Genomic DNA, 57,671 nt, shown 5'->3' with positions numbered 1-57,671 from the left:
CGTCAAAAAGGGTTTATTAAATGGTATCGATTTGCTGCCAAGGTTTGCGAAATTTATCCGCAAATTGATAGTGTAAAACATGAAATTCCCAAAATGTACATCATGGGCGATCAAGACTATATGTTCCTTGGTCCTGTTGAAGAAGATACGATAAAGGACAAATGCGCTAAAGTGCATATTATTGAGCAATGCGGCCATGTTTGTAACATTGAGAAGCATAAAGAGTTCAATCAAGTAGCCATACAGTTTATCAAGGACCAAGTTAAAATGGAGCAGGAACCACCAGCAACAACAAAGTTTGTTACTAGTGCGTAACGTTAAATGAGGACCAGCCTTGGATTGTAGGGCTGGTTTTTTTGTGCAATATATTCAGTACTACTTATTTAGAATTAACTATATAGATTGAGTTTGTGATTCCATTCAATAACGCTTCGGCGCTTCGGGGATGCCTCCCGCCATAAGCCTGCCAAGCTTCGCTGCCAGTCTTATTGCTTCGGCTGCCCCTTTTAAGGCGCCTACGCTTATTTAATATGCCGTATTCAGTACTTCATCCTATATAGGTGCCATTCCTCACCCATACAACGAACAAATCTAGCGAAGAAGCGACAAGTGTGAGCCGAAGCAATAAGACTGACAGTGTTCTTCTGACAGGCTTATTGCGTAAGGCCATCACCAAGCGACAAAGCGATATAGTAATTAAACTCAATTTGTTAAGAGTCGACTATCTATCGTATTTTAAATATATATTCACAATCCCAATCTAGAGAGTATGTTCCTAAGCATGTTATGATTAAACTATGGATACGCAAAGAATAGTGAAAAGGGTTGAAGCATCGTGGATAAGAAACAACAACAGTTAGTTGCATACTACTACAACAAGTTTACTGAAAGAAATTTTGATGAAAAGGACTTCTATAGTTTCATGATGCTGGTTCGAGACGATGCGCATGGAATTGAAAGCGTTAATGAGCTTGCCAACTTCATAGCGTTAAGGGAAAAGAGCACGGGTTATGTAGGAGAGTACCTTGGTGAGTGTAAGCAGATTATCAATAATCTAGGCAATGGAGTCAAAGCCAGGAAAATTGAGGATATCTTCTCGTTCAAAGAAATTAGAAACGGTTTTAACGCGTTGTTTTTGAAATATGACTATGAAAAATTGCCTGCTGAAATCATCAATGATTTCATATTATGTACGATATCTTTATTGCAGGACGTAAAATTAGTGTCGGGTAGTTTGAATAAAGAAGTGGGGCATTTGAGTTTTGCCGTTTCTAGCAAAGAAGTATTCTTGATGGGGAATATGAAAACATTAAACAAAGGTCGCTATATTCCGGTTACTTTTCAGGTTTTGTCGGTCAAGAATACCTACGAGGCAATAACGCCGCAGGATAAAAATGATACACCTTATTTGTTTAATGAAGAACTGATTGAGGTTGTCAATATTGAAGGAAATCTTGTGATAACGTTTCCGGAGTGACTTTTTGGTGCGAAATGGCGGTATTCAAGCCCTTCCCAATTGTATAATAATGAAATGAAGGTTAGACATCTACAAAGACGTCTAACCTTTTTAGTATGTTTATTCGGATGCGCTCATTGTTTGTTGCACCCAAACAGAACCCCGTCATCCCAACGAAAATTAAAAACACCAGCCAAAGTCCAACTTTGACCGGTTCTTATCTAATCCCCAGTATGAAAGTCCATCTGATAACTCTTCCCGTTTTTTACACGAATCACAAGCTTATAAGACGTAGAGGCGGCATAAGGAAAGATTGGTGTAGCAATAATCTCCTTGTTCTCGATGTTGGAGCGCAACCTAATCGGCACTGCGTCACTGCCCCGGAAAACGTGAACGTCAATAACATCCTTCGTTGAAAGTTGCTGGGTAAACTCAATATGCCACTCCTTCGTCAAAGGCACATTCCTCACCGAGGGGAGCGAGATGAAGTCCGAAAAGTCCATCCCCGCCACGTCCGCGCTCGCACTACGTGGTTCGTCATACGACGCGACATTGACAATACCCTCACCGAAAATCGGATCCCAGCCAACAGCACCTCGATCATCGACATATTTCTTCAACAGCCGTTCAATATCCTTAATAGAACGGGTCGGATCATTAAGTTTTATCATCGCTGCAATGCTACTAACAAACGGCGCGGCCATTGAAGTACCACTTAGACTGCCATAGCGATTACCTGGTAAACTTGAAACAATCCCGACACCAGGAGCGGATAGGTCTATTGCTTCGCCCGTATTACTGAAACTTGCGCTGTTGTCATTTTGATCGGTAGCGGAAACAACAATTATACTTTTTTCGGAAGCCGGAAAGTAATTCGCGGTATCCGCCCCGTTATTCCCAGCAACGACAACCACAAGGACATTGTTCGAAATCGCATAATGGAGTGCATCAGCCAAGTACTGCGAGTAATCTTCACCAACAAAGCTTAAGTTAATAATATCCGCTCCATTATCAACCGCAAATCGGATGGCTGTCGAAATATCGGAATCATAGCCTTCGCCTTTTTCATTCATTGCGCGAATCGGCATGATCTTCACATTAGCCGGCGTTGAATCGGCAATGATGCCCGCAACATGCGTCCCGTGAAAATGGACATCCACCGGGTCGGAAGTATTTTTAATCACATCATATCCCGCTACAATCCGATCTTTCAGCAGCGGATGCGTGTAATCGACCCCAGTATCAATGACTGCGATAATAACGCTACCCTTACCCGGCACCAGTTTTTCCGCTATCTTTTTTGCACCAATCCGTTCCTTCCCCCAAGAAACCGAAGGGGCATTAGCTTTCTCTATGGCAGCATAGCGAATGAAATCGGGCTGAAGTACTTCAACTCCATTAAGAAGTTCAAATTCCTCTTTTGAAATACTTTCGATAAATTCACTACCATCTTCAGAAACAAATTTAACAAGTAATCGATTGTTTTCTTTAGATGAAGCAAAGACCTCATTTGATGCAGGGGTAACAAATGAAATTCCCAGAATGAAAAAAAGTCCAATTATAGATAAAGTGTTCTTCATAAATACCACCCTTGTATATAGTTAGTCACATGCTTATGTATCGGATAAGATGGGGAGCTATTAAGGAAACAGTAGGAATAAATTATCAGAAGTGACTAATAATAATTTACTGTCTAATATAGAATACCTACTATTTCTATGATAGGATAAAAATAGTAAACTAAAATTATAGTAGGTACGTGGTAATTGTATCTAATTATATGTTAAAATGGGTTATAAGGAAAAATTTAATTGGAGGTTGGAAGAATGAAAAAAAGCACTTATCAAAAACTATTCAAAGCTTCACTAGCAACAACAGTAGCAACGGGGGCATTCGTTGCAGCAGTACCTACTTTTGCACAGGCAGAAGTGGCGAAAGACGTTTCTTTCAAAGATGTTAAAGATACACACCAATTTTATGAAGCTATTAAAAGTTTGACATCTAGAGGCGTTATCAGTGGCTATGAAGACGGTACATATAAGCCAGGACAACAAATCAGCCGTGCACATGCTGCAAAAATCATGGCATTGGCACTAAACTTAGACACTGAAAATGTAGTAGATCCAGGCTTTAAAGATGTGAAAAAGGGCAGTCCTTATTATGGTCATATCGCTGCACTTGTACAAGCTGGAATTATTAAAGGCTATGAAGACAATACATTTAAACCAGCAGGTAATTTAACACGCGCTCATGTCGCTCAAATGCTTGTATTAGGATTTAAATTAGAAGAAGAGAAACTTTCAAATCTTCCATTTAAAGATGTTAACAACAAACAATGGTTTGCGAACCATATTCAAACATTGTTCTCTAACAAAATCACGGCGGGAACAACTGCAACTACTTTCTCACCTAACGCATTCGTAACACGTGGACAAGTTGCTTCGTTCATCTTTAAAAGTGAAGCAGTAACTAAAGTAGAAACGCCTGAAGTTCCAGTAGCAGAGCAGAAAGAATCGACACTCGTAAACATTTCGGCTGATAAAGTCGAATTCGCTGAAGGGACATATACAATCCCAGCTATCTTGAAAGACGCATTCAGTGCCTCTAATTTAGACGCTCTGAAAGGCGCAGTCGTCAAGTACTCAGTTATGGATGGTATGATCGTAGGCGTTAGTGCAATTGAAATTAAAGCAAGCGGTACTGCTGAAAAAAATCTAGTAATCGATGGACAAGGTTTAGTGTTCCCAGGCAATCTAACGATTAATGGAGACTATATCCACTTGAAAAACCTTACAATTAAAGGTGCTTTCGAGGTTGGTAAAGAAGCGAAAAATAGCTTCACTGCCGAAAAAGTTATTGTTGAAGGAACTACGAAAGTTTCAAACAATGCTGCATCTACAGCGGCAGCACAAAATGGCGTTCGTTATTCTGTGGCGGCAACAGAGCCAACACCAACAATCATCTTCATCGATTCTACATTTGCAAACGTTGAAGTTACTAAAGATGGCATTATTATCGAATACAAAGGCAGCACACAAGTTAAAGAATTCATCTTGTCAGCTAATGTTATCCTGAAAGCTGCTGATGGAATCACAATTCCAAAAGTGACGATCCAAGCGGGAGTTACGGCAGTAACGATTGATGCAAACGTAGGAAACCTTACAGTCAATTCAACTGACAAACTAACTATCTCAGGTACTGGAAACATTGCAGAAGTAACAATTGAATCTGGCAATGAAGTGAAGGTAGATACAACAGGAAAAGTCGGCAAGCTTGATATCAAGTCGAAAGACGCGAAAATCTCACTTGGTGATAAAACAAAAGTAACAAATCTTGTTCTTCCTGCAGGAGTAGCTGCAAAAGATATCATCCAAGATTATGATAAAGTAAAAGGTAACATCGAGAATGTCGGTGGAACTCCAGTAGTAACACCTGGAACTGGTGGCGGAACGGTAACACCTCCATCAGCTGAAGAGGTATTCGAATCAGCAGTTCTAGCTAAATTGGCTGCAGTGACAATTGCTCCTGCAGATTCAGGTGTAACAGTTGATTTCTCTCCATCAACTAACATTTTCACTGTTACAATTTTAGATGCAGATAAATCTACAACAGCTCTCGCTGGAACAGGACTGGTAGAAGCATTTACCGGAGATAGCGGCGTAACACCTGCTAGTGTATCCGTTATAAAAGGCCAACTAATTGCATTAGTGGCTGGCGCTGATAAGCTAGGGAAATTACCTAGTTCAATTGTTATAAACGTTACATTAACAAGCGGTCCAACAATTGCATATACAATCAACTTTAATAAATAAGCAATGCAGAAATCCCCTCAACGTCTATTTCTGGACGTAAGGGGATTTCTATCTGTTTTGCGATAAAAGTAGATAACGTAGCCCTGAATTATTGAAGCGTCCAACCAACTCCGCGAATCCACCAACAAACCTAGTAAAGCCTCCAACCAATCTGTGAAAGCGTCCGTCGGACCCAAAGCCTTCAACCAGCCCTGCAAAGCGTCTAACGAACCCAGTAAAGTGACCAACCAACTCCTCAAAGTGTCCAACGAACCAGAAATCCACCAAATCCATCCAATTAAATTGTTACCAATTATGGCGTTATTCCCCATTTATGGTACAATAGAACCTGTATACGTTTAGAAATAACCATGAAATAGAAAAACGCGTATTAATCATAGTCAACTACCCACCACTCCACGTCAATAGAAGTTGGAGTGGGGGCTTGAGAGAGCCTAAGTTGTCTAGCCTCAGTCTTGTAGGACTACGTTGGTTCGGTGATCACACCCTGGGATAATGCTCTAGTCCCTTGCACTGTGTCGGCTCTGTAAAAGCTCTGTTGGGTCGGAGCGGTCAACCGAATTTGGCGACATGTAATGTCGGAAGCCTTACCAACATTGGCGAAGGGTGACAAACTCCAGAAAGGGAGGGAATACGCTATGCTCGTATTCGTAGTTAATAAACATGGGGAGGCGCTCATGCCATGCCCACCGCGAAAAGCAAGAATGTTGCTGAATGAAGGAAAAGCGAAGATTATTGGTTATCAGCCGTTTAGTATCCAGCTATTGTATGGATCCAGCGGCTATAAACAGTCAGTAAAAGTAGGCACGAAACTTGGAGAGAAACATATCGGTATTGCGGTTACATCCGGAGATTGTGTACTGATGAAAGGTGAAGTTGAATTACGGACTGATGTAAAAAGTCTGCTCGAAACACGTAAAATATACCGACGCATTCGTAGACAACGAAAAACAAGATACCGAAAAGCGCGGTTCCTGAATCGTAAGAAGCCAAAAGGGTGGTTGCCGCCAAGTTTGGAAAGTCGAACCGCGAACACTTTTCGTTGGATCAATCGTTTTAGTAGTTTGCTGCCCAACCCGACACTGCATATAGAAATTGGAAAATTCGAAGTACAGAAGCTAATCAATCTAAGTGTGGGGGGCGTTAGTCAACAATTGAGTAATAGTGAAGGCTATTACAATACCCGGTATTTCGTATTCGCGAGAGACAACTATACGTGCCAAGTATGTAAAAAGAAAAACAAAATAGTAAATACGCATCAAATTATATCCAGGACACAAGGCGGAAGCGATCGTGCGGATAACTTGATCACCGTTTGCACCGATTGCCATACGTCGGACAATCATCGTCCAGGCGAGATCTTTTGGCAGTGGATGCAAGATGGGAAAAAACTGAGGTCCTATAAAGAACCACCTTTTACCAACAGTTCACGAAGCCGCGTTTACGAGCAGTATCCGAATGTAATTATCTCATATGGTAGCGAAACGACGTCCCATCGAAAATTGATTGGGTTAGAAAAGTCACTTGTGAATGATGCCATTGCGATAACGGGGATATCAGCGATTATGAGGATAACTGGAACCACCTTCATGGCGAAACAGTTCCGTAAGAAAAAGCGAAGCCTGCATGAAGCGACCGCACGTAAAGGACGGAAGCAGCCGAACACGAACAGCAGACGTAACTCGAAAAATACCAAGGCGTCCAAAGGATTCTTTTTGAATGATGAAGTGCAAACACGTTGCGGGAACATCGGCTACATTAGTGGCTTTACAGGGAAAAACGCCTGCTATGTCAAGTCGATTAATGGTGATTACATCGTTATTTCTGGAAAAACGCATAAACAACAACCGCTTAAGGGACTTGTAAGACGAAGTCATCAAGGCAATTGGCGCTATCGACTACTACATGATGCTTAAGGACGACAGTTCCTAGTTAAGGATTTGATTGGAATTAAAGAGACGACAGAGAGTGGCACAACCAGACCACTGTCACCTGAACAACTATAAAATAATTAAAAATGTCGAATAGTGTCTGTTTTGGTACAACAATTTCTGAGTTTCTGTTAAACTGGTAACAACATGATAGTGAAGGAGAAGTCTATTGAAGAAAAAACTAAAAATTTTCTTACTATTACTACTAATTATTATCTTGGCCACCACAGGTGCTCTTCTTTATTTCATTAAATTCAAAGAGTATGATGTAGCGGATGAAGAAGTGGCACAAATCATTGAAGACCCGTATAAGATTGAAATGCCTGACGGAACGACGATTACAGTGGATGCGAATGGAGACGTTGTGGATTCAGCTGGGACTACTTCAACCCCCGTAACCGAGGGAACTTCGTCTGAAGGAACTGCTGCAGACGGCAGTAAAGGGGAAGGGAAATCTTCGGGCGATAAAGTCCCTAGCTCGACCACTGGGGATAGCGACACCAACGAACCAAGTCAAAAACCGACAGTCGGTTCAATTAAAAAGAAGTATGTCCCGGTACTTGAAAATCTCCAGTCACAGGCTGACAACAAGCTGAATACATTGGTCAGTCATGCGAAGAAGGAGTACAGCGGGAAGAAAGCGAATGGGGAAAGCATTAGCTACGGTTATTTTTACACTAAATACGTAGGTACTGCAAACGAGCTTGAAGCACTTACCGATGTAGTATTTGAAGACGTCATCAAAGTAGTGGAGAAGGATCTAGTAGCAAACGGCTTTGATAAATCCTATGCACAAAACTTAGTCGATGATTATAATGCGAAGAAAAAAGCACGGAAAGACAGTCTTCTGAACAAGGTAATAGGTCTGTAAATTGGAAAAGCAAGAGTCGCGTTTCAGCGAACTCTTGCTTTTTTCTATGTCTAGACTCCAGGTGCCAGCCGCTTGGGTCATAAGCAATCCAGCTATGTGGCAAAGAGCGCCACGTCGCTGGATGGACTTATGCCCGTCGCGTCTAAACGGCACCTTACGCTTTTCGTTTCTTGGCCTTTTTCGGTTTTACCAGTAGAAGCAGCCGCAAAATAACAAGAAATGTCACCGCTCCAGCTGCATCGAGAATAACATCTTGTAGCGTCGGAGTCCGTCCACCCGTCAATGACTGGTGATACTCATCCGCGATAGCAAGTAGAACTGTGATCCAAGTGGCTGTCAACAGTCGAAATGTATGTTTAGGCAGTATCGAATAGATCGCGACGGCAAGGACACCGAAAATGACAAAATGTGCGCTTTTTCGTAGAAGGAACTCAACGAAGTAATAATAACCTCGTTCCTCAACAGAAATCGTTTTCCCCCAATACGGTACATGCACCTTTGCAAGTGATGATTCTAGTGGCTCACTTGGCAACCATTTTTCGAGTGTTGGGATGAGCGACTGCTGTTCATAGGTTTGCCCGGATGAAATGAATAGAATACTAAGTAGAATGATCAGAACGATTAGTTTTTTCATATGAGAATTGTACCATATGAGATACCAAAAAACATTCATAAGAGATAGAATCTTCCATAAAGGACTCGTTCAAGTCAAGACTCCAGCGCCGAGCCGGGATTACACTTCATCCCTCTAAACTGGCAGGTCTGAACAGGTGCTTTCACTATTTCACGAACTTTTCATCCACAAAATACGCAATTAGTGCGTCCGACCACGCCTTAATCCCACTCTCAGTAGGCATCCGTGTTTCATCGATATACGTCAGTAACTCATCTGAACGCGTGTCGGGCCAATTAGGCCAGTGATTGATGTAGGGAATACCGCGCGCTGATGTGAACTTTTTAAGTGCCTGGATTTGCGTCAAATAATAACCTGCCCGGTAAATGGGTTGAGGCGGAGTGACAAGGAACGATACATCCTCTACATAACTCTCCGCTAGCGCCTTCACGGCAAGCAAATCCTTGCGCTCGTTTTCAATAACCACTTCACCATTGTTGTGTAACGTGAATGGCTCGTACAAGACGATGTCGTAGCCCGCTTCCCATTCGATTTTTCCAGCTTCTAACGCCTCCGCGACAAAACGAGTGGACGTCATATCGAACGTGGCCACATCGACGCCTATCAAACCTCCATACTTGTCACTAATCACGGTTGCAAAGCGCTCCGCTGCAGCTGCAATCGCCTCGGAACCGACAATGAGCATCTGGACATGCTTCCCGGCTTCCGCGCGGGAAATAACCACCTCAAGCGTTTTGTCATCTAACGAAGCGCCTATCTTCAATAGATCAGTTGTGCTCATGTACTGAACGGGAGATGCCTTTTTAACTGGCGCCTCATTTTCAACAAGGGGGCTCTGGGGAATTTCAGCATTCCGAGCAGTATGCCCCCCTGCATTCCGGACTTTCTCTTGCCAAGTCGAGGCACTGAACCAAAGGAGACTTACACAGAGAATTGATAGAATAATTACGGATATAGATTGTGTCTTCATAATTGCACCTCTTTGCTACGTATTAGAATAGCTCTAATATACTATAAAAATGTGGATAATTGTTACAAAAGGGATTCCCGTTATGATATACTAGGTCGAAGTTCAACAATGTACTTGTAAAGGGGAAACTGCCATCTATGGAAGAAACAATTAGTTTACAGGATTTAGTTAAGACTTTAAAGAAACGACTTGTATTAATCATCTGTGCGGTCATACTTGCAGTAACGATTGCCGGAGTCTACAGTTACCTCTTTTTGACACCGATTTACCAAGTATCGACACAAATCCTTGTCAATCAAACGAAAAGTGAACAACAACAGTTCAACTCGCAGGACATTCAAACGAATCTTCAGCTCATCAATACATATAACGTCATCATTAAAAGCCCAGCAATCCTTTCAAAAGTAATCGAAAATCTGGATCTGAAAACGACCCCTGCTGGACTTAACTCAAAAATCACAGTTGGTAATGCGCAAAACTCTCAAGTTTTAAACATCAGTGTCCAAGATCCAGAGCCTTACGTTGCAGTAGATATTGCCAATACAACGGCTGAGGTGTTCCAAGAAGAAATTCAAAAGCTGATGAATGTCGATAATGTCAATATCCTATCGCCGGCGGTACTTGCGGTAAACCCGTCACCCATTAAGCCGGATCCAATGTTGAACATGGCGATTGCTGCGGTAATCGGTCTGATGCTCGGTGTCGGGATTGCATTCCTACTTGAGTACTTAGATACGACAGTGAAAACGGAGCAAGATGCTGAAGAATTGCTCGGCTTGCCGATACTCGGTCTAATTGGCAAAATTTCAGACATAGATGTACAGGGTGCAAAAGGATCCGCAAAAAGCAGAAGGAAGAAGAGGTGACCAACATGTTCAAAAAGAAAAAGAAGATCGTACAAGCGGTTGCGCGTAAACTTGTAACCAATGTGAATCCGAAATCAATCGTTTCGGAGCAATTCCGCACGGTCCGGACGAACATCAACTTCTCCATGCCTGATAAGGATCTCAAAACATTGCTGTTCACTTCATCCACTCCTGGAGAAGGTAAATCGACAAGTGCGGCAAACGTCGCCATTGTTTTTGCACAGGACGGAAAAAAAGTACTGCTCGTTGATGCAGATATGCGGAAGCCGACGATGCATTACACATTCCGCAAGACAAATTCGACAGGACTCTCCAACTTATTAACGAGAAAGTGGGAGTTACAGGACGTCGTCATCGAAACAGAAATTGAAGGCCTGCATCTCGTTACATGCGGACCGATTCCGCCGAATCCAGCAGAATTGCTCGGCTCCAAAACGATGGATGCCTTGATTGAAGAACTGATTGCAGACTATGATATCGTTATATTCGATGCACCACCCATCCTATCTGTCGCGGATGCGCAGATTTTGTCGAATAAATGCGATGGCACAATCCTTGTGCTTAATTCGGGTTCGACAGAGAAGGCAAGCGTGGTCAAAGCGAAAGAGGCATTGGTATCTTCTAAAGCAAATATTCTTGGTACATTGCTGAACAATTTTGTGCTTGAAAAAGATCATTACTATTATCAATACTACGGAACTGGAGAGTAAAGGACAGTCTTGTCTTTTCACTCTCTTTCTTTGTGTCTAGAAGAGGAGAATACTATGATTGATATGCACAGTCACATTCTTTTCGGGGTCGACGACGGTCCGAAAACGATTGAAGACACGTTACGAATACTAGAACAAGCGGCACAAGAAGGAATTACCGACATGATTGCAACACCGCATGCATTCAGTCCACACTTCCATGTGCCACGTAATGAAATTGAAGGTCAAATCGAATTGCTGAAAGATGTTGTCCAGGCGGCGAAAATTCCTATCACCCTTCATACAGGACAAGAAGTCCGTCTGTGCGAGGATCTTGTCGAAAAACTGCTAATGGGTGATGCATTGACTCTTGCTAACTCACGCTATCTCCTACTCGAACTTCCAACGCAATCGGTACCTGCCTATACCGTAAATATTATCCAGTCATTACTGGGAGAGGGAATTATTCCGATAATCGCTCACCCCGAACGCAACCGAGCCATCGCAGAAAAGCCCGAACGACTCGAGCGGCTCGTCAGGCACGGTGCACTTGCACAAATCACAGCCGGCAGTGTAGCCGGCCACTTTGGGAAGAATATTCAAAAGCTGTCACTTCAACTGATTGAAGCGAACTTGATTCATACATATGGGTCAGACGTGCATAATGTAATGACAAGACCAGCCCTTTTTGAAAAAGGGCTCGATTATTTGGAAAAGAAAAAGCTACAAGACAATGCGGATATACTGCTAGAAAACAATGAACGTATTTTGCGAGATGAATACTTAGAACTATTAGAGCCTATAACACCTATTCTAAAAAAGTGGTGGCAATTAATTGGATGAAGTGCTACTATTGGACTGGGATATTAAATAATAAATGATAATTATTGTATCTTTGGTTAAAAGGTACTGCTATAATGGGAGTATTCAAACAATTTGATGGAAGGAGAGTAAGAAGATGTCAATTAAAAAGAGAATGACATACTTGTCGATTGCGGACTCCTTCATAGTGCTGTTTTCCATCTATATTGGTTATTTCATCTTGCATCCGTATATCAACGTATTTACAAACGAAATGCTACTGATTAGTGCCATTACCATTCAAATTGCCCATCACTTCTTCGCGTGGCGCTTCGGTCTGTATCGTAAGGCATGGGCCTATGCGTCCATAGGTGAATTGAAATCGATTTTCCAGGCGGTCACATTAACGATTGCCGTCGTCGCAGCTGTCCAATTCACCCTTACACAGGATGTCTATATACGGGCACTTGCCCTCACATGGATGTTACATATTTTGATTCTGGGTGGCTCGAGATTGTCATGGCGGATCATGCGGGATACGATCAATTACCGGGAGGACAAAGAGGCCAAACGGACGATGATTGTTGGGGCTGGACAAGCCGGGAGTATGATTGTACGTCAAGTCCTTCAAAACGCTGATTCTGGTATGAAACCGGTGTTGTTTGTAGACGATGACGCTACGAAACAAGGACTCGAAATTTTTGATGTAAAAGTAGTCGGCGGCACGAAACAAATCCCTTATTTCGTTAAGGACAATAACATTGAAAAAATCGTTATTGCCATTCCGTCCATGGATAAACAACAAATGGCCGACTTGATGAAATTATGTATTGAAACGGGTGTCCAAACGCAAACGATTCCACGCATTGAAGATTTAATGACGGGTAAAGTATCTGTCAATGATATGCAAGATGTAAGAATAGAAGATTTGTTAGGTCGCGATGAAGTACAACTTGATTTAAAAGCAATCGCGGACAAGTTAACGGGTAAAACGATACTGGTTACAGGCGCGGGTGGTTCCATTGGATCAGAAATTTGTCGACAAGTGAGTGAATTTAGACCAAGTCGATTAATTCTGTTAGGTCATGGTGAAAGTTCTATCTACAATATAGACATGGAACTGCGTCAAAAAGTTTCAACAGATATAGAAATAGTTCCGATTATCGCAGATGTTCAAGATCGGATGCGTATTTTTGATATCGTCAGTGAGTATAAGCCGGATGTGATGTACCATGCAGCTGCGCATAAGCATGTTCCTTTGATGGAAGCGAATCCGATGGAAGCAGTTAAGAATAATATCTTTGGTACGAAGAATGTTGCGGAAGCAGCAGATACATTCGGCGTTCCGTACTTCGTTATGGTATCAACGGATAAAGCAGTGAACCCTCCGAATATCATGGGGGCGACAAAACGCTTTGCAGAAATGATTGTGCAGAATCTCGCGAAAGATAGTACGACGAAATTCGCGGCAGTGCGGTTTGGCAATGTGCTGGGGTCAAGAGGTAGTGTTGTTCCTTTATTTAAGCAGCAGATTGCGAAGGGCGGTCCGATTACGATTACGGATCCTGAGATGACTCGATACTTTATGACGATTCCAGAAGCTTCACGGCTAGTTATTCAGGCAGGAACGTTGGCTGCTGGTGGTGAGGTGTTTGTGCTTGATATGGGTGAGCCGGTGAAGATTGTGGATCTTGCGAAGAACCTTATTAAGCTTTCGGGGTATAGTGAGAATGAAATTGGGATTGAATACTCAGGGATACGACCTGGGGAGAAGTTGTTTGAAGAGTTGTTGAATGAGAATGAACGGCAGAGTGAGTATGTGTTTCCAAAGATTTTTGTTGGGAAGGCGGAGCCGGTTGGTGTGGTTGAGATGGAGTTTGTATTAAGTAATTTGCTTGAAATGAAAGATGAAGAATTGAAAGAGATATTGGTAGGACTTGCTAATCGGAAGGTTGCTAGTGTTGGTAGGGAAGTTACGACTGCTTGAAATAGACGTAGTGGTGCCTGGTGTTGACACAATTTACGCCTTTTGAATTGTGGCAGTACCTGGCTCCACGTTATAAGAAGGGGAATGCCTAGTGAATTTTGCAATTGTAGGGTGCGGTTTTATTGCGAAGAAGCATGCCCAAGCCATTATGAATACCGAAGGTGCAAATTTAGCCGCAGTATGTGATAGAGTTCCAGAATTAATGGAACCATATATTGAAGAATATGGAGCTACTGCATATACAGATTTTGAAGAAATGCTGAAAGATGATTCAATAGATATCGTAAATATTTGTACACCAAGCGGAGCACATGCATTCCTTGCAGAACTCGCTGCGAAGTACGGAAAACATATAATCGTAGAAAAACCAATTGCGATGACACTTGAAGAAACAGATCGTATCATTAATGGTGCAAAATTAAATAACGTGAAACTTGCGGTTGTTCATCCAAATCGATTCCGACCAGTTGCCATGAAGCTGAAAGAAATCCTTGACCAGAACTTGCTAGGTAAAGTTAGTCATTCACTATGCGTTGTCAATTGGAACCGAGGTCAAGAGTATTATGATCAGGCACCATGGCGAGGTACGAAAGAACATGACGGTGGCGTGTTAATGAACCAAGCAATACATAACCTAGATTTACTCCTTTGGTATATGGGAGAACCTGCGGAAGTATTTAGTATGGAAGCAACAAGACTACGAGACATTGAAGCAGAAGATGTTTCGACAGGAATTATTCGTTTTGAATCAGGCGCACTTGCGACAGTACAAGCGTCAACGACCGTCTATCCAAAAAACTATGAAGAGTCGATTACCATCTTCGGTGAAAAAGGAACAGTCAAAATCGGCGGTCCGAATGCTTTGTATTTCGAACACCTTCTTATAGAAGGAATTGATGAAGAAACTTCCGGAAAGTGGATAAGTGACATAAAAGCAGATCCATGGGGAACACCGGGTCATGAACAAATCATCAAAGATATGATCCAAGCAATTAATGAAAACCTTCGACCAGCCGTAACAGGGGAAGATGGAAGAAATGCATTGGCACTCGTGTCCTCATTTTACAAGTCAGCAAAAAAAAATCAGCCAGTGAAACGGTAGTAAAGGAATGAGACAAATGACAAAAAAAACAAAAACAAATTCAAATATAATAGCTGAAAAGCTGATTAGTAAATTAGAAACGAAAACGGCAACAGTTGGTGTTGTTGGTCTCGGGTACGTAGGCCTTCCACTTGCAGTCGAAAAAGCAAAGGCTGGTTTTACGGTTATCGGTTTTGATGTACAAGAAGAAAAAGTTCGTATGGTCAACGAAGGGAACAATTATATTGGAGATGTCGTTCAGGAGGATCTTGAAGCACTTGTTGCTTCTGAGAAACTAAAAGCAACGGCTGATTACGCATTTATCAGAGATGTTGACGCAATAGCAATTTGTGTACCAACTCCCCTAGATATTTATAAACAACCGAATATGGAATACGTCAGGAGTTCTGTTGAAGCAATTGCAGCAAATATGACAGAAGGCACGCTTGTCGTCCTTGAAAGTACAACGTATCCGGGAACGACGGAAGAACTCATTCGACCTATCCTTGAAAAATCGGGATTAGTCGTCGGAGAAGATATTTTCCTTGCCTACTCACCAGAACGTATCGATCCAGGTAATAAGCAATTCAACACAAAAAATACGCCAAAAGTTGTTGGTGGCGTCACAGAAGTGTGTACAAAAGTGGCGGCAGCAATGTACCGTGCAGTCCTCGACGGTGATGTTCACGAAGTATCGAGTCCAGCAGTTGCTGAAATGGAAAAACTTTTGGAAAACACATTCCGTAACATCAATATCGGACTTGCCAACGAAATGGCGATTCTATGCCACAAGATGGGTATTGATGTATGGGAAGTGATAGATGCAGCTGCGACAAAGCCGTATGGCTTCATGCCATTCTATCCAGGTCCAGGTCTTGGAGGGCATTGTATTCCAATCGATCCGTGGTACTTAACGTGGAAAGCACGTGAGTATAACTATCATACGAAATTGATTGAAACGGCTGGGGAAATTAATGACAGCATGCCGGACTTTGTGGTTCAGCGTTGTGCAGAGATTTTGAATGAAAAGAAGAAATCATTGAATGGTTCTAAGATTTTAGTATTAGGTGTTGCTTATAAAAAAGACATTGATGATTATCGCGAATCGCCAGTGTTGCCGATTTTGGATCGATTTACGAAGGTTGGAGCGGAATGGGAAGCTGTTGATCCGTATGTACCTGAGTTTAAGTTGAATGGGGAAATGTTTGAGACTGTGGCGTTGACTGAAGCGAAATTGAAGGATGCGGATCTTGTGGTGATTGCTACTAACCATAGTGGGTTTGATTATGGGATGATATCAGAATATAGTAATTCTGTACTTGATACAAGAAATACTGAAATTAAGATAACTAAAAGTGTTAATTACTATAAGTTATAAACATGAAAGAAGACTATGATGATAAAAAAATTGTTAAAAAGTGATTTTAATCGAAACGTATTTACACTGTTTTCAGGAACATCCATTGCGCAATTAATACCACTAGCAATAACGCCGATTCTCACAAGAATTTATGGACCAGAAGATTTTGGCGTTTTTGCATTGTATACTTCAATAGTAGCTATTTTATCTGTTTTAGCTACAGGAAGATATGAGTTGGCAATACTAATTCCAAAAAAAAATGTTGATGCAATTAATATAGCTTCTTTAGCTATCACTTTATCATTGATGTTTTCGTCATTACTACTAGTAATACTACTCATTGGTGGGAAGCAGATAATAGAGTTCTTGAATATTGAACAACTAGGTATTTGGGTTTATCTAATTCCGTTTTCCGTTTTAATTTTAGCAATTTACCAAGTAATCTATTATTTGCTGAATCGACAAAAACTTTACAAACAGATGTCAGTAAATAAAGTAGTTCAGCAAGTAGGTATTGGTTCCTCAAATATTGGACTTGGTTTTTTAAATAAAGATGTGGGCCTTATAATAGGGACATTAATTGGACAGTTTATTTCATTACTATTAATCCTCAAGAAACTTCTAAATACTAAAGAAGTAAATTTGAATGAAATAACAATAAAAGGCATGCGTACTCAAGCGAAGAAATATATCGACTTTCCTAAATATCTAACTTTAGCACATACTCTAAATGTTACCTCGAGCAACCTAACTATTATTCTTTTTAATAAATTTTTCAACGCTACAGCTATTGGACACTTCTCAATGACGCAAAGAATAATGAGGTTTCCGTTAGCAATCATTGGAACAGCAATTTCAGATGTGTTTAGGCAGAAAGCTGCCGAGGATTTAATGACAAAAGGAAATTGTAAAACTTTATACTTAAGAACCTTATTCACTTTGGTACTATTAGGTATAGTTCCTTTTGTAATCTTATTTATTATTAGCCCATCATTGTTTTCATTCGTCTTTGGGGAAGAGTGGAGAGTAGCTGGAGAATATGCACGTTTATTAATCCCAATGCTATATTTACAATTTGCAACTTCACCATTAAGTAGCTTATATATAATAATGGAAAAACAAAAATATGACTTAGTTATTCAAATATTCTTATTCGTCTTATCGACCACTGGTGTATTCATTGGGTATTTAATTTTTCATTCTATAGAAATGAGCATAATTTTATATTCGATTGCGTACAGTATTATTTATTTAATCAATGGAATAATAACATACAAATTTGCGATAGTGGGAAATGGAAAAGTACTGGAATGATTTGTGAAGATAAGTAGACTTCTTCAATCTATATCAGAGGTCTACATATAGAGAACATGTTTAATATAGACAAAGTAGGTGAGAGTATATTGAAAAAGATGATTAAGAGTGTTATGAAATATATACCGTATATTAAATCAATCCATGAAACAAGAACGACTGCAGCGCCAATCACTTTAAGGACCTTTTTTTTTCAGAAAGTTATTGGAATAAATCGAAGAGCCTACTGGCCTACACATTTCACAAGTATGATAAGTAGGGCGGAAAATATTGAAATAGGGATAGGAACAGCCCCGGGACTATCTCCCGGTTGTTATATTCAGGGATTGGGTAAGATAATAATAGGAGATTATACATTAATTGCGCCGAATGTTGGAATAATTAGTGCAAATCATGATACTCATGATTATAGAAAGCATATAAAATCAGAAGTAATAATTGGAGATTATTGCTGGATTGGTATGAATACAACAATAATGCCCGGAGTCAAATTAGGTGATCATACAATTGTAGCTGCAGGATCCGTTGTAACAAAACCTTTTGAAGATGGATACTGTGTATTGGCAGGTTCACCAGCTAAAATTATCAAAGTATTAGAATCGAGTGAATGTGTTAAATATTATAATGAATACGAATATTATGGCTATATCAAAAAAGAGAATTTTAATAATTTTAAGAAACGAAAACTTATGGTCTGATTATCGTTAGTTAAGAGGGAGTTATATCTGACTGCAGATAATTGTAATATTATACAACAGGGAGATTCAAATCATTAGAAATAGGAGAAGAATAATGAAAACTATAAAAAAAATCATAAGACAAGTATTATCTCGATTATTTGTTATAGACTCCTTAATTATTTTTAAAATGAATAGACCAACCTCTATTTCTTCTCCGGCAATAATTAAAAAGGCTGATATGGGTAATCTCACTGATATTTTATACTTTCAAGATGAAAAATATGTACCTATCTTTGAGGGGTTTCTGGAGAAGGGCGATATTGGTTATTTTGGATATATTGATGGTGTATGTATCCATCGATCATGGGCGATTATAAATGAAGGTTCAATATATAATCCACATGCTCTTGTTAAGAATCGATTGGAAAAGAATGAAGTATATATTCATTACTGTGAAACTGCTCCCATAGCACGAGGGAAAAATGTTTATCCTTTAGTCATAAGCGAAGTAGCGAAAGAGTTTTTGGATAAAGATGTATTGATATGTGTAAATAAAAAAAATATACCCTCCATTAAAGGTGTTAATAAAGCAGGCTTCAAACCTAAACATATGATTAAAGTATTTTCGATTTTAGGTTTAGTTTTAAAATGGAAAAAGAATTTAAAGGGTGTTGAGGATTAATGAGTAATAAGGAAAAGTACAGAAAACTATGTGAAACTGAAGAGTCAATACCTATATTTTCGAAAGACTGGTGGTTAGACGCAGTTGCTGGTAAAGATAATTGGGATGTAATAACAGTGGAGAAAGATAATCGAATTATTGCATCATTACCTTTTGTGAAATCGAAAAAAAGCATATTTTATTTACTAAGGATGCCTCCACTTACCCAGACATTGGGACCCTGGTTAAAATACCCTAAAGGCCAGAAGTATGCGAATAGGCTATCGTTTGAGAAAGAGATGTATTCAAAGTTAATTGAAGGAATTCCATACAGCGATGTGTTTAATCAAAACTTTCATCCTTCAATTTCTAATTGGCTTCCATTCTATTGGAAAGGATATAGTCAGACAACGAGATATACGTATGTTATTGGTGATCTAAATGAAGTAGATAATATTTATGGTTCCTTTCAATCTAAAATAAGAACAGATATTAAAAAAGCAGAAAAAAGTCTTAGAATTATTGAATCTGAAGATATTGACCAGTTTTATGAAATAAATTCATTAACATTTAGTAGACAGAACATTAAGACCCCCTATTCGTTGAATTTTGTGAAGAAGATCGAAGAAGCATGTAAAATAAATAAATGCCGTAAGATCTACTTTGCAGTGGATGAGAAGGAAAGAATACATAGTGTCTTATACTTAGTATGGGATCAAGAATTTGCTTATTACTTATTGGGTGGAAGCGATCCAGAATTACGAAATAGTGGTTCAATGTCGCTTTTACTATGGCATGCCATTCAGTTTTCTAGTACTGTAACTAAAGCCTTCAACTTTGAAGGAAGTATGATTGAGCCGATTGAAAGGTTTGTGCGAGGTTTTGGTGCAAAGCAGGTTCCCTATTTTAATATATCTAAAACTAATTCCAAGTTATTAATGGCTAGAGAGGCGTTTTTGAAAATGAAAAAATGAGCATCAGGATTGGATTGAATAATGTGATAATAAAAATCCCGAAAAACAATATCCCAGAACGCACATACATCATTGATATTCTAATTGGCGAGTATCTAGGGTTATCGTATTCAATTGAAGTGAGTGACATTACTAACTATCATCTTCTGTTTGAAGGAAAAGAGATAGTGATTGAAGATCATTTTTTCAAGCATTACTTGGAGGATCTTAGCTATTTGAAAGTAGATGCTATCCCCAAAGTCGTTATCTTTACGGAAAATCAATTTATATCCGAACAAGATGTGCCGGTGTTGTTTGGGAATGATAGTTTGGTCATGGAAAGCAAGCGCATCATGTATGGTAATGATTTCTTCGCTGCTTCTTTCTTTATGCTTACTCGTTGGGAGGAGTATGTGAATCCAGAAAGGGACTTGCATAATCGTTTTTCGGCGAGAGATAGTTTGGCCCATAAGTTTGATTTTCTTGATCGGCCGATTGTAAATGAGTATGTTGAGATGCTATGGGGGATGTTTACGTACCTTGGCTATACGGAGGATCGGAAAAAGCGAGAATATGAGTTTGTTTTGACCCATGACGTTGATATTCTCCGTCTATATAGGGGACGCAAGCAATTGATTAGAAAAATGGGTGCTGAAGTTATTAGAAGAAAGTCACCCTTATCCGCTATTAGAACACTGATTGAGTACGTCCAGGTGAGGTTGAATAAAGTTCTAGATCCTTTTGATACGTTTAGCTGGATTATGGATCTCTCTGAGAGTGTAAACGTTAAATCTAGATTTTATTTCATGAGTGGAGGGGTAACTTCTTTTGATAATCATTATAATATCGAAGAACCGAAAGCTTTGAAGGTTATTGAGGAAGTTAAAAGAAGAGGACATATTATTGGATTTCATCCTAGTTTTAATGCTTATAACGACTCTGCCCAATGGAAAAAAGAAAAAGATCTCCTTGAAAAAGTTGTTGGTCATGAAGTAAAGGAAGGTCGTCAACACTATTTACGATTTGAAGTACAGAAAACATGGAACATATGTGAAGAGAATGATATGGAACGAGATCTTACCTTGTCATATGCAGATAAAGAAGGTTTCCGATGCGGTGTATGTTATGAGTACTCCATCTTTGATTTTCTCAACAGAAAGAAGTTAAGACTTAAAGAGATGCCCCTTATCGTGATGGAAGGTAGCTTTGTTACTTATCAAAACGTGACTTCAGAAGAGATGTATAGGAAGACAAGCTCTTTAAGAGATACTGTGAAGAAGTACAATGGAAGTTTTGTTTACTTATGGCATAATTCGAGCTTCAATGTTCCTTATTGGTCACCCTATCAAAAAGTTTATGAAAAAATTGTAAAAGAAAATGAGTGAGTATTTTCATGAAAGTTCAAGTGCTAGATCTCTCCAAATAACATGAAGGTTTTAAATCAGAAATTCTACAGCCATTCGACATCTAACCAGTTCATTTTAAGTACCTGTGCACGAGAATATTCAAAAAACACACCACGATTGTATAATGATGACATGTTGGACAAACCCATGTGTATGTGTGAATATCTGTTTTTTTGCATGTTTATTTAGATATATGAAGTGCTTGTTATTTTTTCAAGGACAGGTATCCTTTACTAAATAGTAAAGACACATTCGAAAAAAAAATGATGAATAATAATAGTTTTTTTAATGATTTTGGAAAATAAAAAATATATATGCAGCAGTCAATCATCTAAAAAATGTATCCCTTATTCTATAGTATTAAGTCTGTTCGTATTTAAGTGACTATGCCAATTAGATTCACCAACGTATTCGAGAACAACAAATGGATGACATAGCTACAACGGAATTTTTAATGACTGGTTATGTAACAGGAAGTAATATAATATATTATATTATATTATATTCGGGTAATAAAGAGCTCCAAGCGGGTGAGTATTTAATTTATTACCGAATTGATAAATCAGTGAAGGTCAATAGATACAGTGATTTTACAATTAGTAAAGAACTTAGTTTTGACAAGAAAAATGCTCTTAATAAACTAGATTAAATTCATATAAATGTTTTTTTGTGTCTAATTGAATTATTAAATGGACGCAATTCTGTTTTGCCATTTAGCGGAGGATACCATTCCCGTGTGATTGCCATGATGCTAAAATAATTGAGTTATAAAATTGTTATTTGTTTTGCTTATGTGCGACAACTATATTTAAAAACACCGATCTATGATCAATCTAGGAGTTGTTAAACATCGATTATCGAGGTAAAAAATCAAATGGTATCAACAAAAAAATCAGTACATTAATTATTTCCGTCATTTTCGTACTTATGTTAATAGGTACTTTAAACGCTACCTCTACAAAACTAAGTGTCTTGGGTTTATTTTCTTTATCACTCACAACAGGTCTGGCAATGTTATATTTAGTACTACATTTTACAGTTTCGAAAAAAGTAAACAAAACGCATGTTATATTGATCTCTATTTCTGCTGCTTTTATGGGCGTTTCTCTAATTGGACTGTTTGGTAACATACAAAAGAGCGGATTAATAAATCTCATCCAATTTGCCTTATGCATAGGATTTACTCTCTTCCTCTCATTAATTAATTGGGATAGATACAAAATTCTGACGCTTGGTAAAATTGCTTCTGTATTTATATTGATTCACTTTTTTATATGGGCTTCTACAGGATTTGAGTCAGCTTTTTCTAGTATTTATGCTAACCCCAATTTGATAGGTCCCTATATGCTTTTTATGTTATTTTTTATTATTTGGGCAAGATGGCACTCAAATTATAGTTTTTTTTATAACACCGTCTTTATTTTAGGTGCTCTGACGATGATTGGAAGTGATGCACGTTCCTCTCTTCTGTCCGGGTTAATAGCTTTTTTCACTTACTTATCTTGGAGATTTCTTGCGGAAAGTAAGATTCGTTTCTCCTTGTTTATATTAATCGTACTCTTATTTATATTGGCGCTAATTTTCTTTTATTCACAATTACCAACCTGGAAACACTATTTATATTTTGAAAGTATAATGTTGGAGTATACGGGGAAAAGTCTAATGTCGGGCAGGCAGTTTCTTTGGGGACCTATTCTCCCGGTCATTGGAGAACACCCGTGGTTTGGTTATGGTCCCGGCGTTCAAGCAGGAGATGTTATGTTTGTCAACCATTCTTTGCACAATTTATTCTTGCAAATCACATTACAAAATGGATATTTAGGTTTAACATTATTTTTGGCATTGTTGATTTCAATTTGGATGATATTTTGGGGCGCTAGGAAAGATAGAACTGTCAAGTTGGTAGGTGCATTTTTTATCGCCACCCTAATACACCAAACTTTTGAAATAGCGCTCATACAAAATCAACTGTCAATCGGACTGATGCAATGGTTTATTATCTCTATAGGGATTAGTCAAGTTTTATATGACCCAAAACGTGTGCAGGATAATCAACTTATAACATTTCACACTCATAAATAAAGGGTATACTATAAGATTACCTCTTTCCCTTATTGTTAATCGCGGCATCCCCATTTGATTATTATGGTTATCGCTTAGAACTCTCCTATAATAATCAAATGGGGTCATACGACATGAACAGAAGTAATAGAACCAAATATATATAAAAGAGTCTAGTGAAAGTTGATTGAATTGGGTGGTGTTAGTTACCAATTGAGTAGTATCGATTTGATTTTATAGAATAGGAGGAAGAAAGTTTATCCAGTCTAAATAGGATTCAAGATAGACCTGAATCCACTTATTTACCGAATGCATTAAGAATGAATTACCTTATCGATAAAAAAAACCTAGGATGATTAAATTTGAAAAAACTAAATATTTTAATTGTATCACATTCATTTCCACCATTTATGAACGTTGGTGGGATGAGAGCTTATTCATGGGCGAAGTATTGGTCAGAAGCGGGACATAATATAACTGTTATAACTTCAAAAGCAAGATCGGAGTTTTCCTATACAGCTACATTTAAAATTGAAATCCCGAAAAATGTTGAAGTTATTGAAATAGAAAATCCGTTATTTAAGTATTTCAACAAAGGTAGTGGATTAGAAAAAAAAGGAAAAATAGAGCTCAATAATCAGGCGGGATGGTTTAAAAAAAAAGTCGGAAATATATTTAATATAATCAAAAATAATGCCCCAGTTGTTGATTATTATTTTGATTGGTATTTTAAAAGCGTCTTATATATTAAAAAGAATAAAAAATCTTTTTCGAATTTCGACATTGTAATTTCAACTGCTAATCCTTTGAGCGCTCATTCTATTGGAATGTATTTGAAAAAGAAGTTTGGAGTAAAATGGATAGCTGATTATCGAGATCTTGAAGAACAGTCAAAAATGAATGATGATATTAGTTGGCTTAGAAGAAAATTCATCACATCATTTAAAAAAAGAGCGCTAGCATTATCTGATTTAGATATCACTGTATCTAAAGGATTAAAAGATATTTTATTAAGTGTGAGAAGCGAAGATAAGGTTGAAATTATATACAATGGATTTTTTGAAGAAAATTATTTCGAAAAAGAAGAAAAAGAAGGCTCATTAGATTGGAAAATTATTTATACGGGCACGTTCTATAAAAATGATTTTGTAATAAAACCTTTATTTGATGCTTTAAGACTTATAGAAGACAGTAATATACCTATACCCGATATTCAGTTTTATGGTATTGGTGACCCTTCCATGAAAGAGTTTATTAGAACTCAGGCCAAACTTTCTTTAAGAAAAAAAATTAATTTTTATGATAGTGTATCTAATAAAGAAATTGCTGAAATACAAATGAATTCAGCTATGTTATTGCTGATGGATGGTATAAATAATAAAGGGGTGTTGAAAACAAAATCATACGAATATCTGGCGGCGCAACGACCTATAATAGCAATTATAAATCCGGAAAGTGAATTGGCGCAAAACTTTTTATTGGGTTTGAACGGTTATTATGTTGGAACAGACGTAAATGAAATTAAAAACTTTATAGAAAAAATATATAATGCTGTAATAGAAGAGAAGAAAATCAGTTCATTATCATTTTTTGAAGAAGAAAAATTGAATTATTATTCGAGAAAAAGTCAGGCCTTAAATTTAATAGAACAGATGAAAAAATTGGAGAATACCTAAAATGAAAGAGGTTAAAAGTTGAAAGTATGTATCTTATCACCGGTTCATCCTTATTTAGACGTTAGGGTCTATCAAAAAGAAGCATTAACTTTATCGAAACATGGCTATGAAATTATTATTGTAGCACAAAGCCTTGTAAATATGGAAATTGGTAATATAAAAATCTTAAAAGCTCCTGAGTATAATAACAGATTTAAGCGATTTCTAACACAGCCATTACTTTTGTTTAAAGCTTTAAAAATTAATGCCGGCGTATACCATATACACAACCCAGATATGCTACCAATAGGTTTTATATTGAGAACTATGCGAAAAAAAGTAATTTATGATACACATGAAGACTTCTCGAAAAGAATCTTCATGAGAGAATGGATTCCTCTACTTTTAAGGAAATTAATTGCTGGTCTAGTGAACGCATTAGAGAAGGCTGCGTCAAAATACTTTAATGCAATCGTTGTTACTCAGCCTCAAATGGTAAGTAAGTTTGGAGGGAAATCACATTTAATTGAAAATGCTCCAATTCTTCATAGCGAACTTACAGATAAGGCATATAAATTATCGGAGAATATTGTCAAGGGAGATAATATTATAAGATTGATTTATGTAGGCGGGATATCAAAAGCCAGAGGGATTAGAGAAATAATAAATGCATTAGAAGTATTAAATAAAACTAGACCTTTTAGACTCTGGTTAATTGGTCCATGTTTTGATGATGGGTTTATAGATGAGTTAAAAGGTATGGCTGGCTGGGTATATGTTGATTACCTTGGGTATCTATTACAGGAAGAAGCTTTTGCTCATATGATTCAATCTGATATTGGTCTAGTAACAATCTTGGATGTGGGCGATCATTCTACTACGTCACCTAATAAACTATTCGAATATCAAAGATTTGGTCTCCCATTTGTATCAAGTAATTTTCCTAAGTGGATTGAACAGGTATCTGAAACGAATTCTGGGATATTTGTGGATCCCCTAGAAATAAATGAAGTTGCTGCATCACTTCTTAGACTCGCAGAAAACCCGCGTCTAAGAATTGAAATGGGTAAGAATGGACAACAATATATATTTCAAAAATTCAATTGGGATATTGAATCCAAAAAGCTTTTGGATTTATATGATTCCATAAAATAGAGGAGCTGACCAACTTGGAAATCCCGATGCTAGATCTATCAGAACAATATTCAACCATAAGAGAAGAGGTCCTCTTAAAACTAGACCAAGTAATGTCTTCATCACAATTCATCCTAGGTAGTCATGTAAAACAAGTTGAGAGTGATATTGCTAAAATGAGTAAAACAAAGCACGGTATTGGTGTAGGTAATGGATCCGATGCAATCCATATCGCACTTCAGGCAGCAGGGATTGGTGAAGGAGACGAAGTAATTACAACTTCCTTTACTTTTTTCGCGACAGCAGGTGCTATTACGCGTGCGAACGCGGTACCAGTGTTTGTTGATATCGATCCAGTTACATTTAATATAGACCCATCTAAAATTGAAGCAGCTATTACAGAGAAGACGAAGGCCATTATTCCTGTTCATCTATATGGACAGATGGCTGATATGGATCCAATCATGGAAATTGCGAAGAAACATAATCTGCATGTCATTGAAGATGCTGCACAAGCAATTGGTTCTACGTATAAAGGCAAGCAAGTTGGCGAAATGAGTAGTGCTGCTACATATAGTTTCTTCCCTACAAAGAACTTGGGCGCGTATGGCGATGGTGGGATGGTTGTTTCAAATAGCGATGAACTTGCAGGACTTGCTCGTGTAATTCGTGTTCATGGTAGTAAGCCGAAGTATCATCATCATGTGTTAGGGTATAACAGCCGTTTGGATGAAATGCAGGCAGCCGTGCTAAGTGTTAAAATTCCACACTTGCCCACGTGGAGTGAGAATCGTAGGAAGCATGCCACATATTATACCGAAATGCTTAATGATGCTGTCAGCAAGCATGTCGTGACACCTGTTGAAGTGGAAGGTAATTATCATGTGTTCCACCAATATACGCTCCGTGTAGAAAGACGGCACGAGCTTCAGGCGTTCTTGAAAGATCAAGGAATTGCGACGATGATTTATTATCCAATTCCTTTGCACATGCAACCGGTCTTCAAAGAACTTGGTTATCAAGAAGGCGATTTACCAGAAACAGAAAAAGCGGCAAAAGAAGCATTGTCATTACCGATGTTCCCTGAACTTAAACAAGAGCAACAAGACTACGTAATTGCAAAAATCATGGAGTTTTATTTATGAAAAAGATATTGACGATTGCGGGGACTAGACCCCAACTAGTGAAAATTGCTGCTGTTTCGAGGGTATTACGTGAATCATTTGCCGAAGTGCTAGTGAATACGGGACAACACTATGATTACAATATGGCTGGTGTGTTCTTCGATGAGTTGAATATTCCAAAGCCGGATTATGATCTTGGAATTGGCTCAGAATCACATGGCCGACAAACTGGAAAAATGATGATGGCTGTTGAGGAAATAGTAGAGAAAGAAAAACCGGATGCTATTCTTGTCTATGGTGACACGAATTCAACACTTGCGGGTGCAATTGTCGCGAGCAAGTTGCATATTCCGATCATTCATATTGAAGCAGGTCTTCGAAGCTACAATAAAGAAATGCCAGAAGAGATTAATCGTATTATGACCGATCATGTATCTACTTTGCTATTTGCACCTACAGACCTTGCCGTAGCTAACTTGGCGAAAGAAAGCATTACAGAAGGCGTTCACCAAGTTGGGGATGTCATGTATGATGCCGTACTGTACAACATCGCGTTGGCAGAAGAGAAACATTCACTGTCAGATTATGATTTAAGCAGTGGCGAATATGTTCTTGGTACGATTCATCGGGCGGATAACACAGATAATAAAAATCGTCTGGAAGCTGTTTTGAAAGCTTTCTCAGCGCTTGAAGAAAAAGTTTATTTACCTTTGCATCCACGTACAAAAAGTAAAATAGACTCGTTTGGATTGAATTCCATTCTGGAACAAGCGAATAATATTAATATTGTAGAACCGATTTCTTATTTAGAGATGTTGTTGTTAGAAAAACATGCGAAAGCGATTGTTACCGATTCTGGGGGTGTTCAGAAGGAAGCTTATTTCGCAAAAGTACCTTGTATAACATTGCGGGACCAGACGGAATGGCTGGAGACAATAGAAACCGGTTGGAATCAATTGGTGAATCCATTAAAAGTTGACTTGGCTGAAAAACTTTCAAAATTACGGTTTGGCCAACCAATTGAAGATTTATATGGTGATGGGAATGCTGCAGAGAAAATAGTTGTGATTTTGAAGAACTATTTTAAATAATAAACAAGCCAGTCTTTTGTAGGTTGGCTTGTTATGAAAGGTGGAGTTCGAATGTTATCTACAAAAGGTGAAAATGTTGTTATTGGTAAGGATGTACTATTTGGCAGTAATGTAGTAATTGGAAATAACGTTGTCATCTATGAAGGCACAAGAATCGGACATAGTGTAATCATTCAAGACAATGCTGTCATTGGGAAACAACCAACGCGAGCAAAAGCTTCTATTCTTCCTGACGTGAAAGAGTTGCCACCAGCGGTAATTGGTCCTGGGGTAACAATAGGTACTTCTGCTATTATTTATGCTAATGCAGAAATCGGTGAAGATGTATTCATCGCGGACTTGACAACCGTACGGGAACGGGTAACAATTGGCGCCAAAACAATCGTCGGTCGCGGTGTCGCGATTGAAAATGATTGCGTAGTAGGTGAGAGATGTAAACTGGAAACGAATTGTTACATAACCGCATATTCAGAACTTGGGGACGATGTATTCGTTGCACCATGTGTCGTCACGACAAATGATAACTATATGGGGCGTGGAAAAGAACGATTTGATAAGTTTAAAGGTGTCACTGTTAAAGACGGAGGGCGCATCGGAGCAAATGCAACGATTTTACCGGGGAAAGTGATTTGTGAAGATGGAACAGTGGCAGCGGGAAGTATTGTTTCAAGGAATGTTGGGCGGGAGATTTTGGTTGTTGGATCTCCGGCGAAAGAACTTAGGAAGGTTCCTTACGAGCAGTTGTTGAGGAATCAATGACTGTAAGTCATTAATTGTAGTTTTAAGAACGGATAGGAGGAGAGCCAAATGAAAGTGTGGTTATGTAAACACAGTGAACCACTACCTCTAAAAAAAGATAGTCGGAAATTCCGGGTGGGTATGATAGCAGAGGCATTACGTGAAAGACAGCATGAAGTCATTTGGTGGGCATCTACAATGGAACATGCGAAAAAAGTTAAGGTAGAAGATATAGAAAAACTTGAAAACGGAACGGAAATAATTGCTTTAGATGGTATGAGTTATGGGAAAAATGTCAGTATGCAGCGAATAATTAATCATTCGCAAATGGGTAGGCAATTTACATCTACTGCAAGTGAAATGGATAAACCTGATCTTATTTATGCCTCGATGCCAACATTGGACTTTGCTTATCGTGCGGTCAAATTTGCGAAAGCAAATGGTATTCCTTCTATTATCGATATTCGTGATTTATGGCCAGATGTATTTTTGGATTTGATTCCTATAGAGTCATTAAAAAAAGACTTTCTATTATATCCTTGGAATAGAAAGTTAAAGTATGTCCTACAAAATACGGACTACATTATCGGTATTACTGAAGAATATTTGAAATGGGCTTTGACAAAAGTACATTTGTCTTTTGATGAACATCAACACAAAATATTTCCACTTGGCTATGATGAGGTCATGGGAAATCATGAAAATCCTTTTAAGAGCAATAAGTTCCAAATTACTTTTGCTGGTACTATTGGGTATCATTTTGATTTAGAAACAGTGTTTAAGGCGGCGGAATTACTAGACCATGAAGAAATTAATATAAATATATTAGGCGATGGTGATCTCCTTCAAAGTTATGTAGAAAAGTATTCATATTTACAAAACGTGAAATTTGTCGGATGGGTAGAAGGTTCTTTAATCTCATCTTATTTATTACATAGCGATTTAGGTATTGCACCCTATAATAATACCCGAAACTTTATAAAAAACATTGCAAATAAGCCCTATGAATATATGGCCCATTCGCTTCCTATAATTACCTGTCTAACTGGAGCAACAGAGTCTCTAATTAGGAAACATAACCTTGGTTATTTTTATAATCAACATGATTCAGAGAGTTTAGCTTATCAGATTAAAGAAGTTATGAGTAATAAGCAAGACCTGTTAGAAAAAAAAGAAAACAACAGAGTTGCATTTGAAAAATACTATGACTCCAAAATCGTATATTCTGATTTAGTAAACTTTATGGAGAGTACTATTTCTGGGAATAGCAATAACGATAGCAAAATATAAAAGTTTTAATATTACTATAATTAAGATACTAAAGAACTAAATTATATGCTTGGTGTTCATGATTCATATGTGAGTCTTGAGCAAGTAGAATTTAAGTTATCACCATTTGAAGAAGTCTTTGAATATGTGGATTATATCCTTGTATTGACGGATTAAAATGAATTTAAGGTATTGGATGAGGGAGCTATCCTTGCTAAAACGAATAAACATTTGGTTTTCGATACAAGAAATTGCGCTAAGATTAGTAGTGAAGAGATTGAGCATGTGTATTTCGGGAATTTGAGTATGCCGAAAGAGCGAGTTAACGAATCAATTTAATGTCCAAACGGTTTTAAAACCCTTGGATTAACTTGATAATGGATTGATGTACTCATGACAAGGCACATTGTTTTAGAGTTTACAATCGGTACACTCGAGATAATCAAGAAACTTAAAGAGCGTGGAGTAACTAACATTTCCTTAATTGGCTATGATCATGAAGTTGACAAGGAATTAGTGGATGACGCTGCTTACTTGTCAATGATTTAGGCGAAGCCTTATGTAGTGCAAAGTGTAGATGTTTACTTTCATAAATGTATATACTGACTTCCCATTTAGGCATCTCGTGAGATAATAGGTATCATATGGTTTGCAATTGCTAATGAAAATGATGTCCCTCACTTATATTTTACAAAATAACGTTTAGAAATGCGGGCTTTATAATGAAAAGAATATTTGATTTTATCGTAAGTTTACTAGCACTTCTAATTTTATCACCTGTTATAGGTGTTACAGCACTACTCATTCTCACAAAAATCGGTTCTCCGGTTATATTCAAGCAGGAAAGACCAGGATTAAAAAATGAGCCATTCTATGTCATTAAGTTTCGTTCAATGACAGATGAGCGGGATGCACATGGTGAGTTGTTGCCTGATAATGTGCGGTTGACTTCATTTGGTGAGATGATTCGGAAATTTAGTTTGGACGAGTTACCACAACTTTTGAATGTACTGAAAGGTGAAATGAGTTTCGTTGGTCCTCGCCCCTTATTAATGGAGTACTTGCCCCTGTATAATCAGCGACAGTCTAGGCGACATAAAGTACGTCCAGGTATTACAGGTTGGGCACAGGTGAACGGACGAAATGCGATTTCGTGGGAAGAAAAGTTTGAGCTAGATGTGTGGTATGTTGAAAATTGGTCATTTTGGTTGGATATCAAGATTTTATTCATGACAGTACTGAAAGTGTTCAAGTCAGAGGGAATCAGTCAAGATGGACAGGCAACAATGACGAAGTTTTCAGGTGAACTGGCTTCGACGAGTGAGGATGATAAACAATGAAGAAAGTTGTGATCATCGGCGACGGAGGCCATGGAAAAGTTGTTGCAGATATTGTGAATTCGAATAGCGACATGATTGTGTATGCTATCCTTGACGATAAACATGTTGAAGCGTTTATTGAAAATGGTATTTTGAATGGCCCAATTAGTCACGTGACTAAGCTTATTGATAGTAATCAGGACATCCGAGTTGTGTTTGGGATTGGTTCAAATGCTGCGAGGAAAAAGATTTTTGCAGAGTTGGAGATATCTCCAGACAAATATATTCGTGCCATTCATAGTTCAGCCATTGTAAGTCCGAGTGCGAAAATTGGCAATGGGGCTGTTGTAATGCCTGGCGTTATTATAAATGTCGATGCGATTATTGAAGAACACGTTATCGTGAATAGTGGTTGTGTTGTCGAACACGATTGTGTTGTCTCTAAGTTTTCGCATATTTCTCCACTTGCAGTGTTGACTGGTGGCGTTCGAATTGGTGAGGGTACCCATATTGGAGCAGGTGCTTCGGTAATTCCCTTAAAGACGATTGGTGCATGGACAGTCGTTGGTGCAGGTGCTGTCGTTGTATCGGATATAGAGGATCGAGTGACTGTAGTTGGATCACCAGCAAGAGTGATAAAGAGAGAAGGCTAATAAATGACGAAACGAATCCTACTATCTTCCCCTCACATGAGTGGGAACGAACAGAAATACATAAATGAAGCATTCGAAACCAACTGGATTGCGCCACTTGGGCCGAATGTGAATGCGTTTGAAAAAGAATTAGCTGAATATGCGGGAACAGCAGGAGCAGCGGCAACATCGTCTGGTACAGCGGCCATTCATTTGGCGCTAGATCTTGTCGGAGTAAAGCGTGGAGATCGAGTTTTTTGCGCGAGTTTGACGTTTGTTGCAAGTGCAAATCCGATTCTTTACCTTGGTGCGGAACCGGTATTTATTGATTCGGAAGAAGAGACTTGGAATATGTCTCCTGTTGCGCTCAAGCGTGCATTGGAAGAACTAAATTCAGTTGAAAAGCTACCTAAAGCCGTTATCGTCGTGAATCTGTATGGTCATAGTGCCAAGATGGATGAATTAATGGCGATATGTGATGAATATGGTGTTCCAGTTATTGAAGATGCAGCAGAATCGCTTGGTTCTTTATACAAAGGGAAGAAAAGTGGTTCGTTTGGTCAATTTGGCGTTTATTCATTTAACGGTAATAAGATTATTACAACTTCCGGCGGAGGAATGCTAGTTTCGAATGATGTAGATGCATTGGCACAGTCGCGTTTCCTGGCAACGCAAGCACGGGATACAGCACCGCATTACCAGCATAGTGTTGTCGGCTATAACTACCGGATGAGCAACATACTAGCAGGTGTAGGCCGTGGACAGCTTGAAGTATTGGACGACCGTGTTAAGGCTAAACGCGATGTGTTTGACCGCTATGTGGAAGCGTTAGGTGACATAGAAGGTGTTCATTTCATGCCGGAGTTAGAAGATACGTTTTCAAACCGCTGGCTGACAACGTTGACGTTGGATCCAGACAAGGTAAGTATCACGCCATACGCGTTAATAGATGTCCTGGAAGCGGAGAACATCGAAGCACGTCCAGTGTGGAAGCCGTTGCATATGCAGCCGTTGTTTGAGGATTGTAAGTTCTATGCGCATGCGCAAGAGACAATTGTGAGTGAGCGGTTGTTTGCGGAAGGGCTTTGTCTGCCGTCGGGGTCGAATATGACGGTGGAGGAGCAGGAGAGGGTTATAATTCTTCTTAAGAAGCACTTGTCGAACTAAAATGTTAATGTGACCTCAGCTATATGATTGAAAGCGGCTGACAAAATTTAAGATGCTTTAATTTAAAAAAGTAATCACCTAAAATTCTGAAAGGAAATGGTGGTTATTTTTTTTGTTAACTCAGTGTCAGGTACCTGTGCAAGGGACTATTCTGTCAATTCACTTCAATTCAATTACATATTTATGAACAGGAGATTAGATAGGTACCTGATTATCTAATCTCTATTGTTTTTTTATACAATTGGTTGAATTGTTCATTGTTTATTTTAAATTAGAAGATATCAAACCTGTCATTGTTTACTTCACTTTAGATGTCAACAAAGTCTCCACTTAAGACGGTTTGACCCCACTTTAAGCAGGAAATGGTGGTCAAATTTTCATTACGGGTCGAAAATAGGGTGTAAATAAATATTTTGAGGCTTTATCAGTTACTGCCGGAATAGTGCACTAATTTTTTAATCTGTTCATGACACGGCATCCGTTACGCCTCCCCTTCGCTAAAGTCTAATTCGAGTGGCTTTGGTGGACTGCTTTCTGGCAAGTCACTGGCCCCCGATTCTTCCAAATAGTTCCCATGGAAGGGCGTAAATACTTCTGCCAATGTGTACCCTTCACTGAAACGCCCTTTCACCAATCGTGCAGTATCCTTCGAAGACGCTTTAAATTGCTTGCCAGCTTTGTCATTCAAATAATCAATGACAGACACAACGTCGTCCTCGACAAGTTCTTCTTTAATACTCTTATTTTCTTTGGTTATTGCTAGGGGTGTTTTGCCCTCTGTAGAGGGGGCAATTCGCACTTCCTCGTGGGTTGATTTTGCCGTCGTCGATGGCGCATGTTGCACCGCCTGACTTTGCAACTTTGTATAATTAATGCGGTTCCATTTCGTCTTGTCCATTTTCATCCGATAATACGAAGAGGTCGAAATGATATAGCCGCTATCTTCCAGTCTACGAATCGCTCTTTTAATCGTATCGACAGACCAAAATGGGAACTCTTCGTTTTTCCGCTCTTCATACGTTTTGTAAACCGACTTATACCCATTCCGCACATTCGTCGAGATGAGCGATTTAAAATGCAGTTGCTGAAGTAAAATGGCCGCGTTTAATCCTACTAGCATCGCAAGCGACGAAATCACTTGAAGCGGCGACTCTTTTATAAAAAAATTCATTACAAATCCATCACGAATCCTCCTTTGGTGAATGATGTCCAAATGCGCAAGCGCCTAGACGGGAACAAAAGCGTAGGGCGCCGTCTAGCCCCGACAAACACATTTCTGCCTACTAGCGAGAGTTTTTTGACGACAGCATGACGTCTTTTACCTAGACGAACGATGCTTTCGCCCTCTATATAGACTATCCATTTGAAAAAGGATACAACATGATGAATTGATTTTTTCTTCACAATAGTAATGATTACGACCATAAGAATGAACCACTTCTGCTATGTTTTTTACCAGCGGTTGAAAATGAGGTGATGTCAAGAAGTGAAAATTTACATCGTTAAGGATTTTAGTGTCAGCGTACCTGATTATCTAATCTATATTGTTTTTTTTATACAATTGGATGAATTGTTGGTTTTTCTCTTGTTGCACCCACACAATTAATCCCGCGGATTTCCGACGAATTTCAATTATGGAAAGACCGAAGGTATTTGAAGAGTCAAGGGATAAATAATTTTGACTCTTTGGGTGCAGTGTAACGGGGACGATCATTAGATTTTATAGTGGCATCAGAAAGCACCTCCTTCAATTAATAAGTTTATCGTACCAGGAGGTGCTACAGGTGAATGTGCGTTGTTTGATTGTGAGCTTCCGGTTTAACCTACATAACTTTACAAATCACTATTTTATTTTGCAAAGTTGAAAATAAATGAAGGTAATTACATTTATGTGTCGAATTAGGATGAATAGGAAAAGGTTGCGGTGTATTGTGACTAGATTCATAGCAATGTTTGAAATTGAATCCAAATAAACGAATGGTAATAGGTTACTAGTTGAAAGATAACAGTAGATAGAAACTGTGCGAAGATGTACCTCATTGTGAAAAACAATGGAAAAGGGGGAAACGGGTAATGGATAACAATAATGATCTTGATTTGTCGTTTATGCCAAAGGAATTAAAACTGTTACTTCAAATTATGCAGACAGAAAATCCCGGATATCAAGGATGCCTCAATAAAGAACTTTTCGCGGAAATTGATTGGGAGTTATTCCTAAAACTGGCTAGGCATCATCGGATCTATCCATTAATTTATTCGAATCTGAGTAAAATGGATGAGAAGTTAATTCCTTCACATGTACTTCATACCTTAAGCCAAGAGTACAAAGAAAATACGTTTCAAATGCTTAACTTAAGTGGAGAAATGGAACGGATAAGTCAATTATTTAATGAAAATGGTATTCGCTCCCTTTTTCTGAAAGGTCCAGTAATTGCAGACGCGATTTTCGGTGATATTTCACTCAGAACCTCCAAAGATTTAGATATTTTAGTACCCAAATTGGATGTTAACAAAACTGAAGCACTATTATTGAGTTGTGGATATGAAAGAGAGGAAACGCGTTCACCATTTAAAATGGACAAGTGGAGAAGTCACCATGTATGTTATTACCATTCACAAAAGAGAATTCAAATTGAAATCCATTGGAGACTCTATACTCCCCCGGCGAAGGAGCCTAGCTTTGATGAGTTGTGGGAGCGAAAAAGGCTTAGTACACTCACAAGCTACCCCGTCTATTTCTTCGGAGAAGAGGACTTGTTTTTATTTCTTGTTGGTCATGGTGCTAAGCATGGGTGGTTTCGTCTTCGGTGGTTGGCTGATATTGACCAAATCATAAGGAATGGAAAATTTCCATTATTAATAAAACATCAACGTCATTTAGTAGGACAAGCACTCCTATTAGCATCCCAGTTATTAAAAACCCAAATTCCTGAAGTGTTCGTACCATTTACAGTAGAAAAACGTTCAAGAAAACTAGCTGAATTGGCAACATATTATCTTGTAGAAATGGGTTATGTATCGATTAATCAATCGTCCAAAGAACCTTTAATTAATCACGATAAGCTTCATCCATTATTAAGTAAGCCAAAATTCAAAAGGTGGTTCACCCTATTTTATTATAATTACTCAGTAAAAACCAATATCCAGAAAGTTATTTATGTTTTGCTACACTTTTATCCGCAATCTGCGGATGTACAGACATTGCGTTTGCCTAAACCTCTTTACTTTTTGTATTTTCCGTTACGTCCTTTTTTTGTAGTCTGGAGAAAGTCTAGTAAACTTACACTAACAGTAAAGAGAATTCAAAAAGCAGAAAATAAATGATGCCTGAAAATAAAATAAGCAGTAATTCCTAAAAGGCATCCACCTATGCGTAATGGGGGGATGCTTTTAGTTGTGGATCTATCAGTAAGCGTAAAATTTGACGCTTCCGTGAAAGGCAAAACCAGCGTTTTTTGTAAGGGGGTCGTCCCATAAGTCAGGAAATTAGCGACCTATAGGACAACCGCTTTTCTTATTGTCTAACTCCAGGCGCTAACTTCTCGGGTCATAAGTCGTTTTACTGCGAGGGCTGAAGGACGCCCTCTTCATAAACCGTCTTATGCCTGTCGGAGCTAAGCAGCGCCTTCCGCTTTTCTAGGTTAATTCACTTCTCAATTTCACCAGCATCCGCTCCCTCCTCTTCTTTATTCCAGCAACCGTAATGCCGACTCTTTCAGCACATTCGGTAAGTGTGAACCCTTCGATGAACAGCCACTTGACGAGATCCCTCTCAAGCAGGGGACAATATATCCAGCGCTTCGGCAAGTCCATTTGACGCTCCATAATGGACATCGAATTCGGCTTCAATTGCATTCTCCAAGAACTAGTCTTCCATCTGCGTTACATGCTCCTCAAATCGGTTTTATTTTTTCAATTCATCCAACATGGCACCTCGAATGCTTCGATAGGCAAATGGCGTAAAATTCCCTTTGGCGTCGTCAAAACGGTTCCATGCTTGCCATAAAGCGACCCTGGCAGCCTGTCTGAAATTTTCATGGTCACGGTAAATATTCAATTTGCGGATAGATGCGGATATCATTGGTTCATACTGTTCCAAAACGTCTTCGAAATTCATCATTTGAGCGGCCTTCCAGACCGTGCACGATACGTTGTATTCCCGGGTGACTACATCGTAGTACATTCGAAAGAGGGAATCCAATGAGCGTTTGTGACGTTTGGCGTGCCATACGTGATGAATTGAAGGTTGAAACATGACTTTTGGTCTATGGATAGTTGTGTTATCCATTCTATTTAATTTAATACGGTTATGAACTTGTATAGGGGTCTAATTACAGCGATGGTGCGCACAATCTACCGCGATAATTTCAAGTACCTATAATGCTGTTCAGGAAACTATCGTGATGTTTTACTATTCATGAACTTATGGTTAGGTAGTGAAAAAACAAATAAATTTAGTTAAATATGACTATTCACATTAATGTGTTAGTGATAAAATAATTACATAAGAAAGGGAGGTTAGATAATGAAAATCTGTGATTCGTATTGGATAGACCATGCACTAGTAGTCGAACATTTCTATGACGGAATACATCAATCGAGAATATATACTACCGAGGGTATCAAACTATCAACACTGACCCCAATTGAATTACTTGATAAAGCCTGTATGCGATATGCTTCTACACTTGAGGGCCGTAGAGTATCCGCGAGTAAGACATTAAACTACTCCAATAAAACACCGATTGTTATTGCACCCTATAATCTAGGTGCTTTTCCAACATCCTCTTATAAAAAGGATGATTGCGTTTGGATTTTTAATCATCCTTTTCAAGTTGAACAATTATCGGGTGGTAGGTCATTAGTGAAATTCGATCAAGGGACGACAATCACTGTAAACGTTTCCAAACATACTTTATTGAAACAACAGCAAAGGCTTCACACATTGCTAGACATTTTTAGCAATGCGGAACGCCGAATGCTTCTCTATCTTTCAAAAGACACTCAAAAAAATGAATTCCAACGACCTATATAAGAACCTTAATATGGCTGCGAAATAAAGTGTTGACTTACATAGTAGAAGATATAGCTAGTAGATCATGGGATGCCACTGTTAGTACTGATATAATTTCCGGATATCTATGTTTGAAACCAACCCCTAAAATTGCAAAATCCTTTCGATTTCTATATTTTCCGTTACGCCCCTTTCTATTGGCGTTTAGAAAGACAAGGAAACTATCAAAGTTATACTAATGAGTGTGGAGGATTAACTACAAAAAGCCATTCCTCTTTTAAATGAATGTTGGTAAGCAGGTAGGAGAAAAGTGATGAATAGTGTCAAATTTGGGGGAAACTTAAGCGACCATTTTATTCCTAAAGAATAAAATAGTCGCTCATTTTGTTTTTATTGGGTTTCATGAGTTTGAATGTCTGTTGTATTAAAAGTCGGAGAATCTAAAAGGCTATACAAGTTGAAAGGAGAAGGTGAATTTTACCACTATATTCAAGCTGGGGTAGTTGAAGAAATTCGGCGCGACTTCGCTTCTATACTTCTGCCTATTTAATTCGCTAGCGCTATCTTGCGCACAACAAAGTGCCGGGCTAATGTTTGGAGCTTATTATGGTTTTGCAATTATCGTAGATGGTAAAAGGGGATATTTACGCTGCAGTCTATTATCGAGGTGGCAAACTAAACTATAAAGTGAATCAAAAAAAGCGGTGATAAGATTCGGGAATCATCTACCGCAAGTCGGATTTAGTTATAATTGGAATTGTGACTGTTAGACCAATTGTCGTAATGCTGAATAGTAAAGATCTTCATCATTCTCATAGGCTAAGGGTATAATTTCGCCATTATCGTTTACAAACACCATCTTATCTCGATGTATTTTACCAGTAATAATCGAGAAGGAACGACTATTATCTTGAAACTCTGGCATTGTAAAATGAACGACATCGTGAATATGGGAAGCTAACTCAATGTAATTAGTGAAAATATAATAGTTGTTCACCATATAAGCTTTGATTGTCATCACCTACTTTTATCGATTTAGCGGTCAGTGGGGCATACGATATCTATTCAGCTTAAACGAGTGAATGGCAATTGCAGCGCTATGGTTAAGGTAAACGCTATGTTCGATAAAGTTCCTTCCTCATATCCTAGGCTGGGAAGAACGTGTGAAACGTATATAGGTGAATGAGGATGTCTCCCTTCCAGGTTAAAGTTGTTAACAATTGAATAGTTATAATAGTCCGTTACTACAATTAAACTATAATTTGGTTTTTATTTCAACCGAACTTTATTCCTATTGTTACTAGATAGAGAGATAACTTTCCAAGGAGTATTCTAGCTTCTTTTGTTTGAACCTGTACGCATGTATAACCGTCAAATAGAAATGGCTCTTACACTTTTTTTGTGACCAATCATTGCATTCGCATAATCGAATCAATTCAGCTATCGCTAGTATGCGTAAAGGTAATCACTACGCTGACGTTCGTTTACTTTTTATGGTTTTGTAAGTTATGTAGGAAGGCGGTGAGGGATATGTGAATCGCCGACGATTGTCGAGGAGGCAAACTGAACTAAAAAGTGAATTGAAAAAAACGGTGATAGATTCGAGAATCATCAACCGCAAGTTTAATATAAAATAAGGACCGTTAGATCAATTGTCTTAATGCTGAATAGTAAAGATCGTCTTCTTGCTCAAACGCTAAGGGAATAATATCACCGTTATCGTTTACGAACACCATCTCGTCCTGGTGTATCTTTCCAGTAATAATTGAGAAGGAACGTCTATTATCTTGAAACGTTGGCCTTGTAAAATGAATAACATCGTGAATATGGGAAGATAACTCATTGTAATCAGTAAAAATATAATAGTCGTTCACCATATAAGCTTTGATTGTCATCACCTACTTTTATCGATTTTGCGGTCAGCGGTGCCTACTATTTATCTATAACGATTGAATGGGAACTCAAGGACTAAGGAAAACGCAATCCTCGATAAAGCTCTTTCTTCATCCTAGACTGGGAAGAACTTTCGAGGTTCGTAAAGATAACTCGATACTCGCTCTTTAGTAGTGAGCTTTTAAAATATTGGAATAGGTATAATAATCTATTATCATAATTAAACTACAATTTGGAATTTTTTTCAACTAACCTTAATGCCTATTGTTACTAGCCATTCAGGGTTTTTTATGTATAGACTTTATACCTATGAGTGAAAGGAGTAAAGTTTGGGTTGGTGGAATGTTCTGTTTTCTTGGTTAGATAAGTACGGTATGCTTTTTTCGTCTAATCGGTTTCATTGAATTGGCTTAATAACTAAGGTTGATAGCAATAGTGATTAAAATAGAGGATGTGTGAGGGCATTAGAATTCTACAGATAAAAGGGGTGTGAAGGACGTATTCTACTCAACAAAAAAACGCCTTTTCTAGTAATTGATGGATTACACATCATTTACAAAAAAGGTGTTCTTATATGAGCCATAAACTATAAAGCTTATTCGGATTCTTTTAATCCAGAAACAGTTACCAGAAAAGCGATGAGCGCTATTTTATCGGCTTTTTTTAGTTCAACACCTTGAAAGGTTACCGACATGTCCATAATGTTCTCCAGTACAAATTGTTCGTTGCATTTTAAATGGTTGCCAGAGTAATTCTCCACCTGCTGTTCAACCGTTTCGTGTTGCTTCGGGAGAAACCCAGCAAGCATTAGCAACTCATTCACATCCGCGTCCAATGGGTTTGCAAGAGAAAAAATGGATTCCCTTGAAGGATTATATCTCCCTTTTTCCAAAGAGGCAATAAAGGAATAGCTTAAGTTCGATTGCTCAGCTAAACTTCGCAATGTTAGTTTTTTTTCCTCACGTAATTTACGAATTCGAGTTCCGAATTTATTCACACAAACTCACATCCATTCTCGTCTTTAAATGATGATGCCCTACAACATACATAGACCCAAAATTAGCATGGTTATCAGTATCAACTGTGCCCTGGTAGTTGATGGTAAAAGATAGCTCCATTTTTGGGGAGGAGGCAGCAGTGAAGCATCGGAATTATTAACCAATCAGAAATACACCTACGTACATAATAACCCAAAAACATGAAAAGTAGTAGATTAAACTTACAGAAAACGATGAATTTTGTCAGATTAAGTCGTATGCACTAGTACAACCCTGTGAAAGTCGAACGTTTTCATAGTGAAAAAAATGAGTTATGTAAAGTTTCTAATTTTGTGTTGACGTAAAAAACAAAAAGGGGTATGATGTGTTGTATTACGAAACAAAGGGACTTTAGGTGGAGGGATACTCAAATTGTTGGCTAACAACATTAAAAAATATCGGCAAACTATAAATGCTACTCAAGAGGAAATGGCAACACAGATCGGTATTGGTCGAACAGCCCTATCAAGAATTGAGAATGGGGCGTACTCCCCGAGTGCTAAGACGATGAAAAAAATATCGGACTACTTTAACTTACCAATTGGCGATATTTTTTTTAATACTGATGTTTCGAAAAACAACACTAAAGGCGTGTTTGAGACTGATCAATATGTTTGTCCAACAAGGGGAAATGAATAAACGTGTTTTGTTTGTACGCTTATCTACACAATAAATACCCATAAATGCCTAAAAGAGAAAGGGGGGAGAGAAGTATGAGTGCTATAGCCGGTATTTATCATTTAAATGGCGAACCAATAAATATCCAACATGGCCGTGACTTGATGAAGGCTTTACAGAAGTACCCCGCCGATGCGGTTCAAACATGGCACTTAGATTCTATTTTCCTCGGATGTCATGCACAATGGATTACCCCTGAATCTGTGGGGGAACAGCTGCCGTTTTACGATTATGAAAGGCAGTGTGCCATTACTGCAGATGCGATTATAGATAATCGAAAAGATTTATTTGAGCGATTACAAATTGAATCGTCGCTCCAAAAGCACATTACGGACAGTGAACTCATTTTACGTGCTTACTATAAATGGAATGAAGAGGCACCGAAGTTTTTAGTGGGTGATTTCGCCTTTATGATTTGGGATCAGAAACAACAAAGGCTGTTCGGGGCTAGAGATTTCTCGGGGAGTCGAACACTGTATTATCAAAAAAGTCATGACAAGTTTGCTTTTTGTACGATAATAGAGCCGCTAATGACACTACCGTTTATAGAAAAAAAACTAAATGAACAGTGGCTGGCGGAATATTTAGCGATAACTGGACCGGGTGATGGGGTTGATTCCTCAATAACGCCCTATCTACATATTGGACAAGTACCCCCATCTCATAGCATTTTGGTAGAGAAAAATAAGGTTACACTCAATCGCCATTCGTATGTAACGAAAGGCAAGACACTCAAATTGAAGTCAAATGAGGAATATGTTGAAGCTTTTCAACATGTCTTTCAAGAGGCTGTGACCACTAGATTAAGGACACATAAAGAGGTTGGATCGCAGTTAAGTGGTGGTTTAGATTCAGGAGCCGTTGTCGGCTTTGCCGCAAAAGAGCTCCAAAAGGAAAACAAGCGGTTACATACATTTAGTTATATTCCACCTGGTGATTTTAAGGACTTTACACCCAACTATTTAATGGCAAATGAAAGTCCCCATATTAAATCCACAGTCGATTATGTTGGGGGAATTACCGATCATTACTGTGATTTTAAAGGGAAAGACCCATATTCCGAAATCGATCCATTTCTTGACATTCTAGAAAAGCCTTACAAGTTCTTCCCAAATTCATTCTGGTTGAAAGGGATGTTTGAAAAAGCACAGGAAGCAAATGTTGGTGTATTACTGAATGGTGATCGTGGGAATTTTACAGTTTCTTGGGGACCTGCTTTAGATTATTACTCGGTACTTTTAAAAAGGTTTAAATGGATTAAACTCCATCAGGAATTACTTGCCTTTCGTAATAATATGGGCGGCTCTAGATTACGTTACTTGAAGATTATTTCGAGAAAGGGATTCCCTCTTATTGATCGACTCTTCCCGGGGGACCCACCCGATGAAGTTCCAGCTCTCATTAATCCTATTTTCGCCAAAAAGACAGGTGTGTATTCTACCTTTGAAAAATATGGAATTGATCATACAGGTTGGTATGCTAAAGCGGATATTTTTACAGAGAGAAAAAAATACTTTGAAGATGTCTTTCAGTTGAATGGTAGTGGAATCCTTGCTTCAAAACTTTCTTTACAGTACGCCTTATGGAAACGAGACCCAACCAATGACCTACGTATCGTCAAATTCTGTTTAGCGCTACCCGAAAGTCAATACGTACAACATGGCGTAGATCGTTCACTAATTCGAAGAGCAACCAAAAATTATTTACCTGATCAGGTACGATTAAATCAGCGTATTCGAGGTGTCCAAGGAGCTGATTGGGTGCATAGAATGATTCCCCATTGGGATGCATTTAGGGAGGAAGTACAGCAGCTTCGTACCGATCAAAGAATCCTAGAATATATAGATGGTCAAGCCTTACAAGGAGCCTTAACCAAGCTTGAACAGCAACCAGTGGTGGAAGATTACACCAATCCTGACTATACATTTTTAATGCAGGCACTAATTGTTTATCGTTTCTTAAAAAGGTTTGATTGAAAGGAGGTGATATATATGAAAAAGGAATGGAAAACGCCAGAATTAGAAGTGCTTGATGTGCATGAAACAATGGCTGGGTTTACAGGCAATACCTGGGATACTGATATAAAAGCAGGGGAACAAGTCCGTGGGGATGTTTTTTCTTAATTAAGCGAAAAAGAATGTTTGTTTCATGGTCACCTTCAATCCATATTTGTTTGGATTTCATACATATGGAATCCTGTGGGTAGTTAGGTCTGTGCCCCTAATTATCCTATAGATAATAGGGGCTTTACCTAATTTAGTGAATGATATTTTTTATTTTACCTTCATTCGTAAAAAGTACTTGTCTTCGTTTTTGATTCTACAAAGGGGTACTTTGTAGAAATAGCGGGGAAAGGAAGGGATAATATATGCTCAGTAAAAAAAAAACGGTTTATAAAGCGTTTGGCTTAACGATTTCAAGTGAAGTTCCTCTACCGGAATTACCCCAACTTAGTGAAGTGGGGAATGGAACTGATGTGGTGATTGAACATGCTGATCTCTCCCTAGAATGGGCCCAACATTCGGGTTCTGAAAAATACTTTGTCATTAAAAAAGACTGGATTTTGTTTCATTTTCCTGAAAAAGTGATCTTTTTGATTCAACACGGGCGTAAAATCGTCGTCTCCCCAATGAACGGGGCCGATGAAGATGAAATTCGTCTATTTATCCTTGGGACCTGTATGGGAGCAATATTATTGCAACGAAAAATCCTTCCTTTACATGGAAGTGCAATCGCTATAGATGGAAAGGCTTACGCCATCGTAGGTGATTCGGGTGCAGGGAAATCTACCCTTGCTTCTGCATTTTTAAAAAAAGGCTATCAACTGTTAAGTGATGATGTGATATCGGTAACCTTGAATCATGCAAATGTGCCAATTGTAACACCGGCATATCCCCAACAAAAATTATGGTTGGAAAGCTTACATCATTTCGGTATGGAATCGACTGATTATCAACCGCTCTTTGTTAGGGATACAAAATTCGCCATTCCTGTTGAATCACAGTTTGCTACGGAATCACTACCGCTTGCAGGGATATTCGAATTAGTCAAAGGGGATCATCAGGAGATTGCCATTCAACCTATTGAAAAGATGGAGCGTTTTTACAAATTATATACCCATACCTATCGCAATTTCTTTATGCAAGGTTCTGGTTTAATGGAGTGGCATTTTGAGACCTCTTCTAAGATGATGAATCAAATCCAATTCCATCAAATTCGTCGACCGAATTCACGTTTTACGGCTAATGAATTGGCCGAACTTATATTAACTAAACTAGAGGTGGAGGAGAAGGTATATGGTTACTAATCAAAAAGGTTTAGAGAATTCTCTATTTAGTCAACAACCTGGAAACATTGTCAGTGATATGGACGGAGAAAAAGTAATGTTAAGCGTTCAAAGTGGAAAATATTATAATCTAGGGCAATTAGGAGGGGAGATTTGGGAACTTATGAAAGAACCTATTTCCATTGAAACGGTGGTTGTAACCTTACAGGCGAGCTATGAAGTTGAGCAAAATGAGTGCGAAGAACAAGTTGCTGAATTTTTGACTCAATTGCTCGATGAAGGATTGATAATACAAGACTAGTAGATTCATGACTTTCTTTAGGGAGGAAACAATGAATATGGTAAAGAAAGTTCGTGCGTTTTTACGATTAAATATGAAAACTAAATGGCTCCTTATTGAGGTTTACTTCCATTTAGGTAGAGGACGTTATCTGAAGAGCATTCCGTTTTCTAAAGTGGCTCCTTCCCTCGGAGAACAAATGAAAGAGACATCTTTTTCTTCTGTACCATCGAACAAAGGGGAGATTGCGCAGATATCGAAAGCGATTCATCTGATGAGTCGCTATACGTTTTGGGAAAGCCAATGTCTTGTAAAGGCATTCGCTGGCATGAAAATGCTAGAGAAGCGAAATATTGAAAGCACCCTTTACCTAGGTACTGCTAAAGATGAAAAAGGTGGACTTATTGCACACGCATGGTTACGTAGTGGGCCTTATTATGTATCGGGTGCTGAAGTGATGGACAGGTTTACGGTTGTTGCGAAATTTGCTAAAGAAGTCAGCGGAAACAGGCTGGTCCACTAACAGGGATTCTGTTTTTAGTGTTGCTAAGAACATTAAGCTTTTTTTGTTACTTGTGTTTTCAGTTCATGGTGATTCGATCATTTTTAAAAAGACAGCGATACATAATGGGGTTTAGGAGCTGTAAACCATTCCTCATCCTCTTATTTTCTTGCCTCGAAGAAACAGGTTTTGTTGTCCGTACAACATGTAGGTAAAACATGGGGGCAAGGCATACGATTGGAGGATCCGATTTTGAAGTATCTCTTGCATTTCACAAAAAAAATACATGATTACTCAGGAAAAATTCTTTATATCAATCTTATTTGCATGATGTTAATTGGCTTATTAGAAAGTGTAGGGATTTTTTTATTAATCCCACTGATTGGTTTAACAGGTATTTTGGATGTCAGTACAGAAGGAATTTCTTTTTTTAGTTGGATGACTGACTTATTTTTAGGTATTCCAGAAACAATTAGTCTCGTAATCATTTTGGGTGTTTACGTCCTATTAATGGTGGGGCAAAGTATCTTTAAACGGAACCAAACCATCTTGGGGGCGAAAATCCAACAAGGTTTCATTCGACAATTAAAGGAAGAAACGTATAGAAGTTTGCTTCAAGCTAATTGGGGATTTTTTCTCAAAAAAAGGAAATCCGATATTATTAACATCATGACAAATGAAATGTCTAATGTGAGTGCAGGTATTTATTTGTTTTTACAGTTTATATCTTCTCTTATTATTACAATCATACAAATCGCGATAGCGTTTTATTTATCCGTTAAATTGACGAGCTTTATTTTACTTTGCGGGTTACTCCTTATTCTTTTTTCAAAAAAATTCATTAGAAGGTCTCGATCTTTTGGGAAGGAAACAGTTCAGTTAACAGAAACATACTTGGCGGGTATCACGGATCACTTTAATGGCATCAAGGATATTAAAAGTAATTCATTAGAGGAATCTCATTTGAATTGGTTTTTCTCCCTAACTAAAAGGATAGAGCAAAATAGGATTAACTTAACGACTTTAAGTGCAACCTCACAAATGATTTATAAAATGGTTTCGACTATTCTACTTGCAACATTTGTGTTTATTGCCATAAAAATGCTGACAGCTCAGCCAGCACAACTTATGTTGATAATGGTGATTTTTGCAAGGTTGTGGCCAAGGATAGCAGGCATTCAATCAAATTTAGAGCAACTAGGTGCCACGATTCCATCTCTTAAAATCCTATTGAATTTACAAAAAGAAAGTTTGGAAGCAAGAGAGTTACATAATCAAGACTATATAAATGATAAGCCAATGGAGATTTATCACGGATTGGATTGTCTGAATGTTCATTTTAAGTATGGTCAAAATGAGGATACGTATGCGCTGAAAAAAATAGACGTGCACATACCAGCTAATCGCATGACAGCGATAGTAGGACCATCAGGGGCTGGGAAAAGTACGTTAATCGACCTATTGATGGGGTTAAATCAAGCGGATCAGGGATTGGTTACCATTGACCATGAACCTCTTACCACTGATAACTTAGTGTCATTGCGAAAATCGATTAGTTATATTCCACAGGATCCATTTCTGTTTAACGCAACCATTCGAGAAAATTTACTAATCATTGATCCTACTGCAAGTCATGAAACCATTTGGGAAGCGTTAGAGTTTGCGGCAGCTGCTGAATTTGTAAGAAAGCTTCCACAAGGTCTGGATACACGCATAGGTGATAGGGGAATTCGACTATCAGGTGGAGAGAGGCAGCGTCTTGTATTGGCCCGAGCCATTTTACGGAAACCATCCATCCTAGTTTTAGACGAAGCAACAAGTGCATTAGACGTAGAGAACGAAGTGAAGATTCAAGGCGCCATTGAGCGTTTAAAAGGAACGATGACCATCATCGTCATTGCGCACCGCTTATCTACCATTCGTAACGCGGATCAGGTATTAGTAATGGACGCGGGAGAAATCATTCAGGCGGGTGAGTATAACCAGCTAGCGCAAGAAAAGGAAGGGATGTTTGGCAACCTACTAGCTGTCCAAATGCAAACTACCATATGATTTTAACAACTTTGAAGTGCCGAACCGATTTGCAGGATAAATGAGTAGCCTATTGTTTACCTAGTTTAGTGATTCGTGTGTCCTTAATGAATTTTCTAATAAGGATTTTTAAAACCTAAAAGTCGAAGTGGTAACCAAGAAAAATACTAAGGGGTGGGTAGGTGAATTTATTTATGAAAAGTGGCAGAAGAAAAAAGCTAGGCATCTTATTCTTAGTCATGGCATGTATTATCGGAGCGGGGACTCTGTATTGGCAGCTTCAATACAAGAGCGGGTTATCTCTCGCGAGTGAAAGTTTGGATCTAATTGTCGATCCTCCAACTTTTGAGAAGTTCGAGAAGTTTGAAGCTGCGAAGCCGCAAGCTGGTGTGATGAATGTACTGTTAATGGGAAGTGATGCCCGCAAGGATGAAAGTGGAAGATCGGATACGTTAATGATTGCGCATTACAACCAAACGACCAATGATATAAAATTAGTTTCCATCATGAGAGATACGTACGTGGATATTCCGGAACATGGAAAACAAAAAATAAATGCTGCATTCGCTTTTGGTGGTCCAGAACTTGTGAGGAAGACGATTAAGCAAAACTTTGATATCGACGTGCAATACTACGCAACAGTCAACTTTACTGGTTTTTCAAAAATTATGGATGTGATTGCCCCTGACGGGATAGAGGTCGAGGTACCCTTTCCAATCCCTTATGGATCCGGAAAAATTGAGCCAGGCAAACAAGTTTTAAATGGGGACCAGTTATTAGGCTATGTTCGTTTTCGGAACGATGATAAAAATGATTTTGGACGTGTGGAAAGGCAGCAAGAAGTGCTATCAAAAGTGAAGGACCAAGCTATCAGTATTCATACACTACTAAATGTGCCGAAGTTACTTGGACTTACGGAGCCGTATATTGATACTAATATTAACAAGCAGACCCTACTTAAAGTTGGAAAAGGTTTACTCCCTGGAAAATCGGACATGCAGACGTTAAGGATCCCTATTGCGGATTCCTATAAAGATGAACGTGTGGCGGTAGGGGCCGTTCTTAGTATTGATCTTGAGAAAAATAAACAGGCGCTACAGCAGTTCTTATCATCTGAGGATGAAACCGGAAGTGTAAAGGTAGTTGGAAATGGAAATTGAAGATGAAATGTGGGTTGCATTAGAGCAATTGGTTGGGGAACCAGATTCTGGGTGCATGTTTCGAGCTGTGAAGGCAGAAGTAGCAGTTAGCTTAACGTGAGGGGCTCCTTGGTGACATGGAATCTGGAGGAAACGAGCGTCAAACCTCTAGTCTAAGGAACACGAACGTCATTTAAGGCTATGTCCGATTGGGTGAGACTGCCCTCACAACAATGGTTGTTTTTATATCGATATAGGTTGATAGATATACGTAACTAGTTAATTATATCTGAAATATTTGCAGGTGAACTATCAAATTTATTGTTTAGAAATTGGATATAACTAACATACAGGTTAATTATATAAGGGGGGATTCAAGTGAAAAAGTGGTTTGGAAAATTGAAGTGTAAGCTGTCAGGGTACCATCGGATGAGTTACTACTCTGATCGTTGCAGTCGTTGTGGATATGTTCGGACAAATCATACGACAATGTAGTGGGTTTTAAACTCATTGTTAGGCAGATGGTGTATGGAAAATCCAAATTTCTATGAGTAAATTTTAGGTACCTATTCTGGAAATACACTACAATTATATTCTTATAAGCCGTGGATTAGGTATTTACTGCGATATCTAATCTTTTTTGCATGCTTATACAATCGAGTGAGTTGTTCGTTTTTGTTTCTTACAGAGGTACCGATTTTTCGTGGGCTGTTTATTTTGTGCATTACTTCCAGTGGCCCTCTTTCCCGCACTTACTGGCTCATTTCTTCCGCAAGACTCAGTAAAATATATGATATAATGGTTTAATAAGTATGGAATTAATGACCCTTTGCGTTATTTAATGGGAATTTGAGTATAAGGAGCAAGTAATGGAATATCATAATGTGAAACTCATTCATATTGATTGGACAGGCCCCTATTTATTAACAAATATCACTGATCTGATGGATGAGGAAATAGATTATGGAATATATCAGATTTACGGAAAGCATCCTGTGTATGGAAGTAATGTGTTGCTATATATCGGTAAAGCTGATTTTCAAACGCTAGGTAAAAGAATCTCACAAGAGAATTGGTGGGATACGAACGACTCAAGTACTATTATGATTTATGCAGGACGATTAGCTGGCGAATGTACACCCGAAGAAAGTAACTGGTCGAAGGAAATTGATATGGCAGAAAAGTTGTTGATTTACGTTCATAAGCCGGCCTATAATTCCAAAAACCTATCGAATATTCCTGAAATGGATTTGAAAGATGTACATATTTTGAACTGGGGTTCTTATCGTGCACTATTGCCCGAAGTGTCTGGATTAAGGTGGACAAGTAAGTTGGATAGTATTGAACACGGAATATATAGGGTGGATTGACATAAGAGATTACCTTGCAGGGGCCTTCGAAAACGATGCCTGTGCACCGCTTAATTCGGACACTATTCAGACAGTATTAAAAGCAAATGAGAGAAGTCCTAAAAACTTGGCTCATTCTACTCTAGCGAACGACATATTTATTTTCAAAATCAATGTTATGATAGACCTATAGACCCGTAGACTTTTGGGGAAAATGACATTAGTAGGGAAGTGTTTATTTGTTTTGTTTTAACTGCGGTGAAAAAGCCCGAATAGAAGGAATGTTTTGCTCCTCTTGTGGCACAAGACTTGATAGACAATCAGAAAAAAATGATCTTATTGAAAATAAGAGCGGCGAGTATTCAGCCAAGGTGGAGCATGCTACTAAAAGCGTCCCGATTCAAGTAAAAGAAACATTTTTACAAGCGACTGAAAAAATAAACGCGATGGTTGGAGAACAAGGGACTATTGATGTGAATTTGCGAGCTGTTTTTTCAGCTGTATTAAAAAAACATGCGAAGGAAGAAGGAGAAAACCTCTTTATATCTGGTACGAAGATAACAACGCCTTCAGAAAATGAAATCTCTACGACTTGGCCTATGCCTTGGCTGTTTTCAAGGGTATTTATCGTTTTGGCTTTTTCGTATAGTTTACTGTACATATGCACGTATCTATTTGAAAACATGAATGCACTTCCGGGGCTAATTATGGTAGGCTCTTTTGTTGCTCCTTTTTCACTGCTAATTTTCTTTTGGGAAATGAATGCCCCGAGAAATATTAGCATTTACGAAACCGCACAGATGTTCTTTGTGGGAGGTACTGCCTCTTTAGTTTTAACGCTATTTTTATACTCGATATTCCCGGTCTACGACTTAAATTATTCTGGGGCAATTGCTGTAGGTGTAGTAGAGGAAATTGGAAAGTTAGCGGTTGTTATTTATTTTATTCGAAAGTTGAATCCCAAATTTATTTTAAACGGTTTGTTAATAGGAGCAACAATCGGTGCAGGATTCGCTGCTTTTGAATCGGCAGGTTATGCTTTCAATTTAGGCTTGATTTATGGAGACCAAGCTATGATTTCAACTATTTTTAAACGTGCATGGATGTCTGTTGGAACGCATGTTGTTTGGACTGCCATAGCAGGAGCCGCGCTCGTGTACGTATTAGACGGAAACCGATTTAACCAAAGCCATCTTTTAAATTCAAAATTCATTAAATTATTTTCAGTGCCTGTTATTTTGCATTCAATTTGGGATATGCCGCTCTATTTTTTACACCATTTTAATTTTTTATATCTACTGCTAATAATCATTGCGTGGATTTTTATATTTACGTTGATAAATGCAGGACTTCAACAGATTGTAAGATTAAATACCAAGCAAGTTGAAGAAAGTGATTTACAGGTAGGGGAGGATTGTGCATGAATTGCACTCAGTGTGGGGGTACCATTTTCGAAAAAGATCGATTTTGTGGAGCTTGTGGAACTAGCCTTTTGGATGGAAATGTGGAAGCATCCAGTGAGACAGAAAAGACGAATTTGTTAAAAGTTTTTGTGGGAGATAAAAAACAGTCCTATTACTTTGGGAAATGGGAAAAAAGTGAACAAAGATCATGGAACTGGGCTGCTTTCTTTGCTACTTTTTTTTGGCTCGGGTACCGGAAAATGTACAAGTTCGTATTATCAATTTTACTATTTTTTATTGTAGTTGATGGTGTAATCGCCATACTTGGAATTGATGGTACACGAATAAACTATTATATAGGTATCGGCATAGCAGCTGCACTAGGAATAGGCGGGAATTCCGAGTATAAAAAATTTGCACTAAGGGAAATTAATAAGTTAGAAAAGCAATATTCGGAAGGTCAACTTCTTGAAAAAGTACAAAAACGTGGTGGAGGTAGTTGGAAAGGATTTTGGTTAACAGTTGTATTTTTCATCGGTTATGCTCTACTATCTATGATTATAGAGACAGCTGTGCATTCTTTTACCAAAGGAGATAGCACTTCAATAATTCCAGAAGTGACTTTTTATGATTCTAATGATAAGCGAAAAACTGAAGATGTTAAAGAGTTAGATGTATCGCTTTATTTTCCACCGGTTGGATTGCAAAGGTCGTATCTTCATTATGGGACTACTGGGGAAAACCTCATTTCAAATGATGAGGTGATGTCGGAGTTTGATTCGGAAAGAAATGAAATGTTCTATATCCACTCGACAGGTGGTATAGCGAATGAGAAAGTTAATCAATATCAAATTAGTGAAAAAGAGATAAGGCTTGTTTATGTAATAAATGCATTTAAGAATCAAGAGGTAAATGAGGTGGTGATAGCGAATAAAGATGAATGGAAGACGGGAGATGGAGATGATTCAACTAGTTATTTGACGAAAACAGGCTTAACGGTTAAAGTCCCAGCGTCTGTTTTTGAGAATTGTATAGAAGTAGTAAACATAGTTAAAGTAGGTAATGGTGTTTCTAAAATTGTGAAATACTATGCCCCCCAAGTAGGGCTAATTAAAACGGTGTTTATTATAGAAGATGAAGAACATATCTCTCAAGAATTAATTTCAAGTCACTTTTTATCTCAAAATGGTATGCAAAGTGACGATAAGGAAGATATACCGAATATCGTAAATTTCGAGAAGGCTACATATGTAAACGAAGAGTATGGATTTTCATTGGATTATCCAAGCAGTTGGACTAATTGGTTAGAGATCAGTTATGGAAGATGGGCTCTTGATGCTGAAGCGACAATCGATTTTGTTTATGTAAACCCATCTAAAAAAATTGAACAATACGTATTTAGTATACTAATTCACGATGAAATATTTGATGATAGTTATTGGGAAAACAGCAATGGAAGATATATTACCAATGACGGAAATAAAACCTACTCCTTGGCAATTGCCAGTGAACCGAATGCAGAATTACTTAATTCAGAAAACCAAGCGGATTTGGAATTTGTGCGAGGTATGATAGAGGAATTAGATATAATTGAGGATACATTTAAATTTGACTAAAGCCAGAGAATTAAACTTTTAAAAACGATGCCTGTGTACCGCACAATTCAGACGCTAATCAGATAACATAAATAACGAATGAAGGAGTCCTCTGGCCAAACTTGGCTGGAGTTTTTTTACTTCCAAACTAATTTACTACGTAAGCGCCAAATACTCCCCACCCTCTAAATTTTAGGTACCTATTATGTTAAATAGATAGTTGGAAAATGAAAAAACCATTGTTTTCAGGGTATAGGAAAAGTACCAATCACAGAACTTCCTATATACCACCCCATCAAAGAGGAGGAGCTGAAAACAATGGTTACACCATCATTTAATCATATTCAGGGGAAGAACGGAAGTCATTGGAACCGCTTAATGCGCGAAGAGAAGGCAAAGGAATATTGTATTGTAGCGATTGATGCAGCGATGGTATGCACTATCTACGGCGATATTTTACAGGAGCCATTTGAGTTTGACGGATCAATGACAGACTATCAACTGATGAAGAAACACATTGATGCGACGTGTGAGGCTTACTCACTTTCGCAAGTGATTGTCGGAATTGAAACGACGGCGCACTATTATGAAGACATAGTGAGATTTTGTATGGATGAGGGATATATCGTCCGGATATTGAATGCGGCGACGACTGCTAGGGAAAGAGAAACCGTGTTAAATTACACGAAAACGGACCGAGTGGATTTGATGGCGATTGTCCAGTCGTTACTTCATGGGCGTGGTGGGACGAGCGTTGAAAAAGCGATGCCTGTGCACCGCACAATTCAGACACTAATCAGGCAATTTGAATAGCGAATGAAAGGAGTCCTCTGGCCGAACTTGGCTGAAGGTTTTCTTCGCTTCCAAACCAGAAAAGCAATGCCTGTCTTGAATGACGTTCTTTTTTTATTTAAAGGTAAGTATTATTTTTGATTTTTTTGCATATAATGAAACAAAAGTGCTTTTTTGTTTCAACTTTGGTATTCTAGAGGAAAGGAGGGATAATCAATGGTTGTTCTAGAAGCCAATGGTACAAAGCATTCAGTTGGAGTGATGATTGCGGATATGTTAAAAAATTATGAAGACCTCGATAATGTAGGGAAGTTTTCTGTTTATGCTTATACGATTCAGATGAAGTTCACACGCTTTGTAATTGGTATTTCTCCAAGTGAAGATACAGTTTTTGTTGAAGAAAATGTTGAAGGAAAAGAGATTATTGAACAAATAAATTTAGCTATTTCAGGCGATGAAACAGTTAAGGATTTTGCAATTGCAAAATATTATCTGGAGAAGTTATTTTTTGAGATTACTGAGAAAGGTCGACTCATATTTCATTATCGTAGCAATTACCTAGTTTCAAGCAGTGCTATACGCAGTGAATTGAAAGTATCCCGCGCTACAATTATGAGATATGTTGAGAATGGTATGGAAAAGGTGAAAGAGTTAGGCCATAAGTGCTATCCAAAGCATAATGCACTTTATTGGAAAGATGGCGTTTGGGTGTTACGTATTCAAGCCTTACAAGAAAAATTCAAATTACGAAATCAATGTGAAGTAGACCTTATTACAGAAATTGAAGAACAAATAAAAGAATACGAAAAGCAGTATGGCGGATTGTTCAAAAAGGTATTTGCGGATATCGTTAGTGGAGAAGTGAATATTTACGACTTAGAAGAACCGGATGATTATAAAGATTGGCGAGATTTATTAAAGGATCTTGAAAGGATTCGGGGGAAAGACCGGTAAGTGAGAGTTTATCAACAGCGTAGAATTGACGAGATTCAGCGTTTATTCGAAGAAAATCCGGATTTATTTGACACAGAAAATTCCGAAATGGTAAAAGTCAAAGCCAAAGGTATCAGTAAAGTCGTAGCTACACTTCCGTTAATAGACCATCCAGAATACAGAGAAACTATTTTAAATATTTCAGAGAAAGTAGATGAAGATGGAAACATCGAGTCATATCATTATGGTTGGGAACTCTCCCAAAGATTAAAGAAACGAAGTAAGCAAGATAGGCACTTAACTGGATTTGGAAATGAAGATCATTCAGGGCCACCAATGTATGAGCCAGATCCATACCACCATCATCATATTCCACAAATGCCTGCTAAACGTAAACATACCAATGTTAAAGATTTAGAAAAGGTAGTTGAGATTATAAAAAATTACATTGTTGGTGGCTTAATTTACGACAAATCACATACGTTTTAATGTGAAAATCAGTATCGATCATTTGGTTACTGATCTTTTATTTATGTAGATTTAAAGATTAAAAAGCTTATTAGACAAAAAGAAAAACGATGCCTGTGCACTGCACAATTCGAACACCAGTCAGACTATTTAAATAGCGACCACCTATTTTGCGCTTTTTGTATATGCGTAAGCGTCCAATAGTCAACACATTCTAATAGAAGGTTTTCCATGAGATACTCTTTCCAGATTTAAATATCTGGGAGGGGTTTTTTTGAAAAGAAAAGAGAAAGAATTGTATTGGATAGATCAAATAAGTGACTATCGACAAAGTGGAGAATCCCTGATTCAGTGGTGTGAGAAGTGAAAAAAGGGTGCCTGTGCACCGCACGATTCAGTCACTAATCAGACAATTTAGATGACGAATGAAAGTAAGCCCCCAATCAAATTAGTGGGAGCTGCCTGTACACGGTGCCATTCAAAAGCAATTCAGAGTTGTTTTTAAGATATGTGGTGCACAGGCAGGAATCACTATGGGGGTGGGTTTATTTAAGTTTCCTTAAGCCCTTCCCTTCATGAGTCTCTTGAATACCTTCCTCACAAACTCCATATGAACGCCAGGAACAAGTTTCACACACAATTTGAATATCGGAAGGGACGACAAACTTTCGGATACACAACTCAATGTCCTTCCAACTCAGAATTTGTCCGATTTTAATCCCCATTTTCTCTAAAATAAGGGCATCTCTTTTATAAATATTGTCGTCTTGACAGTGGTATTTACCTGAGTTGGGGTATTTTTCACACAATTGATCAGGTCCCTTTACAATCTGAATTAACGTCTTGGGGTAATCTCTCAATGTTTGATGCAAACGTGTCATATTTTCCACGTATTCTTTGGAATAGCCCATTCCCCGATAGCCCAGAAGGCAAAAAAGATGATGACCTCGCAGCTTATACATACTTCTCCCCCCAGTTTACAGATTCAATTAATTATAAGTGTTAACTAAAAAGTTTTATTAGTTAACATACATTATTCATCATAACATATCACACTTGTACAATTGGAACTGATAGACGATTGGTTTCGGGTTTTAATCGTGAGGATTGGATAAAAAAATAGGTCTAAAAATCCATGCCTGTGCACCGCACAATTCAGACACTAGTCAGACAATTTAAATGTAAGCGTTAATTTCAGGTGCCTGCGCAGGCGGTCATGATAGCCTTGGCGGGGCAAGCCAGCGCGTATTGCTGGTTATCCTAGCTTGGGACTCATGCCCATGGAGGCTCTGTGTCAAGTTGTTAACCAGCACATGCCCCTTTGTGGTCATGCTGTAAAAAAACGTTCTCTCCCCAGCTGGCATTGCGTGGTAAATCTCTTGGTGTTCAATGGTTAAAATGATGTCACAAATGGTGAAATCGCGTGGCCGTAATCAGAGATTAACTGATTCTACGCCAACATCGTTCCTAACACACTTTTTTCAATCTGCTCATGACGGTCCATCCTTCACGCCTCCCCTTTGCTAAAGTCTAATTCGAATGGCTTTGGCGGACTGCTCTCTGGCAAGTCACTGACCCTCGATTCTTCCAAATAGTTTTCAAAATTCGT

52 protein-coding genes (1 of these 52 running past the window's edge) are annotated in these 57,671 nt (G+C 38.4%); 44 read left to right on the top strand and 8 right to left on the bottom strand.

Annotation, left to right across the window (positions count from 1 at the left end):
* Positions 1-315, top strand: the end of a protein-coding gene (locus I2483_RS12945) for an alpha/beta fold hydrolase (RefSeq protein WP_207277559.1). The gene continues 510 nt to the left of window position 1, outside the view; only the last 315 of its 825 coding nucleotides appear in the window; the start codon falls outside the window, past its left edge; its stop codon occupies positions 313-315.
* 520 nt (positions 316-835) lie between these two features.
* Positions 836-1,477 carry a hypothetical protein gene (locus I2483_RS12940; RefSeq protein WP_207277558.1) on the top strand — a complete coding sequence of 214 codons (642 nt, stop codon included), beginning with the start codon at positions 836-838 and terminating at the stop codon, positions 1,475-1,477.
* A gap of 200 nt (positions 1,478-1,677) precedes the next feature.
* Here I2483_RS12940 and I2483_RS12935 read toward each other — a convergent pair whose 3' ends face one another.
* Positions 1,678-3,036, bottom strand: a complete 1,359-nt coding sequence (locus I2483_RS12935; RefSeq protein WP_207277557.1) for a S8 family peptidase — start codon at positions 3,034-3,036, stop codon at positions 1,678-1,680.
* 246 nt (positions 3,037-3,282) lie between these two features.
* Here I2483_RS12935 and I2483_RS12930 point away from each other — a divergent pair, with 246 nt between their 5' ends.
* The 3 genes from I2483_RS12930 to I2483_RS12920 all read left to right on the top strand — a co-directional run bounded on the left by I2483_RS12930 (position 3,283) and on the right by I2483_RS12920 (position 8,070).
* Positions 3,283-5,268: an S-layer homology domain-containing protein gene (locus I2483_RS12930; protein ID WP_207277556.1), complete on the top strand. Its 1,986-nt coding sequence runs from the start codon at positions 3,283-3,285 to the stop codon at positions 5,266-5,268.
* A gap of 638 nt (positions 5,269-5,906) precedes the next feature.
* The gene (gene iscB, locus I2483_RS12925; protein WP_207277555.1) at positions 5,907-7,184 is read left to right on the top strand and encodes an RNA-guided endonuclease IscB; all 1,278 of its coding nucleotides are present in this window, start codon (positions 5,907-5,909) and stop codon (positions 7,182-7,184) included.
* A gap of 184 nt (positions 7,185-7,368) precedes the next feature.
* Positions 7,369-8,070: a hypothetical protein gene (locus tag I2483_RS12920; protein WP_207277554.1), complete on the top strand. Its 702-nt coding sequence runs from the start codon at positions 7,369-7,371 to the stop codon at positions 8,068-8,070.
* A gap of 154 nt (positions 8,071-8,224) precedes the next feature.
* On the opposite strand, the gene I2483_RS12915 is transcribed toward I2483_RS12920, so the two are convergent.
* A complete protein-coding gene (locus I2483_RS12915) occupies positions 8,225-8,704 on the bottom strand; it encodes a VanZ family protein (RefSeq protein ID WP_207277553.1) in 480 nt (159 codons plus the stop codon).
* 145 nt (positions 8,705-8,849) lie between these two features.
* Complete coding sequence (locus I2483_RS12910; RefSeq protein ID WP_207277552.1) at positions 8,850-9,674, bottom strand: hypothetical protein; 825 nt, start codon at positions 9,672-9,674, stop codon at positions 8,850-8,852.
* Between the two features lie 137 nt (positions 9,675-9,811).
* Here I2483_RS12910 and I2483_RS12905 point away from each other — a divergent pair, with 137 nt between their 5' ends.
* The 23 genes from I2483_RS12905 to I2483_RS12795 all read left to right on the top strand — a co-directional run bounded on the left by I2483_RS12905 (position 9,812) and on the right by I2483_RS12795 (position 33,662).
* Entirely contained in the window at positions 9,812-10,540 is a 729-nt protein-coding gene (locus tag I2483_RS12905) for a YveK family protein (protein WP_207277551.1), read from the top strand.
* A gap of 5 nt (positions 10,541-10,545) precedes the next feature.
* Complete coding sequence (locus I2483_RS12900; RefSeq protein ID WP_207277550.1) at positions 10,546-11,250, top strand: CpsD/CapB family tyrosine-protein kinase; 705 nt, start codon at positions 10,546-10,548, stop codon at positions 11,248-11,250.
* 54 nt (positions 11,251-11,304) lie between these two features.
* Positions 11,305-12,072, top strand: a complete 768-nt coding sequence (locus tag I2483_RS12895) for a tyrosine-protein phosphatase (protein ID WP_207277549.1) — start codon at positions 11,305-11,307, stop codon at positions 12,070-12,072.
* 115 nt (positions 12,073-12,187) lie between these two features.
* Positions 12,188-14,017 carry a polysaccharide biosynthesis protein gene (locus I2483_RS12890; protein ID WP_207277548.1) on the top strand — a complete coding sequence of 610 codons (1,830 nt, stop codon included), beginning with the start codon at positions 12,188-12,190 and terminating at the stop codon, positions 14,015-14,017.
* A 91-nt stretch (positions 14,018-14,108) separates the two neighbouring features.
* Positions 14,109-15,119 carry a Gfo/Idh/MocA family protein gene (locus tag I2483_RS12885; RefSeq protein ID WP_207277547.1) on the top strand — a complete coding sequence of 337 codons (1,011 nt, stop codon included), beginning with the start codon at positions 14,109-14,111 and terminating at the stop codon, positions 15,117-15,119.
* A 16-nt stretch (positions 15,120-15,135) separates the two neighbouring features.
* Positions 15,136-16,476 (top strand): nucleotide sugar dehydrogenase, encoded by a 1,341-nt coding sequence (locus I2483_RS12880; RefSeq protein WP_207277546.1) that lies wholly within the window; start codon positions 15,136-15,138, stop codon positions 16,474-16,476.
* Between the two features lie 18 nt (positions 16,477-16,494).
* Positions 16,495-17,772 (top strand): lipopolysaccharide biosynthesis protein, encoded by a 1,278-nt coding sequence (locus I2483_RS12875; RefSeq protein WP_207277545.1) that lies wholly within the window; start codon positions 16,495-16,497, stop codon positions 17,770-17,772.
* A 98-nt stretch (positions 17,773-17,870) separates the two neighbouring features.
* A complete protein-coding gene (locus I2483_RS19570; RefSeq protein ID WP_275956096.1) occupies positions 17,871-18,470 on the top strand; it encodes an acyltransferase in 600 nt (199 codons plus the stop codon).
* Between the two features lie 94 nt (positions 18,471-18,564).
* The gene (locus tag I2483_RS12865; RefSeq protein WP_207277543.1) at positions 18,565-19,134 is read left to right on the top strand and encodes a hypothetical protein; all 570 of its coding nucleotides are present in this window, start codon (positions 18,565-18,567) and stop codon (positions 19,132-19,134) included.
* Positions 19,134-20,087, top strand: a complete 954-nt coding sequence (locus I2483_RS12860; protein ID WP_207277542.1) for a GNAT family N-acetyltransferase — start codon at positions 19,134-19,136, stop codon at positions 20,085-20,087. The genes I2483_RS12865 and I2483_RS12860 overlap by 1 nt, the downstream gene beginning before the upstream one ends.
* Before the next feature lie 23 nt (positions 20,088-20,110).
* A complete protein-coding gene (locus I2483_RS12855) occupies positions 20,111-21,451 on the top strand; it encodes a polysaccharide deacetylase family protein (protein ID WP_207277541.1) in 1,341 nt (446 codons plus the stop codon).
* A gap of 445 nt (positions 21,452-21,896) precedes the next feature.
* Positions 21,897-22,121: a hypothetical protein gene (locus tag I2483_RS12850; protein ID WP_207277540.1), complete on the top strand. Its 225-nt coding sequence runs from the start codon at positions 21,897-21,899 to the stop codon at positions 22,119-22,121.
* A gap of 191 nt (positions 22,122-22,312) precedes the next feature.
* Positions 22,313-23,554, top strand: coding sequence for an O-antigen ligase family protein (locus I2483_RS12845; RefSeq protein ID WP_207277539.1), 1,242 nt, complete (start codon positions 22,313-22,315; stop codon positions 23,552-23,554).
* A 341-nt stretch (positions 23,555-23,895) separates the two neighbouring features.
* A complete protein-coding gene (locus tag I2483_RS12840) occupies positions 23,896-25,209 on the top strand; it encodes a glycosyltransferase family 4 protein (RefSeq protein WP_207277538.1) in 1,314 nt (437 codons plus the stop codon).
* A gap of 18 nt (positions 25,210-25,227) precedes the next feature.
* Positions 25,228-26,343, top strand: coding sequence for a glycosyltransferase (locus tag I2483_RS12835; RefSeq protein WP_207277537.1), 1,116 nt, complete (start codon positions 25,228-25,230; stop codon positions 26,341-26,343).
* A 14-nt stretch (positions 26,344-26,357) separates the two neighbouring features.
* Positions 26,358-27,467 (top strand): DegT/DnrJ/EryC1/StrS family aminotransferase, encoded by a 1,110-nt coding sequence (locus tag I2483_RS12830; protein ID WP_207277536.1) that lies wholly within the window; start codon positions 26,358-26,360, stop codon positions 27,465-27,467.
* Positions 27,464-28,537 (top strand): non-hydrolyzing UDP-N-acetylglucosamine 2-epimerase, encoded by a 1,074-nt coding sequence (gene wecB / locus I2483_RS12825; RefSeq protein WP_207277535.1) that lies wholly within the window; start codon positions 27,464-27,466, stop codon positions 28,535-28,537. Before I2483_RS12830 ends, wecB begins: the two co-directional genes overlap by 4 nt.
* A gap of 51 nt (positions 28,538-28,588) precedes the next feature.
* Entirely contained in the window at positions 28,589-29,296 is a 708-nt protein-coding gene (locus tag I2483_RS12820) for an acyltransferase (protein ID WP_207277534.1), read from the top strand.
* A gap of 48 nt (positions 29,297-29,344) precedes the next feature.
* Complete coding sequence (locus tag I2483_RS12815) at positions 29,345-30,565, top strand: glycosyltransferase family 4 protein (protein ID WP_207277533.1); 1,221 nt, start codon at positions 29,345-29,347, stop codon at positions 30,563-30,565.
* Between the two features lie 372 nt (positions 30,566-30,937).
* A complete protein-coding gene (locus I2483_RS12810; protein ID WP_207277532.1) occupies positions 30,938-31,093 on the top strand; it encodes a hypothetical protein in 156 nt (51 codons plus the stop codon).
* A 173-nt stretch (positions 31,094-31,266) separates the two neighbouring features.
* A complete protein-coding gene (locus I2483_RS12805; RefSeq protein WP_207277531.1) occupies positions 31,267-31,884 on the top strand; it encodes a sugar transferase in 618 nt (205 codons plus the stop codon).
* Positions 31,881-32,516: an acetyltransferase gene (locus I2483_RS12800; protein WP_207277530.1), complete on the top strand. Its 636-nt coding sequence runs from the start codon at positions 31,881-31,883 to the stop codon at positions 32,514-32,516. The genes I2483_RS12805 and I2483_RS12800 overlap by 4 nt, the downstream gene beginning before the upstream one ends.
* A 3-nt stretch (positions 32,517-32,519) precedes the next feature.
* Positions 32,520-33,662 (top strand): aminotransferase class I/II-fold pyridoxal phosphate-dependent enzyme, encoded by a 1,143-nt coding sequence (locus tag I2483_RS12795; RefSeq protein WP_207277529.1) that lies wholly within the window; start codon positions 32,520-32,522, stop codon positions 33,660-33,662.
* Positions 33,663-34,143: 481 nt separating this feature from the next.
* On the opposite strand, the gene I2483_RS12790 is transcribed toward I2483_RS12795, so the two are convergent.
* Positions 34,144-34,833 (bottom strand): conserved phage C-terminal domain-containing protein, encoded by a 690-nt coding sequence (locus tag I2483_RS12790; protein WP_207277528.1) that lies wholly within the window; start codon positions 34,831-34,833, stop codon positions 34,144-34,146.
* 902 nt (positions 34,834-35,735) lie between these two features.
* On the opposite strand from I2483_RS12790, the gene I2483_RS12785 reads away from it, so the two are divergent.
* Positions 35,736-36,986, top strand: a complete 1,251-nt coding sequence (locus I2483_RS12785) for a nucleotidyltransferase domain-containing protein (RefSeq protein ID WP_207277527.1) — start codon at positions 35,736-35,738, stop codon at positions 36,984-36,986.
* 580 nt (positions 36,987-37,566) lie between these two features.
* Here the strand turns inward: I2483_RS12785 and I2483_RS12780 are convergent.
* The gene (locus I2483_RS12780; RefSeq protein ID WP_207277526.1) at positions 37,567-37,782 is read right to left on the bottom strand and encodes a sigma factor; all 216 of its coding nucleotides are present in this window, start codon (positions 37,780-37,782) and stop codon (positions 37,567-37,569) included.
* Positions 37,783-38,187: 405 nt separating this feature from the next.
* Between I2483_RS12780 and I2483_RS12775 the strand changes: the two genes are divergently transcribed.
* The gene (locus I2483_RS12775) at positions 38,188-38,697 is read left to right on the top strand and encodes a competence protein ComK (protein WP_207277525.1); all 510 of its coding nucleotides are present in this window, start codon (positions 38,188-38,190) and stop codon (positions 38,695-38,697) included.
* A gap of 1,622 nt (positions 38,698-40,319) precedes the next feature.
* Here I2483_RS12775 and I2483_RS12770 read toward each other — a convergent pair.
* Entirely contained in the window at positions 40,320-40,571 is a 252-nt protein-coding gene (locus I2483_RS12770; protein WP_186673037.1) for a hypothetical protein, read from the bottom strand.
* A gap of 593 nt (positions 40,572-41,164) precedes the next feature.
* Positions 41,165-41,566 (bottom strand): helix-turn-helix domain-containing protein, encoded by a 402-nt coding sequence (locus I2483_RS12765; RefSeq protein WP_207277524.1) that lies wholly within the window; start codon positions 41,564-41,566, stop codon positions 41,165-41,167.
* 412 nt (positions 41,567-41,978) lie between these two features.
* Between I2483_RS12765 and I2483_RS12760 the strand changes: the two genes are divergently transcribed.
* The 14 genes from I2483_RS12760 to I2483_RS12695 all read left to right on the top strand — a co-directional run bounded on the left by I2483_RS12760 (position 41,979) and on the right by I2483_RS12695 (position 56,083).
* The gene (locus I2483_RS12760; protein ID WP_207277523.1) at positions 41,979-42,245 is read left to right on the top strand and encodes a helix-turn-helix transcriptional regulator; all 267 of its coding nucleotides are present in this window, start codon (positions 41,979-41,981) and stop codon (positions 42,243-42,245) included.
* 74 nt (positions 42,246-42,319) lie between these two features.
* The gene (locus tag I2483_RS12755; RefSeq protein ID WP_207277522.1) at positions 42,320-44,260 is read left to right on the top strand and encodes an asparagine synthase-related protein; all 1,941 of its coding nucleotides are present in this window, start codon (positions 42,320-42,322) and stop codon (positions 44,258-44,260) included.
* Positions 44,261-44,275: 15 nt separating this feature from the next.
* Positions 44,276-44,407 (top strand): paeninodin family lasso peptide, encoded by a 132-nt coding sequence (locus tag I2483_RS12750; protein ID WP_207277521.1) that lies wholly within the window; start codon positions 44,276-44,278, stop codon positions 44,405-44,407.
* 245 nt (positions 44,408-44,652) lie between these two features.
* Entirely contained in the window at positions 44,653-45,591 is a 939-nt protein-coding gene (locus I2483_RS12745) for an HPr kinase/phosphorylase (RefSeq protein WP_207277520.1), read from the top strand.
* Complete coding sequence (locus I2483_RS12740; RefSeq protein WP_207277519.1) at positions 45,581-45,871, top strand: lasso peptide biosynthesis PqqD family chaperone; 291 nt, start codon at positions 45,581-45,583, stop codon at positions 45,869-45,871. Before I2483_RS12745 ends, I2483_RS12740 begins: the two co-directional genes overlap by 11 nt.
* 31 nt (positions 45,872-45,902) lie before the next feature.
* Entirely contained in the window at positions 45,903-46,373 is a 471-nt protein-coding gene (locus I2483_RS12735) for a lasso peptide biosynthesis B2 protein (RefSeq protein ID WP_207277518.1), read from the top strand.
* 231 nt (positions 46,374-46,604) lie between these two features.
* Entirely contained in the window at positions 46,605-48,404 is a 1,800-nt protein-coding gene (locus I2483_RS12730; protein ID WP_207277517.1) for an ABC transporter ATP-binding protein, read from the top strand.
* A 173-nt stretch (positions 48,405-48,577) separates the two neighbouring features.
* A complete protein-coding gene (locus I2483_RS12725) occupies positions 48,578-49,543 on the top strand; it encodes an LCP family protein (RefSeq protein ID WP_207277567.1) in 966 nt (321 codons plus the stop codon).
* Positions 49,544-50,391: 848 nt separating this feature from the next.
* Positions 50,392-50,892 (top strand): glycoside hydrolase family 18 protein, encoded by a 501-nt coding sequence (locus I2483_RS12720; protein ID WP_207277516.1) that lies wholly within the window; start codon positions 50,392-50,394, stop codon positions 50,890-50,892.
* A gap of 218 nt (positions 50,893-51,110) precedes the next feature.
* Positions 51,111-52,295, top strand: a complete 1,185-nt coding sequence (locus I2483_RS12715; protein ID WP_255550428.1) for a PrsW family intramembrane metalloprotease — start codon at positions 51,111-51,113, stop codon at positions 52,293-52,295.
* Positions 52,292-53,890 (top strand): DUF2628 domain-containing protein, encoded by a 1,599-nt coding sequence (locus tag I2483_RS12710; protein WP_207277515.1) that lies wholly within the window; start codon positions 52,292-52,294, stop codon positions 53,888-53,890. The genes I2483_RS12715 and I2483_RS12710 overlap by 4 nt, the downstream gene beginning before the upstream one ends.
* A gap of 297 nt (positions 53,891-54,187) precedes the next feature.
* Positions 54,188-54,682: an IS110 family transposase gene (locus tag I2483_RS12705; RefSeq protein ID WP_255550427.1), complete on the top strand. Its 495-nt coding sequence runs from the start codon at positions 54,188-54,190 to the stop codon at positions 54,680-54,682.
* A gap of 195 nt (positions 54,683-54,877) precedes the next feature.
* Entirely contained in the window at positions 54,878-55,615 is a 738-nt protein-coding gene (locus I2483_RS12700; protein ID WP_207277514.1) for a hypothetical protein, read from the top strand.
* Positions 55,616-56,083, top strand: a complete 468-nt coding sequence (locus tag I2483_RS12695; protein ID WP_207277513.1) for a toxin-antitoxin system TumE family protein — start codon at positions 55,616-55,618, stop codon at positions 56,081-56,083.
* A gap of 524 nt (positions 56,084-56,607) precedes the next feature.
* Here the strand turns inward: I2483_RS12695 and I2483_RS12690 are convergent.
* Positions 56,608-57,024 (bottom strand): DUF1284 domain-containing protein, encoded by a 417-nt coding sequence (locus tag I2483_RS12690; RefSeq protein WP_207277512.1) that lies wholly within the window; start codon positions 57,022-57,024, stop codon positions 56,608-56,610.
* Positions 57,025-57,671: the final 647 nt, after the last annotated feature.

This window comes from Sporosarcina sp. E16_3 (assembly GCF_017347125.1).
GTDB lineage: Bacteria > Bacillota > Bacilli > Bacillales_A > Planococcaceae > Sporosarcina.
The sequence above is the reverse complement of the archived record's forward strand: the minus strand, read 5'-3'. Positions and strand labels throughout refer to the sequence as shown.

Coding starts and splice junctions, on each gene's coding strand:
- I2483_RS12865 (WP_207277543.1), top strand. CDS start 18,565: ATGAAAACTATAAAAAAAATCATAAGACAAGTATTATCTCGATTATTT.
- I2483_RS12780 (WP_207277526.1), bottom strand. CDS start 37,782: ATGATGAATTTCGAAGACGTTTTGGAACAGTATGAACCAATGATATCC.
- I2483_RS12900 (WP_207277550.1), top strand. CDS start 10,546: ATGTTCAAAAAGAAAAAGAAGATCGTACAAGCGGTTGCGCGTAAACTT.
- I2483_RS12755 (WP_207277522.1), top strand. CDS start 42,320: ATGAGTGCTATAGCCGGTATTTATCATTTAAATGGCGAACCAATAAAT.
- I2483_RS12690 (WP_207277512.1), bottom strand. CDS start 57,024: ATGTATAAGCTGCGAGGTCATCATCTTTTTTGCCTTCTGGGCTATCGG.
- I2483_RS12740 (WP_207277519.1), top strand. CDS start 45,581: ATGGTTACTAATCAAAAAGGTTTAGAGAATTCTCTATTTAGTCAACAA.
- I2483_RS12860 (WP_207277542.1), top strand. CDS start 19,134: ATGAGTAATAAGGAAAAGTACAGAAAACTATGTGAAACTGAAGAGTCA.
- I2483_RS12890 (WP_207277548.1), top strand. CDS start 12,188: ATGTCAATTAAAAAGAGAATGACATACTTGTCGATTGCGGACTCCTTC.
- I2483_RS19570 (WP_275956096.1), top strand. CDS start 17,871: ATGATTAAGAGTGTTATGAAATATATACCGTATATTAAATCAATCCAT.
- I2483_RS12810 (WP_207277532.1), top strand. CDS start 30,938: ATGACAAGGCACATTGTTTTAGAGTTTACAATCGGTACACTCGAGATA.
- I2483_RS12815 (WP_207277533.1), top strand. CDS start 29,345: ATGAAAGTGTGGTTATGTAAACACAGTGAACCACTACCTCTAAAAAAA.
- iscB (WP_207277555.1), top strand. CDS start 5,907: ATGCTCGTATTCGTAGTTAATAAACATGGGGAGGCGCTCATGCCATGC.
- I2483_RS12895 (WP_207277549.1), top strand. CDS start 11,305: ATGATTGATATGCACAGTCACATTCTTTTCGGGGTCGACGACGGTCCG.
- I2483_RS12745 (WP_207277520.1), top strand. CDS start 44,653: ATGCTCAGTAAAAAAAAAACGGTTTATAAAGCGTTTGGCTTAACGATT.
- I2483_RS12735 (WP_207277518.1), top strand. CDS start 45,903: ATGAATATGGTAAAGAAAGTTCGTGCGTTTTTACGATTAAATATGAAA.
- I2483_RS12805 (WP_207277531.1), top strand. CDS start 31,267: ATGAAAAGAATATTTGATTTTATCGTAAGTTTACTAGCACTTCTAATT.
- I2483_RS12700 (WP_207277514.1), top strand. CDS start 54,878: ATGGTTGTTCTAGAAGCCAATGGTACAAAGCATTCAGTTGGAGTGATG.
- I2483_RS12790 (WP_207277528.1), bottom strand. CDS start 34,833: ATGAATTTTTTTATAAAAGAGTCGCCGCTTCAAGTGATTTCGTCGCTT.
- I2483_RS12800 (WP_207277530.1), top strand. CDS start 31,881: ATGAAGAAAGTTGTGATCATCGGCGACGGAGGCCATGGAAAAGTTGTT.
- I2483_RS12910 (WP_207277552.1), bottom strand. CDS start 9,674: ATGAAGACACAATCTATATCCGTAATTATTCTATCAATTCTCTGTGTA.
- I2483_RS12795 (WP_207277529.1), top strand. CDS start 32,520: ATGACGAAACGAATCCTACTATCTTCCCCTCACATGAGTGGGAACGAA.
- I2483_RS12720 (WP_207277516.1), top strand. CDS start 50,392: ATGGAATATCATAATGTGAAACTCATTCATATTGATTGGACAGGCCCC.
- I2483_RS12750 (WP_207277521.1), top strand. CDS start 44,276: ATGAAAAAGGAATGGAAAACGCCAGAATTAGAAGTGCTTGATGTGCAT.
- I2483_RS12915 (WP_207277553.1), bottom strand. CDS start 8,704: ATGAAAAAACTAATCGTTCTGATCATTCTACTTAGTATTCTATTCATT.
- I2483_RS12880 (WP_207277546.1), top strand. CDS start 15,136: ATGACAAAAAAAACAAAAACAAATTCAAATATAATAGCTGAAAAGCTG.
- I2483_RS12930 (WP_207277556.1), top strand. CDS start 3,283: ATGAAAAAAAGCACTTATCAAAAACTATTCAAAGCTTCACTAGCAACA.
- I2483_RS12770 (WP_186673037.1), bottom strand. CDS start 40,571: ATGACAATCAAAGCTTATATGGTGAACGACTATTATATTTTTACTGAT.
- I2483_RS12820 (WP_207277534.1), top strand. CDS start 28,589: ATGTTATCTACAAAAGGTGAAAATGTTGTTATTGGTAAGGATGTACTA.
- I2483_RS12875 (WP_207277545.1), top strand. CDS start 16,495: ATGATAAAAAAATTGTTAAAAAGTGATTTTAATCGAAACGTATTTACA.
- I2483_RS12705 (WP_255550427.1), top strand. CDS start 54,188: ATGGTTACACCATCATTTAATCATATTCAGGGGAAGAACGGAAGTCAT.
- I2483_RS12850 (WP_207277540.1), top strand. CDS start 21,897: ATGGATGACATAGCTACAACGGAATTTTTAATGACTGGTTATGTAACA.
- wecB (WP_207277535.1), top strand. CDS start 27,464: ATGAAAAAGATATTGACGATTGCGGGGACTAGACCCCAACTAGTGAAA.
- I2483_RS12775 (WP_207277525.1), top strand. CDS start 38,188: ATGAAAATCTGTGATTCGTATTGGATAGACCATGCACTAGTAGTCGAA.
- I2483_RS12725 (WP_207277567.1), top strand. CDS start 48,578: ATGAAAAGTGGCAGAAGAAAAAAGCTAGGCATCTTATTCTTAGTCATG.
- I2483_RS12905 (WP_207277551.1), top strand. CDS start 9,812: ATGGAAGAAACAATTAGTTTACAGGATTTAGTTAAGACTTTAAAGAAA.
- I2483_RS12785 (WP_207277527.1), top strand. CDS start 35,736: ATGGATAACAATAATGATCTTGATTTGTCGTTTATGCCAAAGGAATTA.
- I2483_RS12710 (WP_207277515.1), top strand. CDS start 52,292: ATGAATTGCACTCAGTGTGGGGGTACCATTTTCGAAAAAGATCGATTT.
- I2483_RS12935 (WP_207277557.1), bottom strand. CDS start 3,036: ATGAAGAACACTTTATCTATAATTGGACTTTTTTTCATTCTGGGAATT.